The sequence below is a fragment of the Acidobacteriota bacterium genome, from assembly GCA_016208495.1.
GTDB lineage: Bacteria > Acidobacteriota > Blastocatellia > Chloracidobacteriales > Chloracidobacteriaceae > JACQXX01.
Window position 1 is genome coordinate 68,616 of sequence record JACQXX010000112.1, and the last position, 57,671, is coordinate 126,286.

General features: G+C 51.7%; 45 protein-coding genes and 1 tRNA gene (1 of these 46 only partly in view). 20 read left to right on the forward strand and 26 right to left on the reverse strand.

Translation table 11 applies throughout. The features are described from left to right. Positions 1-187: 187 nt before the first annotated feature. On the reverse strand, positions 188-1,054 hold the full coding sequence (locus HY774_23400; protein ID MBI4751437.1) for a patatin-like phospholipase family protein: 867 nt from the start codon (positions 1,052-1,054) through the stop codon (positions 188-190). Between the two features lie 28 nt (positions 1,055-1,082). Beyond that, on the reverse strand, positions 1,083-3,761 hold the full coding sequence (locus HY774_23405; protein ID MBI4751438.1) for a PBP1A family penicillin-binding protein: 2,679 nt from the start codon (positions 3,759-3,761) through the stop codon (positions 1,083-1,085). Between the two features lie 861 nt (positions 3,762-4,622). Between HY774_23405 and HY774_23410 the strand changes: the two genes are divergently transcribed. Further along, positions 4,623-4,940: a zinc ribbon domain-containing protein gene (locus HY774_23410; protein MBI4751439.1), complete on the forward strand. Its 318-nt coding sequence runs from the start codon at positions 4,623-4,625 to the stop codon at positions 4,938-4,940. A gap of 210 nt (positions 4,941-5,150) precedes the next feature. Beyond that, positions 5,151-5,726, forward strand: coding sequence for a peptidylprolyl isomerase (locus tag HY774_23415; GenBank protein ID MBI4751440.1), 576 nt, complete (start codon positions 5,151-5,153; stop codon positions 5,724-5,726). A gap of 105 nt (positions 5,727-5,831) precedes the next feature. On the opposite strand, the gene HY774_23420 is transcribed toward HY774_23415, so the two are convergent. The 3 genes from HY774_23420 to HY774_23430 form a co-directional block, all read right to left on the reverse strand. After that, on the reverse strand, positions 5,832-6,185 hold the full coding sequence (locus HY774_23420) for a hypothetical protein (GenBank protein ID MBI4751441.1): 354 nt from the start codon (positions 6,183-6,185) through the stop codon (positions 5,832-5,834). A gap of 69 nt (positions 6,186-6,254) precedes the next feature. Beyond that, positions 6,255-7,238 carry a hypothetical protein gene (locus HY774_23425; protein MBI4751442.1) on the reverse strand — a complete coding sequence of 328 codons (984 nt, stop codon included), beginning with the start codon at positions 7,236-7,238 and terminating at the stop codon, positions 6,255-6,257. A 293-nt stretch (positions 7,239-7,531) separates the two neighbouring features. After that, on the reverse strand, positions 7,532-9,031 hold the full coding sequence (locus tag HY774_23430) for a trypsin-like peptidase domain-containing protein (GenBank protein MBI4751443.1): 1,500 nt from the start codon (positions 9,029-9,031) through the stop codon (positions 7,532-7,534). A gap of 70 nt (positions 9,032-9,101) precedes the next feature. On the opposite strand from HY774_23430, the gene HY774_23435 reads away from it, so the two are divergent. Beyond that, positions 9,102-10,388 carry a BMP family protein gene (locus tag HY774_23435; GenBank protein ID MBI4751444.1) on the forward strand — a complete coding sequence of 429 codons (1,287 nt, stop codon included), beginning with the start codon at positions 9,102-9,104 and terminating at the stop codon, positions 10,386-10,388. An 87-nt stretch (positions 10,389-10,475) separates the two neighbouring features. Here HY774_23435 and HY774_23440 read toward each other — a convergent pair. The 3 genes from HY774_23440 to HY774_23450 form a co-directional block, all read right to left on the reverse strand. Further along, positions 10,476-10,551, reverse strand: a tRNA-Glu gene (locus HY774_23440). Between the two features lie 127 nt (positions 10,552-10,678). Further along, entirely contained in the window at positions 10,679-11,818 is a 1,140-nt protein-coding gene (locus HY774_23445) for a site-2 protease family protein (GenBank protein MBI4751445.1), read from the reverse strand. Between the two features lie 260 nt (positions 11,819-12,078). Next, complete coding sequence (locus HY774_23450) at positions 12,079-13,218, reverse strand: ABC transporter permease (GenBank protein ID MBI4751446.1); 1,140 nt, start codon at positions 13,216-13,218, stop codon at positions 12,079-12,081. 431 nt (positions 13,219-13,649) lie between these two features. Here HY774_23450 and HY774_23455 point away from each other — a divergent pair, with 431 nt between their 5' ends. Both HY774_23455 and ispD read left to right on the forward strand, forming a co-directional pair. Next, positions 13,650-14,795 (forward strand): TRAM domain-containing protein, encoded by a 1,146-nt coding sequence (locus tag HY774_23455; GenBank protein ID MBI4751447.1) that lies wholly within the window; start codon positions 13,650-13,652, stop codon positions 14,793-14,795. 126 nt (positions 14,796-14,921) lie between these two features. Next, complete coding sequence (gene ispD / locus HY774_23460) at positions 14,922-15,620, forward strand: 2-C-methyl-D-erythritol 4-phosphate cytidylyltransferase (protein MBI4751448.1); 699 nt, start codon at positions 14,922-14,924, stop codon at positions 15,618-15,620. Positions 15,621-15,973: 353 nt separating this feature from the next. Here ispD and HY774_23465 read toward each other — a convergent pair whose 3' ends face one another. The 4 genes from HY774_23465 to HY774_23480 all read right to left on the reverse strand — a co-directional run bounded on the left by HY774_23465 (position 15,974) and on the right by HY774_23480 (position 21,586). Further along, a complete protein-coding gene (locus HY774_23465; protein ID MBI4751449.1) occupies positions 15,974-16,267 on the reverse strand; it encodes a EutN/CcmL family microcompartment protein in 294 nt (97 codons plus the stop codon). Between the two features lie 229 nt (positions 16,268-16,496). After that, positions 16,497-16,862 (reverse strand): hypothetical protein, encoded by a 366-nt coding sequence (locus HY774_23470; GenBank protein ID MBI4751450.1) that lies wholly within the window; start codon positions 16,860-16,862, stop codon positions 16,497-16,499. Positions 16,863-16,878: 16 nt separating this feature from the next. After that, positions 16,879-17,199, reverse strand: a complete 321-nt coding sequence (locus HY774_23475; protein ID MBI4751451.1) for a hypothetical protein — start codon at positions 17,197-17,199, stop codon at positions 16,879-16,881. Positions 17,200-17,359: 160 nt separating this feature from the next. Then, positions 17,360-21,586, reverse strand: a complete 4,227-nt coding sequence (locus tag HY774_23480) for a protein kinase (GenBank protein ID MBI4751452.1) — start codon at positions 21,584-21,586, stop codon at positions 17,360-17,362. A gap of 296 nt (positions 21,587-21,882) precedes the next feature. On the opposite strand from HY774_23480, the gene HY774_23485 reads away from it, so the two are divergent. Both HY774_23485 and HY774_23490 read left to right on the forward strand, forming a co-directional pair. Then, entirely contained in the window at positions 21,883-22,179 is a 297-nt protein-coding gene (locus HY774_23485; GenBank protein ID MBI4751453.1) for a hypothetical protein, read from the forward strand. Further along, positions 22,176-23,642: a PDZ domain-containing protein gene (locus tag HY774_23490; GenBank protein MBI4751454.1), complete on the forward strand. Its 1,467-nt coding sequence runs from the start codon at positions 22,176-22,178 to the stop codon at positions 23,640-23,642. Before HY774_23485 ends, HY774_23490 begins: the two co-directional genes overlap by 4 nt. Here HY774_23490 and HY774_23495 read toward each other — a convergent pair. After that, on the reverse strand, positions 23,634-24,851 hold the full coding sequence (locus HY774_23495; GenBank protein ID MBI4751455.1) for a M48 family metallopeptidase: 1,218 nt from the start codon (positions 24,849-24,851) through the stop codon (positions 23,634-23,636). The genes HY774_23490 and HY774_23495 overlap by 9 nt on opposite strands. 186 nt (positions 24,852-25,037) lie before the next feature. On the opposite strand from HY774_23495, the gene HY774_23500 reads away from it, so the two are divergent. The 6 genes from HY774_23500 (at position 25,038) to HY774_23525 (ending at position 34,032) form a co-directional block, all read left to right on the forward strand. Continuing rightward, positions 25,038-25,388, forward strand: a complete 351-nt coding sequence (locus tag HY774_23500; GenBank protein ID MBI4751456.1) for a hypothetical protein — start codon at positions 25,038-25,040, stop codon at positions 25,386-25,388. A 97-nt stretch (positions 25,389-25,485) separates the two neighbouring features. Beyond that, on the forward strand, positions 25,486-27,420 hold the full coding sequence (locus HY774_23505; protein ID MBI4751457.1) for a serine/threonine protein kinase: 1,935 nt from the start codon (positions 25,486-25,488) through the stop codon (positions 27,418-27,420). Positions 27,421-27,598: 178 nt separating this feature from the next. Next, positions 27,599-29,029: an aldo/keto reductase gene (locus HY774_23510; protein ID MBI4751458.1), complete on the forward strand. Its 1,431-nt coding sequence runs from the start codon at positions 27,599-27,601 to the stop codon at positions 29,027-29,029. Between the two features lie 645 nt (positions 29,030-29,674). Next, positions 29,675-30,802 carry a YvcK family protein gene (locus HY774_23515; protein MBI4751459.1) on the forward strand — a complete coding sequence of 376 codons (1,128 nt, stop codon included), beginning with the start codon at positions 29,675-29,677 and terminating at the stop codon, positions 30,800-30,802. A 270-nt stretch (positions 30,803-31,072) separates the two neighbouring features. Beyond that, the gene (gene glmU, locus HY774_23520) at positions 31,073-32,503 is read left to right on the forward strand and encodes a bifunctional UDP-N-acetylglucosamine diphosphorylase/glucosamine-1-phosphate N-acetyltransferase GlmU (protein MBI4751460.1); all 1,431 of its coding nucleotides are present in this window, start codon (positions 31,073-31,075) and stop codon (positions 32,501-32,503) included. 5 nt (positions 32,504-32,508) lie between these two features. Beyond that, on the forward strand, positions 32,509-34,032 hold the full coding sequence (locus tag HY774_23525; protein MBI4751461.1) for a succinate CoA transferase: 1,524 nt from the start codon (positions 32,509-32,511) through the stop codon (positions 34,030-34,032). A gap of 155 nt (positions 34,033-34,187) precedes the next feature. Here HY774_23525 and hxpB read toward each other — a convergent pair whose 3' ends face one another. After that, entirely contained in the window at positions 34,188-34,853 is a 666-nt protein-coding gene (gene hxpB / locus HY774_23530) for a hexitol phosphatase HxpB (GenBank protein MBI4751462.1), read from the reverse strand. 158 nt (positions 34,854-35,011) lie between these two features. Between hxpB and HY774_23535 the strand changes: the two genes are divergently transcribed. Continuing rightward, the gene (locus tag HY774_23535) at positions 35,012-36,067 is read left to right on the forward strand and encodes a DNA adenine methylase (GenBank protein ID MBI4751463.1); all 1,056 of its coding nucleotides are present in this window, start codon (positions 35,012-35,014) and stop codon (positions 36,065-36,067) included. Between the two features lie 39 nt (positions 36,068-36,106). Here the strand turns inward: HY774_23535 and HY774_23540 are convergent, their stop codons facing one another. The 5 genes from HY774_23540 to HY774_23560 all read right to left on the reverse strand — a co-directional run bounded on the left by HY774_23540 (position 36,107) and on the right by HY774_23560 (position 42,335). Then, entirely contained in the window at positions 36,107-36,571 is a 465-nt protein-coding gene (locus HY774_23540; protein ID MBI4751464.1) for a hypothetical protein, read from the reverse strand. Positions 36,572-36,753: 182 nt separating this feature from the next. Beyond that, the gene (locus HY774_23545) at positions 36,754-38,343 is read right to left on the reverse strand and encodes a TolC family protein (protein ID MBI4751465.1); all 1,590 of its coding nucleotides are present in this window, start codon (positions 38,341-38,343) and stop codon (positions 36,754-36,756) included. A 113-nt stretch (positions 38,344-38,456) separates the two neighbouring features. After that, entirely contained in the window at positions 38,457-39,878 is a 1,422-nt protein-coding gene (locus HY774_23550; protein ID MBI4751466.1) for a biotin/lipoyl-binding protein, read from the reverse strand. 103 nt (positions 39,879-39,981) lie between these two features. After that, positions 39,982-41,769 carry an ATP-binding cassette domain-containing protein gene (locus tag HY774_23555; protein ID MBI4751467.1) on the reverse strand — a complete coding sequence of 596 codons (1,788 nt, stop codon included), beginning with the start codon at positions 41,767-41,769 and terminating at the stop codon, positions 39,982-39,984. Between the two features lie 176 nt (positions 41,770-41,945). Continuing rightward, positions 41,946-42,335, reverse strand: a complete 390-nt coding sequence (locus tag HY774_23560; protein ID MBI4751468.1) for a winged helix-turn-helix transcriptional regulator — start codon at positions 42,333-42,335, stop codon at positions 41,946-41,948. 467 nt (positions 42,336-42,802) lie between these two features. On the opposite strand from HY774_23560, the gene HY774_23565 reads away from it, so the two are divergent. After that, positions 42,803-43,486 carry a hypothetical protein gene (locus HY774_23565; GenBank protein ID MBI4751469.1) on the forward strand — a complete coding sequence of 228 codons (684 nt, stop codon included), beginning with the start codon at positions 42,803-42,805 and terminating at the stop codon, positions 43,484-43,486. Between the two features lie 270 nt (positions 43,487-43,756). On the opposite strand, the gene HY774_23570 is transcribed toward HY774_23565, so the two are convergent. The 3 genes from HY774_23570 to HY774_23580 all read right to left on the reverse strand — a co-directional run bounded on the left by HY774_23570 (position 43,757) and on the right by HY774_23580 (position 46,782). Next, a complete protein-coding gene (locus HY774_23570) occupies positions 43,757-44,644 on the reverse strand; it encodes a DMT family transporter (protein MBI4751470.1) in 888 nt (295 codons plus the stop codon). A 159-nt stretch (positions 44,645-44,803) separates the two neighbouring features. Next, on the reverse strand, positions 44,804-45,295 hold the full coding sequence (locus HY774_23575) for a hypothetical protein (GenBank protein MBI4751471.1): 492 nt from the start codon (positions 45,293-45,295) through the stop codon (positions 44,804-44,806). A 182-nt stretch (positions 45,296-45,477) separates the two neighbouring features. After that, on the reverse strand, positions 45,478-46,782 hold the full coding sequence (locus HY774_23580) for an adenylosuccinate synthase (GenBank protein MBI4751472.1): 1,305 nt from the start codon (positions 46,780-46,782) through the stop codon (positions 45,478-45,480). 349 nt (positions 46,783-47,131) lie between these two features. On the opposite strand from HY774_23580, the gene HY774_23585 reads away from it, so the two are divergent. The 5 genes from HY774_23585 to HY774_23605 all read left to right on the forward strand — a co-directional run bounded on the left by HY774_23585 (position 47,132) and on the right by HY774_23605 (position 53,348). Next, on the forward strand, positions 47,132-48,781 hold the full coding sequence (locus HY774_23585) for an alkaline phosphatase family protein (GenBank protein MBI4751473.1): 1,650 nt from the start codon (positions 47,132-47,134) through the stop codon (positions 48,779-48,781). A 244-nt stretch (positions 48,782-49,025) separates the two neighbouring features. Beyond that, complete coding sequence (locus HY774_23590; GenBank protein MBI4751474.1) at positions 49,026-50,015, forward strand: NAD-dependent epimerase/dehydratase family protein; 990 nt, start codon at positions 49,026-49,028, stop codon at positions 50,013-50,015. Beyond that, positions 50,012-51,208: a glycosyltransferase family 4 protein gene (locus HY774_23595; GenBank protein ID MBI4751475.1), complete on the forward strand. Its 1,197-nt coding sequence runs from the start codon at positions 50,012-50,014 to the stop codon at positions 51,206-51,208. The genes HY774_23590 and HY774_23595 overlap by 4 nt, the downstream gene beginning before the upstream one ends. Positions 51,209-51,297: 89 nt before the next feature. Continuing rightward, positions 51,298-52,215 (forward strand): glycosyltransferase, encoded by a 918-nt coding sequence (locus tag HY774_23600; protein ID MBI4751476.1) that lies wholly within the window; start codon positions 51,298-51,300, stop codon positions 52,213-52,215. Positions 52,216-52,391: 176 nt separating this feature from the next. Then, positions 52,392-53,348, forward strand: a complete 957-nt coding sequence (locus HY774_23605; protein MBI4751477.1) for a M48 family metalloprotease — start codon at positions 52,392-52,394, stop codon at positions 53,346-53,348. A gap of 101 nt (positions 53,349-53,449) precedes the next feature. On the opposite strand, the gene HY774_23610 is transcribed toward HY774_23605, so the two are convergent. From HY774_23610 to radA, 4 genes are all read right to left on the reverse strand, one after another. Further along, positions 53,450-54,949, reverse strand: a complete 1,500-nt coding sequence (locus HY774_23610) for a serine/threonine protein kinase (GenBank protein MBI4751478.1) — start codon at positions 54,947-54,949, stop codon at positions 53,450-53,452. Between the two features lie 403 nt (positions 54,950-55,352). After that, positions 55,353-56,018: a hypothetical protein gene (locus HY774_23615; GenBank protein MBI4751479.1), complete on the reverse strand. Its 666-nt coding sequence runs from the start codon at positions 56,016-56,018 to the stop codon at positions 55,353-55,355. A 140-nt stretch (positions 56,019-56,158) separates the two neighbouring features. Next, positions 56,159-56,605, reverse strand: coding sequence for a hypothetical protein (locus HY774_23620; GenBank protein MBI4751480.1), 447 nt, complete (start codon positions 56,603-56,605; stop codon positions 56,159-56,161). A gap of 10 nt (positions 56,606-56,615) precedes the next feature. Next, a protein-coding gene (gene radA, locus HY774_23625; GenBank protein ID MBI4751481.1) for a DNA repair protein RadA crosses the window boundary here: on the reverse strand, positions 56,616-57,671 show its 3' portion. The gene runs 324 nt beyond the window's last position; only the last 1,056 of its 1,380 coding nucleotides appear in the window; the start codon falls outside the window, past its right edge — the gene reads right to left on this strand; its stop codon occupies positions 56,616-56,618.

The following is a 57,671-nucleotide window of genomic DNA, read 5'->3' on the forward strand; positions in this document are numbered from 1 at the left end:
ATCGGGTTCAGGGTTCAGGGTTCAGGGTTTCGGCGATGAGTTGACTGATCCCACTCAAGATGAAGACTGGGGAACTGGCGGGTACCACTCAACGTGGAGTATCTGGCTCTGAACCCTGAACCCTGAACCCTGAACCCTGGTGGTATGATATTTCCATCCGACTCCCTTAGGTCAATGGGTAGGGTTATCAAAGCCCACCCGCTGACGCAGGCGGTACTGACTCGCTCAAAAGCTTCTGAGTCACAACTTTGCCGGATTCAATCAACGCTTCCAGGCCGTTGGTTCGATACAAAACAGTCGCTTTCCCAAGTGTGTCCGGTGTGACCGTCACAATTGGAATCTGGGGAAATTGAGCCTGTAACTGATTGATTTTGAGACTATTTTCCTGACGGTGCTCGATTCGGTTTGAAATATCAACCGCCAGTATTTGAGCTGGACGAAATGGCTCGGAAAACAGTTTATCAACCGGAAGTTTATTGGTCACGCCGCCATCAATGAGCCGGAGTTTGCGGCTTCCGGCCAGACATTCCCGAGGTGGAAAAATCCCAGGAATTGCCACGGCGCCACGGAGCGCATCATTGAGCCGGAGTTCCTGTTGCAGATTGTGACAAACGATCTCTTCGCGATGTTCGAGGTCATAGGCGACGAGTCCAATTCGTTCAACGCCATGAAACAACCGGTCACCGGGCAGATTGGAAAGTCGGTCCAGATATTCCGGGATGATACCTGCCAGACGTCGAAACCGGTGCTGAATGGGAGGCGAAAACCGCCGCAGAAATGCCCACCCGAGCAAGTGTCGCGAACTCATCCCCAACCCTAATTTCCGCATCGTCGGCACATCAAGCCCAACGGCGGCATAGTAGGTCAAAATCAACGCTCCGACACTCGTGCCCACAATCTCCGCCAGATGAAACCCTTGTTCAGAAAGGACTTCGAGCACGCCAAGATGTGCCAGTCCTCGAACTCCACCTCCACCCAGAACAACACTCAACGGCAAGTCTTTGCGAAGCACATCTTGAAGTTGAACCAGCGAACCAGAGTAGCTATTCCTCATAATTCATAATTCATAATTCATAATTCATTTACGGGTTTGGCTTCTTGGGTTTGGCAGCGGGCGGCTTGTCACCCGGCTTAACCCAACCAGTCGAAGTTGGCGGTTTTTTCTTATCGGCGCCGGTTGTGGTAGGTGGCTTCTTTTTGTCGTCACCAGCCGTCGGTTTCTTTTTGTCGTCAGTTCCAGATTTGGCCGGGTCTTTTGGCTTGGATGGCTTTGGTGGCGCTTCACTATCTCCGTCGCCCATAATTGCCTCTTTGGCTAAATCGGCGCCGGTATCAATGGCAGACTCCTCGGCCATTTTTTCAAGCTCTTTCTGGGCTTCGCGGGTTCGAGCGGCAATCATTGATTTGGTCTTTTCATCCGGAGGTGGGACTTCGCCAAATTTTTCAATCGGCTTGCCCTTCATATAAAAGCCCATAAACTTCGTCCACATAGGCAAGGCGGCACTTCCGCCGGTTTCGCCTTCGCCAAGTGATCGTTTCTCGCCCTGGTGTCCAATCCAGCAGCCACAGGCGACTGACGGGGTGTAGCCAATAAACCAGGCATCCGTATAATCGTTGACGGTGCCGGTTTTACCGCCGATTTCACGCTTGTTCAAGTCGCCCTGGGTCACCCCCTTGATCGCCGCCGCCGTCCCGGATTCAACCACACCTCGCATCAATGACACCATTTGACCGGCGACGTAGGGAGACAACACTTTAAATACCTGCTGTTTTTCATCATTGGCATAGTCATAAATGGTAATTCCATTCCGGTCAGTAACCCGGCGAATGTAGTGTGGACGCGCCCGAGTCCCTTTGTTTGGAAAAACCGAGTAGGCTGACACCATTTCAACCAGCGGGACTTCGGTGGCACCAAGCGCGGATGGGAGAAAGGGCGCCATCGGGTTGGTGATCCCAAACCGTTTGACCATTTCCGTTCCTTTGGGAATTCCAACTGATTTTAAAAGGCGAACGGCTGGAATGTTTCGAGATTTGGCTAATGCCGTGCTCAAGGGAATAGCCCCTGAAAACGTGCCGTCATAATTGCGCGGCGACCAGTTTCCCTGGGTAAACGGAGAGTCAAGCACCAGGCTCTCTGGTTTCCACCCGTTCTCAACGGCTGCGGCATACACAAAGGGTTTAAACGCAGAGCCGGTCTGGCGATTCCCCTGTGTGGCATTGTTAAATCGCGAGATTGAAAAATCGTAGCCACCAACCATGGCGGTGACTTCGCCGGTTTTGGTTTCAATGCACAGCAACGCGCCCGTTACTTTTGGAACGACCTGCAATTCAACTGATAATTCAAATGGGTCGCCTTGTGGTTCAGTTTTCGGTTTCTTTTTGGTTTCTTTCTCGCTTCCTGATTCAGTCTTTGGTTTGGCTTCTTTCTTTTCCTCTTCCTTGTCTTTGTCGGGCTGATTCATTTTCTTGATTTGAAAAACAGCTAAATCTCCGACTTTGAATACTTTCGATGGAGCTTGCCCGGCAATGGCAATTTCCTTTTCGGTGACGACGGCGTGGTAATCCCCAAACGACACCCTGGCATCGCGGCTGTTTACCTCGGTAATCAACCCATACACATACATGCCTTCGGCGAGGGTCAGGCTCCATTCCGGGTGTTTGTATTTGTTGATGTCTTTCACGCCTTGATCGAAGATGTTGTCGAGTTCACCGCGCCATTTGCTCCCGTGACGCTGAGCATACGAGTGCAATCCGGCACGAACCGCCTGGACGGCTCTGATTTGGGCTTCGGCATCAACCGTGGTAATCACCTTATAGCCCAGGGAGTGGGTTTCACGGGAACCAAACTTGTTTTCAAGTTCACGGCGGACTTCTTCAACAAAAAAGGCATACGGCCCGCTGGTGTTGGTTTCCCGCGGCGTCAGGTTGAGTTTAATCGGTTTGCTTTTGGCGGCTTCGCCTTCAGCGGCGGAAATAAAGCCTTCTTCAACCATGCCGTTGATGACCAGGTTGCGGCGATTCAATGATTTTTCCGGATTGAGGGCGGGTGAATAATTTGACGGCGCTTTAGGAATGGCGGCAAGGGTGGCGCATTCTTCAATGGTTAAATCTTTGGCTGACTTTCCGAAATAATACTGGGCGCCAGCTTCAACCCCGTAGGCCCCGCCCCCAAGGTTGATCTGATTGGCATAGAGTTCAAAAATTTGGTGCTTGCTGAATTCCCGTTCGATTTGCAACGACAAAATGGCTTCTTTGATTTTGCGGGTGTAGGTGCGTTCATCGGTTAAAAACAGCATTTTGGAAAGCTGCTGGGTCAAGGTTGAACCGCCCTCCACTGTCCGACCAGCCAGTGTGTTTTTGACCAGTGCTCGGGCAATTCCAATCGGGTCAACGCCAAGGTGCTTTTCAAACCGGGCGTCTTCGATGGCTAAGATGGCATGCCGCATATGTGGTGGGATCTCGTCATAGCTGAGTGGAATTCGCCGTTCCAGGGCGAATTCGCCAATGACCGATTTCCCATCTGAAGCATACACCTGGGTAATTCCCCACGGCTGGTAGCTCGCCAGCTCGGCAACTCCCCAATCCTGGCCAGCCAGACTGCTTTGATATGCCACCGCCAGTCCTGTCAGGCTACCAGCCAGCGCGGAGAGCAACAATACGGCTAAAAAAGTAGACTTCCGAAAAAACCGCTGCACGACCGCAGGCTTATTCTTTCGGGAATTATCTAATTCAGATCGAGAAAAAACACTGTTTACAGGCATGAAAGCACCTCACTCTGACTGCATGACGAATGAATAATGTGGTTAGTGGTTAGTGGTTAGTGGTTAGGGAGCGTTAAAAAATAAGTTCCTGGGGCGCGTTCTGCCACGTCCAGGTTTTGGTCTTGCACCGCGAAGCGTTGCCGTTCGGATAGGGAGGTCGGTTGGCCGCTTTGGGCCTACCACCGGATCCAAAGGCCACCCCTTGGTGCTCCCCCACTTCGCCCGCGCCCCGCAGGGGGCGCGGGCGAAGTGGGGGAGCACTGGAGAGGACGAACCTGTTCCCGGTGGTAGCTCACAAAGCTTCGCAACCACCGGCTATCCGAACTGCAGCCCTCCGGGATGCTCAATCCAAATGCCTGATTCCCAAACGAAAACGGGAAATTGATTTTTTACAATCCCTTAGTACTACAGCGAGGTTTCGGTTTTAACCTGCGAAGCGGGTGATGGCTCGTAGCCCAGGGTGGAGTCTTCGAAACCCTGGGTTGACGGCCATTCCCAATTTCTCCCGCCCCACCGGCAACCGCCTATGGCGGTTGCCGGTGGGGCGGGAGGGAGGTCGGGCCGTTGGTCCCAGGTTGCACCCTGGGCTAGCGTGCCTGCTGCCCAGTTCCTGGGCTCAACACTCGGTTTTTTATTAAAACCTCGCTGTAGTACTAATCACTAATCACTAATCACTAAATGGTTCTTCATTCTTAACTGGATCTGTCGGTTTACCACACTGCCTTAGGGTCTGTGAAGCAATTTGCGAAAATTGCCTGCCTGAGTGCGGAGGCTGCTTTTGACAAATTCGAGGAACTTAGTGTAAATGATTATATCGAATAATCTTTTTGTCTTTCATTCGGAGGTGTTTTAAAAGCCAATATGCCAATCTATGAGTACGTCTGTGAAAAGTGTCATGAGCACGTTGAAGTCATTCAGAAGATTTCAGACTCTCCGCTAACAACCTGTCCGAAGTGCGACTCTGACACACTTCATAAGAAAATCTCACAATCCAGTTTCGCATTTAAGGGGTCAGGTTGGTATGTGAGCGACTACGCTGGAAAATCCACTTCACCAGCAAGCAGCAAGAACTCCTCAGATGAGGTGACTTCGTCTGAAAAACCAAAAACCGAACCTGCAACCAGTTCGACGACCAGCGGGGACGACACATCATCCCCATCAACCACAGCAGCAGCGTGATCAAATTTCGCCACCCAGGTTGTTTCGAAGGCAACACTCTCAAGCGTGTTGCCTTTCTGCTTTATGGGTGATTCATTCCCGATTGTCGCCAAAAGCACGGGCTCCTGGTTGCCACGATAGGCGCCCTGTGGAATTATTGCCGGTTCAAATTTTGATCTTGAATTTTGTGTGAGGAATAAAACCGTGATGAAGAAGAGTCTGCTTTTCCTGATGCTTGGCCTGGTACTGGTCTTCCCCGTGCTGACCGGATGTAATCCCAAATCCAATCAGGCTGTGGCGGTCCTGGAGACGGAATATGGAAAAATCGTCTTTGAATTTTACCCCGAAGTGGCACCGCAACACGTCAAACAGTTTCAGGAGTTGATCAAACAGGGGTTTTATAACGGGATCGCTTTTCACCGGGTCGAAGCCAATAGTTTAATTCAAGGCGGGGACCCCAACACAATCCGCGGCCCTGAAAATACCTGGGGACTGGGCCGTCCTGACCTGAAAACCATTCCGGCTGAATTCAGCAAGAAAAATCACATCCGGGGAACGGTTTCCGCCGCCCGCAAAGGCAATGATAACAACAGCGCCACAACGCAATTTTTTATTTGCTGCCGTCCGCATCCAGAATGGGATAACCAGTATTCCATTTTTGGACAGGTCATTTCCGGAATGAACGTGGTGGACATCATTTCTCAGTCGCCTGTCACCGAAGGCACCACCCGCCCCCAAACCAAAACCATTATTACCAGAGCCTATCTGGATCTGCGCAGCAATTATCCGGCAACCCCTGGCCTGTAGAAATGAAGAATGAAGAATGAGGAAAGTGGTTAGTGGTTAGTGGTTAGTGGTTGGTCCTTGGTTTTTCGCTCTTGGTTCTTGGTTCTTCTTTGAAAGTATTGATTCCTAAGTACAAGTCCCCATAAATGGGGGATGGAATTTCGGTGATTCCGAATTGGCTTTCGCCCGGATGGGCGCCGGACAATAGCCGGTGGTTTGCCGCTTTGGGCACACCACCGGAGCTCCGGTCCGCAGTGGTTTGCGCCCGGATGGGCGCTGGAAGCTGGTTCGGGTCCCGGTTTTCGTGGAAGTTTCGACTGCTGGCTCACGACTCCTGTTCCAGCGCCCATCCGGGCGCGAACCCGTGATGGCGACTCTGTCCGGTGGCCGCGTGTCCAAAGCGACACTTGCCACCGGCGATTGTCCGGCGCCCATCCGGGCGAAAACCAATGGTTCTGCCAGCGAGTGGTCGAATTTCATCCCCCTTTTATGGGGACTTGTACTAACCACTAACCACTAACCATTAACCACTAAATGGTTTCTTCATTCTCAATTCTTCATTCCGCTGGGTTGCCAGAGCTGACGTGACCGAAGCAGGAACAACATCCGGCTATAGCGGGTGAGTTGGGCTTGATTATCAGCCAGCACCACAGACTCAGAGGCGACCTTTCCAACGCCAATCCGCTTCAAGGGCAACCGTTCAGTACTTTTTTCAAGCGGCCAAACCGGTTCCATCAAACGGGTTATCTCGCGAAATGACCGATCCATGGTGGCTTGAGTCGCTTTTTCAGTCAGTATGGCGCACAACTCCCGAAAATTTTCAGCGACCAGCAGCCGCTTTCGATTCCCCAAACAGGAATAATCAAACGAATCAGACCGGATTCGGAAATGCTGCCGGAGGGTCTCACCAAAAAAATCAATCGTGAGTTCTTCGGTCATATTCTCTGAAACATCTTTAATTTCCCGTCCCCGACCATACATGCTATTGGCTTCAACAACCTGTGTTTGTTTGAACCGAAGCGAGCCAAACACCAATAGCGTCAGGCCCTGCCAGGGTATTTTCGCCAATAAATTCTGGTCGGCGCCCCAGATATCAAGGGTTTCAGATTGCCAGGCAACCTGCCGAACGCGTTGTGGAAATTGTTTCAGTTGGAGGTCTTCATCACGGATAATTGCCGTTCGGACCCCAGCCCCAAGCAGCCGATGACGGGTCAGAGTGGCATCAGATTCATCTTGGAGCCGCACAATTGGCAACGGGGTTTTGGCCTGCAGGTACAAATCAATCAATTCGGCGGACAACCGGGTCACGATTTCGATCTCATGCCGTGTATGCTGGTCAATCAGGCTTTCATCAGGAAAGAAAATCAGATTCACCCCAAGTTCAGTTTCTTCCATAGGTCGCACAATCGGCAGCTTTTGGAACTCAGCACCTTCAATAACCGGAAGTTGTCCGCCACAGTAAATACATAACAGCCGCTGGGAATTGTTATTTCGATTACAGAGCGGACAGGCCACAAAGGTTACTTCGACCACGGGAGATACCTCGCTTTTTGATTTTTCGCAGGGTTGAACTGTTGATGGTTGGGCCTGGGACTGAGCCTATGAGCGCCAATCTGGACAAGGGGACAAGGAGACAAAGAGACAAGGAGTTGGGGAAACAAGGAGACAAACACTCATGGTTTCAGTTCACACTTCTGATTAGAGATGAGTTCGGGTCACACAAACTGGTTTGATGTCCCCTTGTCCCCTTGTCCCATTGTCCCCTTGTCTCAAACAGGCTCAATTTTCCTTATCCTGGCGCTTACGGCCCTGCTTCTTCAGCCTACTTACGGCATGGTGAATGAGAGGAAATTTACCACAGCCCGGCGTTCTCCAGGGAGTGCACGCTTAACGACGACGACGACATCGTCATTTGGACCCAGCTTTTTCACCGTTTCCTGGAAATCCTGTTCGGTCGTTATCGGCTTACGGTTGATCGCAATGATCAAATCCCGCTCGCGGATTTTTGCATCAGCGGCGACACTTGACGGTTCGACATCGGTCACCACCACACCTGGATCAGATTCGTTCAGAATTCCAGCCAGTCCCATTTGCTGAACCTTCAACCGGGTCAGCGTTCCAACCCGCAACCCAAATTCACGCGGGACCGGGCGCTCAATCGAACGGCTATAGTTGCGCCGCAGCAACGGAGGCACTGATGGAAATTTGGTTGAGGGCATCACCCGTTCATCCACCCGTAGCCGGGCCGTTTGACTGCGTCCATCGCGATAAAACTCAATTTTGACGTCACTCCCAACCGGGGTTGAGGCCACCCAGCGGACCAGATCCCGATCATCACGCACAGTGTGACTGTCAAAGGAAACAATGACGTCACCGCTTTTTAAACCTGAACGGGCCGCGGGCCCATCTACTTCAACATACTGGACCAGTGCTCCTTGCCCACGCGGGATGCTATAGACCTGAGCAAACTGAGGTGAAACCTGATCCAGAAAAACACCCAAATACCCACGTACAACCTGACCTGTGGTGATAAGTTGACGATAGACATCTTTGACTGTTACCGAGGGAATGGCAAAACTAATCCCATTAAATCGGCCATCCTGAGTGGCAATCTGGGTATTGATGCCGATCACTTCCCCATCCAGATTCAGCAATGGACCACCTGAATTTCCAGGATTGATGGCGGCATCGGTTTGGATAAACTGTTGTAAATTGCGCCGTTTATCGGTCACTCGCTCTTTGGCGCTGATGATTCCAGCCGTAACGGTTTGATCCAGGCCAAAGGGACTCCCAATCGCCACCACCCATTCACCAACTTTCAACGCATCAGAATCACCAAATTTGACGGGTTGCAGCGGAGTTCGGGATGAAATTTTGACCACCGCGATATCGGTCTCATCATCCACGGCAATGAGACGGGCGGGAACTTCAACACCATTAAACAATTTGACATTAATCCGTGTTGCATCGCGGACAACATGATAATTCGTCAGGATGTAGCCATCTTTATCAACAATGAACCCAGAACCAGTGCCACGGCCAACCAGATCGCCTTCAGGATTATCCACCGTTGTGATATGCACCACCGAAGGCTCTACGTTTTCAGCCACCCTGGCAAATGATAAGGACAAGGAAACAGCCGTTTGATCAGGAGACCAGCCCCGTGCCCAAACCTGACTCAATGACCGACCTTCAGGTAGACCAAGAACGGCCATCACCAGCATTCCCAGAACAATTCCGACCACAAGGCTCAGGGAGAAAACAGCAACCAGAATCCAACGCGGCAGCACACTGGACTTCCGCAGGTTAACAGCTTGATTCGGCATGGTTGGACTTTCCTTTTTCAGAGTAGTGCAGTTATATTTTCCGGGAAGTTGGGCCAACCCGCAATAGTGCTTGCTCTTCTTGGCCTCATCCCCAACCTTCACCATCACATTTGGCCCGGCGCTGTGCCACCCACCAGCGGTGGATGGCGGATTATTTCGTTTGAAAGGCATGTCTTCAATGCAGGTTCACTGGATCAACCGACTCAGACACACCTCCGCAGAGCGAAAAAATAACCGTTCACAATGGGTCATTCTGGGAATCGGAATCCTGACAGCCCTGCTTTTGGCTCAGACCGCCTGCACACCTCCCCCTCCCTCTTCACCAACCACGGCACATTCAGTTCCGAAAAAAGGCCCGCTCACTGATGGGAAATTCCGGGTTGGGTTTATTTCAACCCAAACACCGACAACAGTTGATGTGTGGAATGATCAAGGAAATCAGGCTCTGGCTCTGATGGAAAAGGAATTTGGGGCCATCATCCTGAAACGAGATGGGGTCCTCACCCCAAAAGAACGTGAACGGGCGTTTACCGCCCTGGCCGAAGAAGGCTGCAATGTCATCATTGGGCACGGTCGGGAATTTATGGCCGAGGCGTTGCTGATCGCCGGCTCATATCCCAATACCCTGTTTGTCGTCACAAATGGCGACCAGGAATCAAGCAATGTCACCAGTTTGGTTTTTGAACTGGGCCAGGCATCATACCTGGCCGGAGCAATTGCAGCCAAAGTTTCAAAAACCGGCCACGTTGGAGCCATTGGCCGCAAAGGTGACCCGGAATCCCGGAAAATCCTGAGTGCCTTTCGTAATGGCGCGCTCAAGGCCAATCCGGACATTCATTTTTCGCTTGCCTATCTGGATGATCCAACCGATATCGCCAAAGCCCGCGAAGCTACCATAGCCCTCATTGACCGGGGTTCCGACCTGGTCGCCCACGATTGCGGGGCTGCGGCAACCGGCGTGTTTGAAGCCGTCAAAGAACGAAACGTACTGGTTTTTGGCGCCTGGGTTGATCAAATCAAGTCAGCACCCGACCAGGTCTTGATGAGCTATGTCGCCAACGTGCCAGCGGCACTGGCGGATCTGGTCTGGCAAATGAAGGAGGGCAAGAAAAAGGGCGGGATTGTTCGCCTGGGGATTAAAGAGAACGTGGTCGGGTTTGTGGTGAATGAAAAACTCAAAGCTGGTCGGATCAATCCGGAAATTGAAGGTGAATTAAATTTCCTGATGCACGACATCATGACTGCCGAAATCAATGTGTATCAAAGTGAAAGCGAGAGTACGGAGCCAAAAATTGAATTCTTTGATGGAGACGGCCCCACGACAGGTCCACCATCTTCCTCCAAACCCAAAAAATAGCCTTACTCAATCGTCAGGAGTCAGTACGTTCCGTTCCTTCAAAAGCAAAAAAGCTCCGGCCAAACCTGCCGGAGCTTTTTCTATGAGTGGCGTCTCGTACGGGATTCGAACCCGTGTTACCGCCGTGAAAGGGCGGTGTCCTAGGCCCCTAGACGAACGAGACATAGGGGACTTGAGCCAGTGAAGTTGAAGCCCTTTGGCTCAAGGGCGCGGATACTACACGAGGGAACTTGAGGCGTCAATCACTTTTTTCGGGTTTTTGACGGAACTTTCCAAAAAGTGGGCCTTGATTACCGCGAGAGTGCTCGCCTGACATCACGGGCACTGACATATCCAACCACATACCCATCACCATCCAGAATCGCGGCATGTCCAATCTGGTTGGTTAAAACCAGGTGTTCTAAGTCGGCGAGCGGTGACTGGTGATCAATAAACAAAGCCTGATGAACCGGTTCCATTACATCCCGAACCAGGGTGGTTGCCCAGGCTTCAGGTGGAATGCTCTGTAATCGGCTCGCCTGGAAAATACCGTGCAACCGGCGCTGACTGATGACCGGAAACGTGGCAAATGGATGCTGGGGCTGTATCCGGGCCATAAAATCAGCCAGTGACGTGGCAGGGGTCACTGAAACCGGAGGCCCGGTAACAGCATCCTGCGCAGTGGGTCCGCGTTTGACTGACTGTCTTGGAGTTGGAGTCACAGATGGTGCTGGTGATTGAGGCAGTGATTTCAGGGTTAACACCCGCATAAAAGCACCTGTCACCACAAGCGAAAGTCCCAAATTCCATCGCAGGAAAAATAAAATGCCGCCAGCCACGATGAGCACATTGGCAATCCATAAACTGAATTGCATGACCTGATGTGTTGCTTGATGAAAGCTCCCATTCCTCCACCACAATCCAGCCCGCAAAATACGCCCGCCATCCAGAGGAAATCCAGGAATCAAATTGAATCCGGCTAAAATCACATTCAGCCAGCCCAGGTAGTGGGAAACCTGAGTCGCAACCGCACGATAGGCAACCTGTTGCAACAACCATTCAGCCCCTAAAAACAGAATTCCAAGTAACAAACTGGCTGCCGGGCCCGCTGCGGCAATGCGAAACTCAGCTCCGGGGCTCCCTGGCTCGCCGGTCAAATGCGCCAGCCCCCCAAAGACATAGAGGGTAATGTTGTGAATGCCAACACCTTCAGCCCGCGCCACCAGTGAATGCGCCAGCTCATGAATTAAAATTGACAGGAAAAATAAAAGTGCGGTGAGGACGCCAAATCCAAGGTAGGTTATCACTGAAAGCCCAGGTACTAATCCCGGCAGATACACCCACCCAATCAACCATAAGTAAATCAGAAAGATGGCATACCAGCTTGGGTCAAGCAGCACTGGAATCCCAAATGGGCGGCTAATTTCAGTTGGACGCAAGCGTGAAAGCATTGAAAAACCATGACTGAAGAATTTCGGGCTGAAAAAACCAGGGCTGAGGGCTTGGAACTGAAGACGTCGGGCTGAAGACGTCGGGCTGAGAAAACCAGGGCTAAGGACTGAGGGCTGAAGAAAGTGGCTGAAGAATTGGTTTTATTTCATCCCTCATCCTTCATCCCTCATCCCTTCAATTGCTCCGAGCTTGCGAGTCTTCAGCCCCGAGCCCTGAGCCCTGGTTTTCAGCCCTCAGCCCTCAGCCCAATGTCTTCCGCCTATTCATATGACAGTGCTTTCACCGGGTCGAGGCGAACAGCGCGCCAGGCAGGGTAGAGGGCGCCAATTGCCCCACCCGCCAGTGCAATGACAAAGGTAATCAGAATCCAATGGGGTTCAAATTCAATATTTTTGATTGATGTGGCGTGGGTGATACCAAACCGGGCACTCAAGGCCAGAACATATCCGAGCAAAGCGCCTGCCGCGCTAATCACCAGGGCTTCTTGCTCAATGACGCGCAAAATAAAACTATTCGGTGCACCGAGGGACTTTAAGATGCCAATCTCCCGAGTTCGTTCTGAAACCGTGGTGTACATGGCCAGCAAAGTTACCAAAATGCTGATTCCCATGGCCACGCCAACCACGACATTGAGAAAGGTATCAAGCGCTGGTAGCCCCCGGGCATAAAAATTCGGCAGGTCCCGAGTCAAAATAACCTGGTCGGCGACTTCTGTGCCACCTTTATCGTTGAGGACGCGGGCATCTGAGTTTCTCTGAATTTGAATTGCCACCGCATCCTGAACCGCAGGTGACTCGCATTTCACCAGCAACATCGAGCACAGGTTCTGAGCCGCCAGTCGTTCCTGCATCGTTGACAGACGCATCTTGATTCGGGCACCGCTTTCCGGCCCGTACACCCCGGAAATCTTCATCATGCGGCCCATAACCTCGATTTCCTGACCGGTTTTCACCTTGCGCTCTTTGACCAGGTGATCATCAATGATGACTTCCTCATCGGTTTGAGGTGCCGCTCCCTCAAGGAGCCGGATGCCGCTGATTTGTGAGTATTCTTCAAAATTGATGGCTTCAATCGCCCGAAACCCCAGGCCAGAATCCGATGCCTGAACATATTGAATAATCGGGGAAACAATTTTTACCCCGGCAATCTTTTTGATTTCTTCAGCCCGGGCAATGGGCAGCGAAGGCTGGTTGGTCGGAATGCCAGCCGTCATTGTGCCGCTTGACCGAACCTGGATTTCAGCCCCGACTTTGGCTTCGCGGGTGCTTCGCTCGTGGAGCACCCCGCGAGCTAATCCGACGGTTAATAAAATCAACACCGTGCTGACGGCAACCCCAAGGGCCGTTGCCAAAGAACGCGTTGGGCGGTGCTGAACGTTGGCCCAGATTAAATTATCCATGACGTACTGGTACTCTCAATTGACCCGCTCTGAGACAAAGTGGGTCTGGTTTTCAACTTTCTTTAAAATCTTTGGATGTAGGGAGAAAAGGGGTCAATGTACACTCAGAGCACTCTTTGAGCAATCATAAGTTGACAGCCAACGGCATGTTGTTGCTCAAAGATCTTGCAAGCACACGGTGAATCGTTCAAAGTAAGGCAGCATTAATTTCATTTACCAAATAAGATCATAATTATTATCGAGGTTGTCTGGCTCGTTTCATCCCCCTGAAACTTCTTCCGACTCAACTTGTCTTGCATCCACCGTCCAAGCCAAGCCTGATGTTATCCATGCACTGATCGTGCGTGGCGTCTTTTCTTTTTTTTTCGAGGCGGAGGTTTATTGAACAGACCACCTGTAGTTACAGAGGACTCGCACTTGTGAAGGGCTTTTTGAAAACTCCACCGAACTATGATGTGCTGCTGATCCGCGCTGTGTTTGTCGTGATTTTTGTAGCCACCGCATGGTTTCTCCGTCCTTTTTCCGGGAATGCACCGCTCTCCGCTGTCATTGCCTTGTCATCATCCCTCGTCATCATCTTCTTTGAGTTTCGAATCCGTCGCGCTTCATTCAAAGCACTGGTTGGTGGAACCCTGGGAATCATCCTTGGTTTTCTATGTGCCACACTCGTTGGCTCAATGCTGTCCATTCAAGATGGAATAGGAAGCCAGTCGCCAGCGCTGAGATCGTTTGTGACGCTGGCGGTGGTCTTTAGCTTCGGGTATATCGGATTGCTGATTGGGGCGACCAAATTTGATTTTCGCGATTTGATCTCACTGGGTGGTGTGCTGCAAACCGGAAACCGGATTCAGCACCTCATTCTCGACACCAGTGTCATTATTGATGGACGGGTGGCGGATATTGCCGAAACCGGCTTTCTGGCTGGTCGCCTGGTAATTCCGCAATTTGTGCTCCGCGAGCTTCAGCAAGTTGCCGACAGTGCCGATTCAGCCAAGCGAAATCGCGGACGGCGCGGACTCGACATTCTGCAACGCGTTCAGAAAAACCCCAACCTGGACATTACCATCACCGATGTTGACTTTCCTGACATTCGCGAGGTTGATCTCAAACTGATCGAGCTGGCGAAACAACTTGATGGAAAGATTGTCACCAATGACTTTAACCTGAATAAAGTCTCTCAATTGCGTGGCGTTCCCGTGCTCAACATCAATGAACTGGCCAATGCGCTGCGCCCGGTGGTGCTCCCTGGGGAGATTATGCGGGTGTTTATTCTGAAAGAAGGCAAAGAGTACAACCAGGGCGTGGCGTATCTCGATGACGGCACGATGGTTGTGGTTGACAATGCCCGCCGGAACATTGGCAAAACGATTGATGTCAATGTCACCAGTGTGCTGCAAACCACGGCTGGAAAGATGATTTTCGGACGGTTTAACGACGAAAGCAGCATTCGACCTGAAGCCTCAATCCCTCCTCGGGATCCACGTGAAGCCCGAATGGACCGTACCGAACGCTCTGAACGCCCGGAACGACTCAACGCTCCACGGCCAATCACACCAACTCCCTCGCCGAAAGCGTGAAGAATGACCAAATGACAAGGTGACCTTTTGACAAGGTGATTCATTCACTATTCATAAGGATTTTGTCACCTTGTCACCTTGTCATTTGGTCACCTTGTCAAAAAGTCACCCTCTCATTCCATCACCATGAACATCGCACTTGTCCCAGCAGGCGGGTCCGGCTCACGGTTCGGAGCCGCCAAAGCCAAGCAGTTTCTTGAACTTGCTGGGGTTCCGATCATTATTCGCACCCTGCGGCACCTCTGTGCCTGCCCTGACATTTCAGCGGTGATTGTTGCGTTGCCGGAAAGTGATCAATTGCAATTTCAAGAACTCCTGACTGAATTCCCACTTCCAAAGCCCTGTCAGTCAGTGATTGGCGGACGCGAACGACAGGATTCGGTGTTTGCGGCGCTTCAAGCTGCTCCAGTTGAAACACAATATTTCGTCGTTCATGATGCCGTTCGACCTTTCATTTCAGCCCACCTTATTTCCACAACTCTGGTTGCTGCCAGAGAAGACAGAGCTGCCATCGTTGGCCATCCAGTCACTGACACAATTAAACTGGTTGAAAATGGGGTAGCGATTTCCACCCCTCCCAGAAATACCCTGTTTGCCGTCCAAACTCCTCAAACATTTGAAGCTGCGCTGCTTCGTCAGGCACACGACCAGGCGAGTCGCGAAGGCTGGCGCGCCACTGATGATGCAATGCTGGTTGAACACCTGGGAGTGCCGGTGCGCATTGTGCCAGGACCGCTGGATAACCTGAAAATTACCCATCCACGGGATTTGGAACTGGCGGAATTTGTGCTGAAACAACAGGAACGAATGAAGAATGAAGAATGACTCAAATTTTGCCCAAAATAACACGACCTTGCCCAAAGACCGCTGCCGACCAGGGCGGGACATGCCGCGTAAGCGGGAAGCGGTCAGGTCCTGAGAGTGGAATCGAACTTCACCGAAATTGAGCCTTCGCGGTGACGAAACTGACTTCCACCCTGTTTTTTTATGTCCTTTATGTCCTTTATGTCCTTTGGCTCGGGCTCAATCAATCGAATTGGTGACGAAAACTGAGGAAGAGGTCAGTATTTTGGGCAAAATTTAGGGAATGAAGAATTGAGAATGAAGAATGAAGAAACGTCGCTTCTCAGATGGTTTTGACGACTCGCTACTTGCTACTCGCTACTCGCTTTCCTCCGCTACTCGCTTTTCGGGTTGCTCCCCTTCCACTCCACATTTACCCAGTCCACAATTCCTGTGATAGTGCAATCCGTTGGAACGGTGTTTGGTTCAAACGGAAAAGAAGCCTCCTTGCCACGACACCAGATGACAATTTCACCCGCACCGGCACCAACCGAGTCAATCGCGATCATGGGTTTGCCTTGTGGGCGATGCTGACCATCAATCGGCTGAATAACCATCAGCTTTGTCCCCTGTAATTCAGGGTTTTTTATGGTGCAGACAATATTTCCCAACACTTTGGCAAGGCGCATGGCAATGGAAATGGTGCAGGATGAAAAGGTCGTCAGTGGTTAGTGGTTAGTGGTTAGTGGTTAGTGGCCGAGTGTTGGGATTTCAAAGTGTCTATCAAGTGGATCTGGTTCTATTTGAGTTAGTTAGGAACAATTCTTTTCAGGAATTCCAGGGATTCAACCATCCGGATTTTGTCTACTGACTTATCATCTACTGACTACTGACTACTGACTACTGACTACTGACTCACTACAAATTGACCGTGAATTGTTGGGGTGAAATTTCAAACGCGAACCCGTTGATGTCTTCGGTGCGCAAATAGAACTTCGTGTAATGCTTGGTCCCCATATGTGATGACAGGTGTTCAATTTCCACATTATCAAGTTCAAGTACGTCATTTTCAGCACGGGTTTTGATCATGTTCTCAATGCGTGAATCGTTGGTCGCGATATTGTCGTCCCGTTTGACACGTCCGTGAACGACACCAAACGAAGTGTACAACACCAGATTGGTGTACATCTTTGTCCGGTCACTTTCCAGAGACAACCGAATGGCTTTAAACAAAGCTTCGCACATTGGCGAACGTAAACTTGGGCGGGCATAATCACTACTCATCAAACACCTCCAAATTTCAACCAAGTGATTGCATGTCAAAAGCAAAACTATGGATTTCTTCAATGCGGACATACAGCTTGTTATAACGGGCTGTCGGCATATGACTTGAAAAATGTTCAACTTCAGCATCATCCAGTTCGAGCACATCTGTTTCAATGCGCAACCGGCTGACACTTTCCAGGCGGGCATCATGGGCCACAGACAGGTTATCGGTGACGGTTCGGCCAACCCGCCCACGAACGATCCCGTACGAGGTATACAGTACCAGATTGCTAAATTGCCGGGTGAGATCGGCATCGAGTGATGAGCGAATTGCAGTGAACAGCGTATCGCTCATTCGAAATTTCGTGGGTGTGTTTTGAGCCATAGTTTTTAGCGAAATAGCGAGGAGTGAGGAGCGATCTGAAAAGCGAGTGGCAAGTAGTCAAAACGACCTGTAAACAGGCAGTTTCTTCATTCTTCATTCTCAATTCTTCATTCTCAATTCGTTCACTGGCTTATCCCAAATTTTTAACGGCGATGAGGACGGATTCGAGTGCGCGGGACAACGGTTTTTTGTCTTCGAAATAGACGCTTTGGGGTACATCTGAGCTTAGCTGGTTGCCAAGTTGTTTGACGATTTCAACCGCCTCGCTCAGTGATTGCTGGGCTTCTTTGGTTTGGCCAAGGAAAAACTGACATCGGCCCTGGACAAAGAGCGCCCGCCAGCGCCAGGGGAGCGCCCTGAAATCAGCCGTGGTTGTCAACACGCTCTGAATTGTCTCCATGGCATCGGATGGCCGGCTTTGCGAAAGGTAAATTTCAGCAATTCCAAGCAACACATCACATTCCAGGATCCGGTCGCTGATATTGGAAATGAGCCTCGCGGCTTGCTGAAAATAATCCAGCGCCGGTTCGTGTTCGTGGCGACTCTGATGCGTTCGGCCAAGGTAGAACAGTGCGGTTGCCTCAAGCTGTTTGCTTCCAATTTGCCGCGAGAGAGTGAGCGCCTGCTGGTTGAGTTCCAGGGATTTGCTGAAATCTCCCAAAACCCGCTGGCATTCAGCCAAATTGGCCAGTTCGATGGCTTCTCCGCGAGGACGATTGAGTTCAGCCGCCGCTTTGAGTGATTCCTGAAATAATTCGTGGGCGCGGTCTGGGCGATTTTGAGCCAGATAGGCAACTCCCAGAATGTTGAGGGAAATAGAATATCCCAGTCGGTCATTCATCTGTTGGGCAATCTCGCTGGCTGATTGGGCACTCTCAACCGCCCGCCGATATTGACCTTGCTTGATCAACACATAGGCCAGTTCGCGCAACGCCATGCTTTCGCCCATGCGGTCTTTAATCGAACGAGACAGCGCCAGGCTCTTTTCCTGGGATTCGGCTGATCTGGCCAGTTGTCCCAATCGGTCATAGACCATGCCAATCGTGCACAACGTTCGTGATTCGGCTTTGGTGTCGCCTCCGCGTCGGAGGATCTCCAGGGCCTGGCGGCAATAGAGCAACGACAGAGCATATTCGCTCCGGGCCTCGCACAATTCGCCGAGCGCGCCTAACGTCCGCCCACGCAACAACTCATCGTTTAAATGCCGGGTCAGCGCCAGAGCAAGCTGTAGTTTCTTTTCGGCGTCCTCAAGCTGGCCAAAACTAATGAGCAAATGTCCATAGTTTAAGTTGAGATCAACCAGTTGCTTGAGTTGCGTGGGTGAGACCTTTTCAAACGAAGCTCCTTCTTCGCCGCCGACTTCGGGGACCAGGTTGAGCTTGCGTTCGGCTTCTTCGGCCCAGCTAAAAAATCGCCGGGCATCATCCACCGCCCAGGCTCGCCACGCCTGGATTCCAGCCGCAACGGCATACTGCAGGGTTTGTTGATATTCGCCTCCGTTGTAGAAATGGTAGGCGAGTTGCGCCAGGACACGCCCCGTCTGGCCAGAGGTGCTGTATTGCTGCTCCAACGCCTGACCGACCTGGGTATGCAACGACCGTCGTCGTCGCCGATTGAGCCGGGCATACAACACTTTCTGAACCGTTCCGTGATAGAACCGATAGGCATCATCATCGCGGTCTTCAATCTCGCTAATGACTTGCTGGGCCAGTCCGGCTTCAATCGCATCGAGCAATTCGCGTTCGCTTCGGTTGGTTACCAGTTGGAGGAGATCAAAGGTAAATTCCTGACCAATCGCCGATGCCTGAGCAAAAATATCAAGCGCTTCGCCACTGACCCGACTTAATCCAGCTTCAACCACATCCACCACGGATTGCGGCAACACGATGTCGTCGAGTTCACCGCATTCCCAGCCATCGTTACGGCGTACAATCCGGCCTTCCTGGACCAGATACCGCACGATTTCACACAGGAAATATGGATTTCCCTTGGTTTCCACATAGAGATGTGAAATTGCCAGCGGTGAAATGCGAAGGTTGGTAAAAATTGACCGCAGCAGCGATAAAGTGTCATCCTGGGAAAGTGGCTCCAGGGTCAGGATTTCGCACCCAACCGATTGATTGAGGGTTCGAATCCAGTTCCGCAACGGATGGCGGTCCGTTACCCCTTCGGACCGGGCGGCGCCAATGATCATCAGGCGTTGACCGGTGGCCGCTCGCGCCAGATAGGCCAGCAACTCAAAACTCAATTCATCTGACCAGTGCAGGTCGTCCAGGAACAACACCACCGGTTTTTGTTGGGCGAGAATGAGAAACAGATTGGTCAGGTATTCAAAGGTCAAATACTTCTCGTGGGCGTTTTCCACCTGCACCAGATCGCAGAAGTACATAAAGCCTTCGTCGCTGCCAAAATCCTGAAAAACCCGGTCCGTCAGTGTGCCAAACACCGCCTCGGCCTGCTGGCTATTCTCAGCCTCAAGCAGCACCTGAATTGGCCCGCGCAGGCTGTCATAAAATGTTTTGTACGGGGCCCCCTGGCCGGCTTCAAAGAAAGCGCCCGACAAAAATGTCACTTCCTTGCCCGCCATTCGCCGACGAAATTCCTTGGTGAGTCGAGTTTTTCCAAGCCCAGTCGGGCCTTGAATCAAAACCGGCTTGGTTCGACCACGCATGGTTCGGTCAAAAGCCTCACTGAGCTGCCGAAGCTCCCGAGTCCGCCCGACAAAGGCATTAAAATTCAAGCGTGCGGTGGACTGCTCGGCACCTTCTTCACCCAGGCGGTAGACGCCTCCGTGATGGGATTGTTTGGCTTGAGTCAGCGCCCGACTGGCCGCGTCGAGTAAATCCTGAGGCGAGGTGCCGTCTTCGGGCGACGCCACCACCGCAATGGTCACTTTTAAGGGAATCCCTTCGCTCACCTCTGACTTGAGAAAGGCATGACGGGCGATTTCCTGCTGCAGTGCTTGAGCCAGACCAAGCGTTTCTTCAATGGCCTGGTCAGCCACCAAAATCAAAAATTCATCACTGCCGGCCCGACTGACAATTCCCTGATCGCCAATCTGATCGCGGAGCCAGCTTGCCAGTTCTCGAAGCAGCAAATCTCCGGCTCGATATCCATAGGAATTGTTAATCTGTCCAAACTGGTCAATCCCCAGCATCAACACAGTCACTTTTTTGGATTCCACCAGCGTTTCATCAATTCGCTGTGACAGATAGGTCGTGTTGTAAATACCGGTCAGACTGTCGAAATGAAGCGAGGTGGTTCGGCGGAAACCAGTTGGTCGGCGCACAAAGCCGGAATCAGAGGTCCCCCCAGGGGCCCGCAAATACCCGGTGAGCCCACGCCGCACGGGACGTGGTGGAGTATCCCGAACCTCGGTTTCAAATGAAACGGGTGGTAATGAGGGAAACGTGGTTGGCGCCCGCAATTCGCGAGTTGGTGGCTGCTGGCTGATCAGGGTTTGATTGGTCTGTGCCTGCAGGCTGTCAAATGCCATCTGGAGATTTTGCGATAGCTCCGCCGCTGACTGGGGGCGGCGCGAGCGATCTTTTTCCAGTGCCCGCAAGACCACCTGTTCCAACGACCAGGGAATATCAGGGCTTAAATCCCGGAGGCGGCGCGGTGGTTCGGTGGCATGCTGGATGATAACAGCAGAGACGGTGCGGGCATTAAACGGGACAGTGCCGGTCAGCAGTTCATAGAGAATAATCCCTAAGCTATACACATCAGAGCGTTTATCCAGAGTCTCGCTCCGACACTGCTCAGGTGACATATAGTGTGGCGTCCCGACCATCAACCCAACTTCAGTCAATTTGGTCATGGCCGAGGCGGCTGCCGATTCGTGAAGTTCGGCCACGCCAAAATCCACGACTTTGACAATTTCGGTGCCATCCCGATGGCGGGCCAGCATCACGTTTTCAGGCTTGAGGTCGCGGTGAATCACACCTTCTTCGTGGGCAGCCTGAACCGCGGCACAAACGGCCCGCATGACCTGCACGGCTCGGTCTGAGGTTAAACGCCCATTGGCCTTCAGTTCCTCACGTAGAGACTCACCCCGAATGTACTCCATGACCATATAGGCCCGTTCATCCGGAAGGGCACCAAAATCATACACTGAAATGACATTGGGGTGCTTAATGCTTGCTACGGCACGGGCTTCGCGTTCAAAGCGCTTCACTGCCTGATGTTGCTGCATCGCTTCAGCACTGAGAACTTTGATGGCAACGGTATCCCCAAACTGGAGCCGGGTGGCGGCATAGACCGTTGCCATACCGCCAATTCCCAAAATGCGGTCCAATCGGTATTTGCCATCCAACACCATCCCAATCAACGGATCTGGTACTTGTGACTCAGTCATGAAGCGTTTTCAGCGCAAAATACCGAGGGGATCCTCTCATCAAAAATTATTTGAGAGGTGCGCCGAACCTCCTCTTTCACGGTGGTGCGGTAAATCCCTGAACAGAAGGCAGGTCAGACGACAAACCTCTTCCGTCTTTAGGAACATTGTTTTCGGCCAGTGCGTGGCTTTGTTGAACCCGCCGGCTCTGGGTAATTTGAAATCTGGAGCAATCAAGAGTTGTGAACGGTAAGCGTGCTTGAAGAGAGTAAAAGTGACAAAGCGCGAAAGTCAAGCACCCCCGCTCAGAATTGAGAATGAAGAGCGAAGAACTCGGGCGGAAGACATCGGGCGGAAGACATCGGGCTGAAGAAGTCGGGCTGAAGACTTGGTTTTACCCGTTTTCTTCAGCCCTGAGCTTGCGAATCTTCAGCCCCAAGCCCCAAGCCCTCAGTCTTCAGCCCGAGGTTTTCCGCCCGAAGATTTTTGCGGAACTTTTTGGAGGTTGCGGCGTGGGCATCGCCAGACTGCATTCACAACTGTTTACGGTTCACTCCTCACAGGCCAAAAGCAAAACAATCTCAAGAAGAAACGAAGGAGCAATTGCTGCATGAAATTGACACGTGTGTTTCCAAATGCGTTGACTGGCTGGCCGGGACGACTGGCAACCGGCGGGCTGGTGCTCTCACTTTGCCTTACAACCCCACTCTTTTCGAGCCAGGCTGCCACGGGGCCATTTCCACAAGAAGATCCCAAGGCTCTGGCTGAACTTGAGGCCGAACTCAGCCTCCTTGATGGAAATCTGGCTGACCTCGATGGCGAACTGGCGGTTGAGTTAGATCAGGTCCTGGCGCTCGCCAGCGATAAACAACGGTCTTTCCTCGGTGTATTTTCCGATACCATCAGTGATGAAAAGGCCGCCGAACTTGGCTTAAAGAAAGCTGAAGGCGTTTATATTCAAAATGTTGTCCCCGGTGGCCCGGCGGATAAAGCCGGAGTCAAAGCGGGCGATGTGATTCTGGAAATCAACGGCACTGAAATTGTCAACGGTGAGCATTTCCGCACCATCCTTGGCAAATCCGAACCAGGGTCACAACTGAAATTGACCATTTTCCGCGATAAGAAAAAACAGAATATTTCCGTCACCACCGAAGCCCGAGGCCAACAACAGGCATATGCCTACGGGTTAGGGCAGAGCGGGCAGATTCTCTCTGACGAACAGCGGAAACAAATCGAAAAAGAAATGCGCAAGGCGGCGAAAGAATCAGAAAAGGCGATGAAGGAATACAGCAAAGCCTTTAAAGACAATGGAAAGGCGCTCCGGGAAGCCGAACTTCTGGCTTATACCCTTCATGACTCAGGCCGATTGGGTGTCAGCACCCAGTCTCTATCAGAACAACTCAGCACCTATTTTGGTGTCAAAGGCGGGGTTCTGGTCACCGAAGTCGAATCTGGTTCGGCGGCTGAAAAAGCTGGTGTCAAAGCCGGTGACTGCATTACCGCCATCAATGGTGTTGCGATCAATGACACCAAAGACTTACGTCAGGAACTGCGCAAAGCCGAATCCGGGAATGTATCGCTGACCGTGGTTCGCGACAAACAAACGCTGACCTTGAACGCAACGATTGAAAAACGCCAGCCCCCCAAGCAGGGCGTCTTTTTCTTCCCCAGCCGAGGGCGGCTGGGGGTCTCAGTTGATTCCCTTTCCTCACAACTGGCTCAGTCAATGGGGGTTTCCAACGGTGGTGTGTTGATCACCGAAGTCAAAACTGGCTCAGCCGCCGAAAAAGCCGGGCTCAAAGCCGGTGACTGCATTACAGCGGTCAATAATCAGCCAGTAAAAAATAGTTCCGATCTGATTGAGGAACTGTCGAAAGTCAAAGAAGGTACCGTCACGCTCAACATTGTGCGTGATCGTCAGCCAACGACGGTCACCGCTACGCTTGATAAAGTGGATGAAACCTACCTTCGTCCGCTCCGGATGAGAATTCCAACCCGGATTCAAATTCCGCCCATGCGGATTCGAATTCCCCGATTGTCCGAAATCACCATTGGCAATTCGAGCGTGTTAACCTAACCGGGTGTTTAACCCGCAGTTCGGACAAAACATATCGGTTTTTTTGATTGGCGTTCCACAGTTAAAACAGGTCAATCCCTGGCGTGGTGGGGCGCTTCCAAACGGCGTTCCGCATTGGAAACAAAACCTGGCCAATGGATCCACCTGGGTCGTGTTGCATTTGGAACAAACTTTCGGGTCTGGTCGGCGTCCAGTTGATTCTCCTCCCGGCCCCCCAGCTTGTGGGGGCTGGGAGCCAGATCCTCCTGGTTGTGGTCCACCGTACCCACTCCCTCCGACTGGAGGAAGTGCCAAATATCCGGCAGGCGGTAAATACTGCTGGTAAAACGTGCCATCCAGAATTGATGCATATTCCCCGATTTCAGCCCATTTCTTGATTTCCTTGGCCCGAAGCGCTGGAAATGGGTGCGAGCGCCGATACACCTGCAAGAATTTGTACACCTGATTGAGCATGCTGCTATCGAGTTCCTGATAGTCGTCAGCCTGCTTCAAAAATTCATCCCGATTGAATTGTTCATAAATCTTGTTACACCCTCCGGCCAGCTTCATCAGCGTTTCAATCGAAACATCCAGATCCTGCACCACCAGTAATCCCGCCCGGTCAGCCGAAAGCTCTGATTTGCGATCCCACTCATAAATCGCGAGCAGCAAGCCCGACCCAATCAGCGTCCCCAGCCCAAGTGTTGCTTCCCCAACAATTTCGACCACAACCGACAGAAAATTGGCCATCATTTTATAAAGCACATGGCCACATTTGATGTGCCCGACTTCGTGGGCAATCACGCACAAAAGCTGATCATCCGTCAGAAAATCCACTAACGCTGAGTTGATCACAATAAATGGCTGCTGGGTGCCAAAGGTAAAGGCATTCACGTTTGGATTTTGGTTGAGATACAACTGAGGTTCGGCGGTGACACCTAAAATGTCACAAGACTCGCGCAGCATATCGTGAATTGTCTTACACTGGCGTTGCGACACCCGCACGTTATCGGCGATGTTATTGATGTAGTACCACCGCTCAAATCCATATTCGTTCAACTTCCGCACCAGCAGGTCGAGTCCCTTGGCCCGTTTGACCGTTTCGAGCGCAGCCACATCCCACGGATGCTGAAAATCGGCGGCTTTGAGCTTGGGCAGCCGAATGCGTTGTTTTTTGGCAGGTTCTTCAGGGTTCGGATTCGGTTGGGTGTTGTTTGGTTCTGAACTCATAGTTTTTAGCGCCTGGGGCTGAGGGTTTAGGGCTGAGGGCTGAGGGCTGAGGGCTGAGGGCCTTCGTTCTTTGTTCTGGGAAGGAACTGGTTCCTAAGTACAAGTCCCCATAAAAGGGGGATGAAATTCGACCACTCGCTGGCAGAAACATTGGTTTTCGCCCGGATGGGCGCTGGAAAATAGCCGGTGGCAAGTGTCACTTTGGACACGCGGCCACCGGACAGAGCCGCCATCACGGGTTCGCGCCCGGATGGGCGCTGGAACAGGAGTCGTGAGCCAGAAGCCGAAAATTCGACGAAAACCGGGACCCAAACCAGCTTCCAGCGCCCATCCGGGCGCAAACCACTGCGGACCGACGATCCGGTGGTGTGCCCAAAGCGGCAAACCACCGGCTATTGTCCGGCGCCCATCCGGGCGAAAGCCAATTCGGAGGAACCAAAATTCCATCCCCCATTTATGGGGACTTGTACTAAGTACCAGGTACCAGGCCCTAAATTCGTCCGTGATGTCCTTTTGGTCTCTTCAACCTTAGGCTAGAATCAGGTCTCCCAAAATTTTTCGATCAGCAGCAGACAATCCTGCTCAACACTCTAGCTGATGGAACCAGTCATTTCCATTAAAACTTTGGCCCGCTATGCACCAAACCCACAATCCGCTCCATCTGGCTGCCCTGCTCGAAGCCGCGCGGTTGCTTCACGGGTCTCTTGATCCGGATGAATTGCTGCAGCGGCTGTTCCAGTTGGTGTTGGATCATTTGTCAGTCGCCCGGGCTCTGGTCGCCCTGCAGGATACCGAAGGCACCATGCGGCTGGCTCAGGTCCAGGGGTTTCCGTACCTCAAACCTGGCGATGAATTTGACCACCAGAAGCTCAGCCACACCACACTTTCATTTTACCCAATTGGTGGCGGGTTACAGCCCATTGGAGTTTTGGGCCTCGCTGAGCGAACCTACTCTCCAATTTTGGCCGATGAACAGGCATTTCTCACTCATCTGATTGAAATTGCTGGAAATGCCCTGACCAATGCCCGTACCTATCAGCGTGTACGGGCAACCCAACAGGGAATTCAGGAACGAAGGCAAAACTTGCAAACCATCCTCAACCTGCAGCGTGAACTTCAATCCCTGGGGGATCCAGAGGTCATTGCGCATTTTCTGGTCACCACTCTGGCTGAGCGCTGGGCCGTGGCGAAATTTGCCTTCGCACTCTGGAAAACTGGTCATCCTGAAATCCGCGACGAACGCAGTGTGACCTTCCCAGCCTCAAACCTGTTCACACAGTTTCCAGGCGATCTTCAATCAGCCATTCTCGTTGCCGACCTTCCAGAGAGCGACTTAAAAGCCACACTGAGTGCTCAAAAAGTCCAGCTTTTATTCACAATTTCCATTGATGACACACTGGTGGGAGCGATTATTTTTGGTCCCCGATTAAAGCACATCCTGTTTCAGCCCAATGATTTGGAATTTGGCACCGAACTCATTGCCCAGGCAGCCATTGCACTTGCCAATGCCTGGACAACGCGGGATACCATCCGTCAGCGGCAACTTGAAGCTTTTTTCAGCACCCAACAGAACAGCCAGCCAGGGTTTGAAATTCTGGGGAACTCACTTTCCGGATTGGTCATCAATGGCCAGTATGAGCTGGAGCAGCCACTGGCAGCCGGGAGTTCAAGCATTGTCTATCGAGCCACGCATATCAGTCTGAATCGCCCGGTTGCGGTCAAACTGCTTCGCCCACCGCTTCCAGCCACAGCCCCCAACTTCCCCGACCAAACGCCGCTTGAAGCACTGGCGGCCCGCAATCTCAGCCATCCGAATGCCGTCACAATGATTGACCAGGGAATTTCTGAAACCGGGTTTGCCTATCTGGTTATGGAACTCCTGGAAGGTCGCACTCTGGCCGAAGAACTCCGCCAACCAGGCAGCATCCCCGTTAAACGGGCGCTCACACTGGCACTTCCGCTCTGCCACGTTCTGGCCGAAGCGCACCGGCGAGGGATTCTTCATCGGGATCTCAAACCGGATAACATTTTTCTGGTTACCTCAGGCACGCAGGAAACAATCAAAGTCATTGACTTTGGGCACGCCAAACTCCTTGATCCACAACGAGTTGAGCCACCACCAGCCGCCTTGTTTTCAGGTTTGATGATTGGCAATCCAACCTATTTGGCCCCAGAACGGCTTCAAAATCAGTCGTATGATACGCCATCCGATATTTACAGCCTGGGTGTGATTCTCTATGAAATGCTGTGTGGACAGCCGCCTTTCACCGCCAGTGATGGGAACCCGTTGACGATTGCGCTGGCGCACCTCACCACGCCCCCACCATCGCCTCAGGAACTCAACCCGGCACTGTCGCCACAAATTGAACGACTGCTGCTGCAGGCGCTCGACAAGTCCCCAGCCCGACGACCAACGGCTGAAAACTTTGCCCAGGCACTGTTGCATGCCCTGGCTGACCTTGAACCCAAACCCAAACCGAATGTGGTGAAATTGCCTCCACCACCGCCGGAAGAGAAAAAACCATTTTCCTTCAGCCTCAAGCCGCTGTTGCGGCGATTTAAGTATTGAATTGGGTTCAGGGTTCGGGGTTCAGGGTTCAGGGTTTGAGGCGATGAAATGACTTGATCCCACTCAAGATGAGGACTGGGGAACCGGCAGGTACCGCTCAAGGTGGAGTATCTTGCGCTGAACCCTGAACCCTGAACCCTGAACCCTCATTGGTATTCCCCTAAGGAGATTTTTCACGATGTCAAGTTACCTACCAGGTGCGGCCCGCACCTCTTCCACCAGCCCACGTCACGGGTTGAACTCGTTGGGAACAACCGGGTTATGGTGTCATCCGCTCGGCTTTGGATGCTACCGGGTTGATATTGACAACCCAACCCACGAAGCCGCCCTGCGGCACTACCTGACGGCTGGTGGAAACCTGATTGATACCAGTGCCAACTACACGGACGGCGGTGCCGAGCGCACCATCGGACGGGTGTTGAAGGACTTCAACCGTGACGAAGTGATCGTTGTCACCAAAGGCGGGTACATTCAGGGCGAAAATATGGCGCTCGCTCAAAAACAGACCTTTCCTGAAGTCGTCAAGTATGGACCGGGTCTGTGGCACTGTATCCACCCGGAATTTCTCAAAACCCAGATTGAGCGCAGTCGTCAGCGGATGGAACTTGAAACGATTGATGTCTTTCTGCTGCACAATCCCGAATATTTTTTGAATTATCAGGCCAAACACGGCGGAGCGTCGGAAGCAGATCGGACGGAATTCTATCGCCGCGTGCGGGAAGCCTTCGCTTTTCTCGAAACCGAAGTCGAAGCCGGAAGACTGCGGCACTATGGCATTTCGTCCAACAATTACCCGCTCCCGCTTGAAGATCCAACCCATACCAGCATTGCTCGTTGTCTTGAACAGGCCAACGCCGTATCAGCCACCCATCATTTCCGGGTGGTCCAGTTTCCGCTCAACCTGTTTGAACCGGGTGTGGCAATACACCCAAGCAATCAGGGACTGACCCCGCTTGAATTTTGTCGCCAACACGGGATTGGAACACTCGCCAATCGTCCACTCAACGCCTTTGCCAACAACCAGTTAATTCGACTGGCTGATTTTGTGCCTCCCGGACAAAAAGCACCCGGACCTGAACACCTCGACACGATTCTCAAACCACTGGCTGACCACGAACTCGAACTCCACATGGCTTTTCGGGTGCCGTTGATGCATGAAGATGGCATTGCCGATCACATCAAGGAACTGGCACTGCAGGTTTCTTCCGAAGGTGTCTGGGAACAGGTGGTTGGACGATATGTGATTTATCCGATTCGTGAATGGCTCATGGAAACATCCCAGAAAATGCACAAGCAGCCAGCGATCTTTGATAAATGGCAAAACCGATTTGTAGATCTGATCAACCCGGCGCTCCAGGAAGTGGTGCGCTACATTGCCTGCCAGAGCCAGCCGCAGTCGGATGCCGTCCGTGAACAACTCTATGAACACGGCTATCCGAAAGGAAATTTGACCTTGAGCCAGATGTCACTTTCAGTGCTGACCAGCCTTCCAGGACTCAGTTGCACCTTGCTCGGGATGCGCCGACCGGAATATGTGGCAGATGCGCTGCCTGTAACTGAGATTCCACAAGTTGACGGTCTGACCATTTTGCAAAGCTTGTATGAATGAAGAAAGTGATTAGTGGTTAGTTTTGGTTCTTGGATTTCATCTCGGAGGGATGATGCAAGGTTAGCCGGTGGTCAGCGTCGCTTTGGACGCGCCACCACCGGATGCGGGTCATCTCCAATCCAAATTTCCCCGCCCGGCCCGCCGCCTACGGCGGCGGGCCGGGCGGGAGTGAGGGGGCAACGTTTTCCCAGGGTTAAAACCCTGGGCTACGAGCCTGCCACCCGCTTCGTGGGTTCAAATCCGCTCATTTTTTCAACTCCTAACTGGCTTCACTAACCACTAGCCACTAACCACTAACCACTAACCACTTGTTCTTCATTCTGACAAAATCTCGACAGTGGCCTGGATTCTGACTTCCTCAATCATATCAGCAAGATACAGCCGTTCACGGCAAGCTCTTGCAGCGTGTGATGGGCTTGGGTATTCTTGCGCGTTTCTTACACATTCTCGGGCCTGGAGTTGAGGGCTTGGGGCCTGGGGAAATACAAATCTTTCAATCAATTCGCCGTTTTTCAACCGTTGTTGGTGATTTAAAACCGGCAGTACCACCTTGTGGATTCGGCTCTCCCCCCTGCCTTATTGCGGCACGGTAGTTGCCTATTCAACAGACAGTCACCCAACTTTCAGACCAGGACATTGCATTCCATGACCACTTCAAGCTTCCCCCCACATCTCAAGTGCGTTGCCATTGGCGGCGGCACTGGCCTTTCCACGCTGCTGAAAGGATTAAAACATTATGTGTTATCTGATGGGGAGCAAACGGCAGCCCGGTCGCATATTCTTGATTCCTTGACGGCGGTGGTCACGGTAACCGATGACGGAGGAAGCTCGGGGCGACTCCGCGAAGAATTCCAAATCCTCCCACCGGGCGACATCCGCAACTGTCTGGTGGCACTGTCTGAGGATGAATACCTGCTCTCACAACTGTTTCAGTATCGCTTTCCAGGTGAAGGCAACATCCGGGGGCACAGCTTCGGCAATCTTTTTCTGACGGCCCTGACCGGGGTCACCGGCGATTTTGTCAAAGCTGTCAAATTGACCAGCGAAGTCCTGGCAATTCGTGGAAATATCGTCCCGTCAACCACCTCAGATGTCTCGCTGGTGGCCGAACTCGAAGATGGACGCATCATCCATGGCGAAAGCAAAATCACAGCGGCTGGTGGACGGGTTCGCCATATTCGGCTGGAACCTGAAACCTGTCAGCCATTGCCGGAAACCCTCGACGCCATCCGAACCGCCGACATCATTACCCTGGGCCCTGGGTCGCTGTTTACCAGCATTATTCCAAACCTTCTGGTCCACGGTGTTGCTGAAGCCATTGCCCAGTCCAAAGCCCTGAAAGTCTATATTTGCAACATTATGACCCAGCCGGGTGAAACCGATCATTTTTCGGTCAGTAACCATATTGAATGGCTGTTGCGCTACATACCCGCCGGGTCACTTGATGTGGTCCTGGTCAATAACACTCTGGTGTCCCCTGATGTCGCAGCCAAATACCACGAAGAAGGTGCGCAGCCAATTTACCTCAGGATGGCTTCCGACCTGAGAAATGGGAAATCCGGCCCGGCACTCCTCTCAGTGGCCGGCTCTGAAACAACCTCTACTTCGATCACAGTTTGCGGAAAACGAATTCCGGTACTGGCCTCCGACCTGCTTGAACAAAGCGAACTGGCTCGGCACTGCCCAACTAAACTGGCTCAGGCCGTCTTCACCGTTTATCAACAGGCGATGTCCCAACGGCGGAAAGCCCGAACGCTGAAAGTGACAAGATGACAAAGTGACTGGGTGACAAGGTGACTGGTGACTGGGTGACTGGGTGACAAAGTGACAAGGTGACAAAATCCTTATGAATAGTGAATGAATCACCTTTGTCAAAAAGTCACCTTGTCACCTTGTCAAAAAGTCACCCTGTCAAAAAGTCACCTTGTCAAAAAGTCACCTTGTCAAAAAGTCACCCTGTCAAAAGGTCACTTGTCACCTTGTCAAAAAGTCACCCTGTCACTTTGTCAAAAAGTCACCTTGTCAAAAAATCACTTTGCCACTATGCACTCTCCACACATTCTCATTATGGCGGCTGGACTTGGAACCCGGATGAAATCCCGTCGGGCCAAGGTCCTGCACCAACTCGCTGGACGCAGCCTCCTGGGCCACGTCTGCCACACAGCGATTGATCTTTCTCCAGCTCAACTTATCCTGATTGTCGGACATCAGGCCGAAGCGGTCGAAGCCAAAATCCGCCAGGAACTTCAGCAATTTGCACCTGATATCGAGCAAAAAACAAAACTGGAATTTGTGCTGCAAACAGAGCAGCGTGGCACCGGGCATGCCGTACAGATGGCCGAAGCCGTGCTTTCTGGTCAGAACGGAACGGTACTGGTTTTGTCAGGCGATGTGCCGCTGGTCCGCCCTGGCACGCTCAGGCGACTGCTTGAGGTTCACACTGAAAACAACTTTGCGGCGACGGTACTCACCACGGATATTCCCGACCCGACCGGATATGGCCGAATTCTGCGCGAAGCTGATGGCACCTTCAGTCGCATCGTGGAACACCGTGATGCCACCCCGCAGCAACGAACTATTCCTGAAATCAATTCCGGCATTTATGCCTTTGAAATCAATCTGTTACTCCCAGCTCTGGCTCGATTGTCACCAGCCAATGCACAGGGTGAATATTATCTGACTGATGTCCTGGGTCTGCTCAAATCTGACGGACATCGGGTTGGGATTGTGCTGCATTCACCGCCCGAAGAAGTGCTTGGCATCAATTCCCGAATTGAACTGGCCGAAACCGGCGCCCGACTTCGCCAGGAAACGCTCCGCCACCTGATGCGCCGGGGTGTCACGATTGTGGACCCGGCCAGTACGTTCATTGATGCCGATGCCCAAATTGGAATGGATACCGTCATTTACCCAAATGTCACGATTGAGGGCCCGACCATCATCGGTGAAGAATGCGTGATCAATCCTGGTGCCCGGCTGGTCAACGCCAGATTGGGAAACAGGGTGACCGTTCGCGATTATTCGCTGGTCTTTGACAGCACACTGGAAGACAACACGTCCGTTGGCCCCTTTGCGCATTTACGGATGGGTGCCCATATGGCATCCAATGCCGTGGTTGGAAACTTCGTCGAAGTGAAAAAATCAACATTGGGTCCGGGCAGTAAAGCCATGCATTTAACCTACTTAGGTGATGCCACGATTGGAAGCAAGGTAAATATTGGTGCCGGAACCGTTACCTGTAACTATGATGGCAAGAACAAACACGCCACCATCATTGAAGATGGCGTGAAAATTGGAAGTGATACCATGCTCGTTGCCCCCGTCCGAGTCGGAAAGAACTCAGTCACCGGAGCTGGCTCGGTCGTAACGCGGGATATTCCGGATCACAGCCTCGCTGCTGGCGTACCAGCGACGGTGAAAAAAACATTCCCCTCTGATCCGCTCGCAGGTGAACACTCTCAGACAAAGGATTGATTTTTATGCGCAGGTACAACTCGTTTGTACAGTCAAAGCTTATGTCGGCAGAAGATGTGGCGGCACAACTTCCAGCCAAAAGCACGATTGGCACGAGTGGTTTTACCACTGCCTATCCCAAACTGATTCCTGGCGCTTTTGCCAAACGCATTGAAGAAGAATCAAAAGCCGGTAAGGAATTTTCATTCAATCTCTATACAGGTGCCTCCACCGGTGAAATGATGGATGGGGTTTTGGCGCGCACTGGCGCCATGAAAAAACGACTTCCCTTCCAATCCACACCGGACGTTCGAGATCGAGTCAACCATGGGGACATTGAATTTCTCGACATGCACCTCAGCCACGTTCCGCTCTATATCGAGCACGGTTTTCTGGAACCGATTGATGTGGCGATCATCGAAGCCGTGGATGTGACCGAAGATGGTCGCATTTACCTCACCACGTCATCCGGGATGAGTCCGACCTTCATTCACTATGCCTGGAAGGTCTATATCGAACTCAACGAACACCATCCGCTTGAACTCAAAGGATTTCACGACATCTACATGCCGGAACTTCCGCCACACGGCAGGCCGATCCACATCACCAATGTGGATGACCGGATCGGGGTGCCCTATGTGTATTGCCCGCCTGAAAAAATAGCCGGCATCGTCCTCACCAACACCCCTGACGAACAGCACGACTTTAAACCGGCGGATGAAACCTGCATTCGAATTGCCAACCACGTGCTTGAATTTCTGCAACACGAAATTCGCAAGGGCCGCATTCCCAAATCTCACCTTCCCTTCCAGTCCGGAGTTGGAAACGTGGCCAACGCCGTGCTGGCCCAGATGGCCCGCAGCAAACATATTTCCCGGATTCAGATGTACACTGAGGTAATTCAGGATTCGATTTTTGATTTGCTGGATGCCGAAAAACTGGATTGTGCTTCAACCTGTGCGCTGACCTTCTCGCGGGCGGGCGAAGAGCGCTTTTATCGTGAAATCAACGAGTTGCGGCAAAAATTCATCATCCGCCCGCAGGAAATCTCAAACAACCCGGAAGTCATCCGCCGCATGGGCATCATTTCGATGAATACGGCCCTTGAAGTTGATATTTTCGGCAACGTCAATTCCACCCACGTCATGGGCAGCAAAATGATGAATGGGATTGGTGGCAGCGGCGATTTTACCCGTAACGCCTACATCTCGATCTTTATGACTCCATCGGTGGCCAAACGCGGTGCGATTTCAGCCTTTGTGCCAATGGTGTCGCATACGGATCACACCGAACATTCGACCCAAATCATTGTGTCCGAACAAGGTCTGGCCGATTTACGCGGGCTGGCTCCATATCGGCGGGCCCAAACCATCATTGACAAGTGTGTTCACCCGGACTATCGCGACGAACTGCGTGACTACCTCGAACTCGCCCGCCGCAATGCCCCCGGAAAACACACCCCACTCGACCTCAGACATGCCTTTGACTGGCACATCCGGTTGATGGAAACCGGGACGATGAAGCCGCCGAAGCAGGCACAGAGCGAGTAGTGAGTAGTGAGTAGCGAGTAGTCAGAAGAAGTTCTTCTTAGTTGAAGGGGTGAGAGAGTTGTCTTGGCAATTGAGGAATACTCAAAAGTTGAAGCGTAAATTTAAGTTGCGATGGATTGACTGCTCGCTATTCACTACTCGCTACTCACTACTCGCTACTCGCTCAACCTGTCTAATGCCGTAAAATGTTCATCATCAAAGGCTTCAAGTGATTTCAGAAGCAAATCAGCCTGACTGAGTTTGGTCTGATCCACGATTGAGTCGGGGATGCACACACAGGTCAGCCCGGCGCTTTTTGCGGACTGGACACCCGTCGGAGAATCTTCAAAGGCGAGACATCGCACCGGATCAACGTTGAGCCTCCGAGCCGTGGTCAGATACACGGCTGGATGGGGTTTGCCAAAGGTCTCGTGTTCGGCGGAGTGAAACAAGGTGATGTGCGGGAGCAATCCCAATGTTTCCAGGGCGGCTTCGATGATCCGTACATATGACGACGAAGCGACTGCCATCGGCAACTGTTTTTCAGCAAAGAAGTTAAAGATTTTTTCAACGCCTGCCTTCGGCACGCCGCGTTGTCGGATGCAAAAGATCATTTCCTCAACAATTTCCTGCTCAACCACCTGCAGCGACTTGCCCTTCCAGGGAAACCGGTCATACCAGTAGCGGACAAACTCATCAACGCGCAAGCCAATCGTCTGCTCGCAATCCTGGTGGGTGATCGGAAGGCCGAGCGCTCCGAAGACTTTGACTTCCGTATCCCGCCAGAGCGGTTCAGAGTCAATCAACAATCCATCAAGGTCAAAAATTACAGCTTGAAACATAAGTAAGGTGCGGAGTGCGGTGGATTGACACCGCTTTTTTGTACAGCGGCTTGACGCTGTCCGATTTCCCTTTTGTGTGGTATTAACTGGTGATACACCAAAATAGTGTTACACGATCTCTTGTCAAAGCGGTGTCAAGCCACCGCACTCCAAAATCAATGAATTACATCGGCTCAAAATTGAGTTTACTTCCCTTTCTTGAACAAGTCTTCCGGGAAATCTCGGATGGGACAGAACAGACGTTGTGCGATATGTTTGCCGGGACTGGCGCTGTGGGCCGACATTTCAAAAAATTGGGGCTGAAGATTATTGCCAATGACCTTCAATATTATGCCTATGTTTTAAACAAAGCCTATCTTGAAATCAATCACCCTCCAGCTTTTACACAGTTACAGCACCAGATAGGAACTCCAATTAAGACTGAAAACCAACCTGATGAAACCCATCTGCTGGCGCTCCTTGAATTGATCAATGGACTTCCAGGAGATATTGGATTTATCACCCGGCACTATTCGCCCGAAGGGAATCGGTTGTATTACACACGTGAAAACGCTGCCAAAACAGATGCTATTCGTCAGGCAATTGAACAATGGAAACAAGATGGCCTGCTTTCAGAACATGAATATTACTACTTGCTGTGCATGTTGCTTGAAGCCATTGACCGGGTGGCCAACACCGCCTGCATCTATGAAGCCTATCTGAAACAATTCAAGAAAAGTGCCCTCAAACCATTGAAACTCAAACCATTAGAGCTTATAAACCAGATCTCACAATGTACCGCCTACAATTGTGATGCCAACGAATTGATCAAAGAAGTTGAATGCGACATTTTGTATCTGGATCCGCCCTACAATGAACGCCAGTACTCGTCAAACTACCACATCCTTGAAACCATTGCCCGGTATGACAACCCTTTGATTAAGGGTGTGACCGGCATCCGACAAGGATATACCCGCAGTTCATATTGTCGAAAACGCGAAGTGATCCAGGCTTTTGAACATCTGGTGCGGCAGGCCAAAACACGGCATATCCTTCTGAGTTACAATGATGAAGGCTTGATGACGTTTGATGAAATTCATCGGATTTTAGGCACCCGAGGCAAGGTCAAGACCTTTCAGACCACATACAACCGCTTTAAAGCTGATAATGGACGCAAATATAAACGCAGCCGAACGGTTGAATATATCCATTATGTTCGGACAACAAAATCTTAAACCTCATTTCAAAAACAGCGTCCTGTCTGAATTTTCTCTTTACGACTTCCGTTCAACTACATCCACATACGCATCTGGTTGGAGTATGGCCTGAGCCATTTTGTTTCGCCACACTTCTGCCTGTTTGAGCATTGCTGAGGTTTGGCTGTCAGTTGAACGTACCACAAACCAGTCACTCTGACTCGCACCAACCATGGTAGCCAGATTACTGTGCGACTGGCATTGAACCGAGTCACCAGAGCACATCACTTCCCAGACCCGCGACCGCTCAAACCATTCTTCATATTCATCAGCTTTCGACGTCACCACTGAAATCCGGCAGACAATCACGGCGGATCCAGCCTCCGCCGGATGATCCAGACGAGCCAGCGCTTTTTGGAGCAGAGGCCGCATTTTTTCGATTTTTTTGCGCTCCCAGTCCTGAGAGACTGGCTTCCAGGGCCACTGGTCAATGAGTTCTATGGTTTGTCGGGCAAGAGAGACGGCGAGGTGAAGAGGGGGCATATGGTTGAAGGGCTGGGGGTTAAGGGTTGGGGCTGAAGAAAACGGGCTGAAAACTTCGGGCTGAAGACTTCGGGCTCAGGGCTCAAGACTTCGAGTTGAAGAAGTTGGACTGAAGAAATTGGTTTTATGTCATCCCTCATCCTTCATCCCTCATCCCTTGAGATGCCCTGAGCCCTGGTATTTTAAAATTGTCCGGCGGCGGCACGGAAGGCAGCTTTGGCTTGTTCAAATTCGGCCTGGACTTCGATCACTTTCGTGGCAGCTTCGGCGGTGGCACGTTCGCGCTGGTTGACCAGAAAGAGGGTGCTGTCACCGAGCGCAAACCGGTCGCGCTCACCGCGTTCGAGCGTCGTCGCCAGTTGTAATTCCTGCTGGGCAGCCTGATAGCGTTGTTCTGCGGTTTGCAGGGCTGATACGGCGTCATCCACTTCGGTCAGGATTCGCAGGCGTTCGCTTCGGGTTTCCAGTTCGAGTTTTTGGATTTTCAACCGACTGGCTGCCGCACGTCCATCAGCCGTTCGTTGCCGGAGCGGCAGGGTAATTGAAACACCGGCTTTGATGGTTGAGCCAATTCCTTGAAACCCAACGTCACGCCCTGGACTCACGGTGAAATCAACCGCTGGAAGTCGCTGATTCTGGGCCAGATCCAGGTCAAGCTGGGTGATGTCACGCTGAATTTGAAGTCCTCTTAACTCTGGACGGCGGTCAATGGCTTCGGTCCGGGCACGGGTAATCACATCTATGGCCGGCACCACTGGCGGTGGCGTGATGACCGGGACCTGGTCAGCTACGGGTAACGGAGCAGGCAGCCCGTTGTCCTGCCACAGGAAAAGCGACAATTTGAAGGCGGCTTTCTGCAAATCACGCTCGGATTTGGTCAAATTTCCTTCGCGACGGCGCACCTCTTGTTCAGCTTCAACTTTGTCAATTGGGGGCAAGTCACCCAAATCAGCTCGCTCCTGGATGGCAGTAGATCGAAACCGGGCAATGTCGAGCAGGTTGCGGGCGACATCCATTTTGCGTTTGGCCGCGACCCAATCCCAGTAACTTACCGACGCTTTGAGCAACAAATCCAGCCGGTTCTGGGCAAAGTTGACATCGGCGAGTGGTTCGCCAAGCCGGGCCTGACGCTCGGCAATTGATTTTTCATTGATTCTCGCGCCACGCAGCAGCGGGATTTTCAACGCCACAAAATATTCCCCGCCTTCACCGGTCAAGGAAAGTGGCGATTTCACTTTTTCCTGATTAAACCGATACCCGGCAAAAATTTTGGCACCATAACGGGTCAGAAAACCGACACCGAATTCGTTGGTAAAGGCTTCGCTTGGTTTGCCAGGACTCGACGAACTGTTATAGCGCAGGTACTCATTGGTAATTTCACCAATTGGGTCAAAGGCCCCTTCTTTTTCAAGGCGTTTGGCCGAAGCAATGCGCCGCTCAACATCGGCGCCAAGCAATTTCGGGTGATTGGCTTCAACCTGAACCAGCACTTCATCCAGTTGGAGCACCGGTAGTTGAGAGCTACCGCTGGAAGATGGTTGCTGAATGACACCAACGCTCGGCACATTGACCAGCAGACGCCGCACAGACAGTGATTTCTCCGTCCTGGCATCTGAAAGAGCAACCACGCCTGGGATTGGCGGGTCGGTCTGGTTTCCTGAACTGGCGCTCGTTTTGGTAAAAGCTGGTTGCGCCATAACCGGGTGCGCTATCAGGCCAGCTCCAATCACAACAAAGATAAGTCCAGCCAGATGTAGAAATACCAGTTTCACAGTGTCTCTCATAATCAGGGGGTGAAATGACAGGAAACAGTGAATTTCCCTGAACCCTGAACCTCGAACCCTGAACCCTGGCTGGGCAAAGGCTATTTTCTGGTGAAACAGGTTCATTTGTCCTCTTTTCCCTCACTTTTTTCCTCAGTTGACTTGCCCTTTGTATCCATTGGCTCACGGCTGACAGTTGCCGGGAAAGCATTGAACTGTCGCCACATTTCAAAGCCAATCGAAACCGTATCCAGCATCACCCAGCCAGTGACTTCCGCTCCGGGTCTGAGAAATTGCGGTGACGGCCAGGGCTCGTCTTTGCCCTGGGCGATGAGTTCAGTGTCCGGTTTGATAATCACCCGATAGCGACTTTTTCCATCATCCACGGCATCAATGACCGCCACTTTCCCGCCAAAAGTCCCGACGGCGACCGATGGCCAGCCTGAAAACTGAAGCGCTGGCCACCCGGCAAACTGCAACCGCACATGACGACCAATCGCCACCAGCGGGGCATCGTTGTCAGAGAGAAAGATCTCAACCGCCTGATCAGTGGTTTGGGGTGCAATCACCGCCAGAATATCGCCAGCTTTCACAGTTGCACCCGCCCCCACCTTCAGCAATCGCACCACCTGCCCATCAACCGGCGCCGTGACAATGCGTTGCTGAATTCGTCGGTCCAGGTTTTGAATCTCCACTTCGAGCTTTTGCAAGTCGCTGTTGACCGAGGCAATCGTTTCGCGCACGGAGGCCAGCGACGCCTGGATTCCGCTGATGGTCGCGGCGGTATCGTTGACAACTTTGGTTTGATCGAGATTGCCCACCGTGGTGTCTCGACGAGCCACTTCAAGCGCCGCTTTGGCACGTTCGACTTCGGTTTGGGAACGCACAAAATCAAGTTCGACCAGTTCCAAATCGCGTTTGGACCGCAGGCCCTTACCGTGCAGTTCTCGCACCCGGTCAGCGTTGAGTTTGGCGGTGGTGAAATTCTGCTCAGCCGCCTGGAGTGATTGTTCAGCCGCCAGCAACCGATCACGGGTTTGTAATGCCCGTTGCTCAGCCGCTGGAATAGCGACCTCACGCGAGTCGGTCAAGAATTCGATCTGACTTTCCAGCGCAACGGCACGGGTCTCGGCGGCTTCACGGCGCGCCAGGAGCGCTGCTTTTTGAGCCGCCAGACGTTTGGGTTGATCAGGGTCAAGAAACTTTGAATCAAGGTCAGCCAGTTCGGCGATCACATCGCCAGATTTCACATTCTGGCCCTCGACCACATTCCACCCGACCAGTCGGGCTGGGATCTGAGCCTCAATATTTTGAGGGCGGTCCATTGGTGAAAATACAGTAATTCGACCTGCTCCAGTAACTGATTGTTGCCATGGCACATACACCAGACTGACAGCCAGCGCGATAACCAGGATGATCAAAATAATCGCCAGTGGCCGGGCAGCGTGAGGCGTTGCGACCATCCCGAGTGATTGCACCGGAACTTGAAGTGAATGCACAGACATATCTTGAGCGGAGAAAAGTTCTTCGGATTGTACAGCCATAATTTTTTTCGGGTTCTGCGTTCTGGGTTCCGGGTTCTGGTTTTTCGACTTTATGTCCTTTTGGTCCTTTTGGTCCTTTTGGTCTTTTTTGCCCCCACCCCAGTCAGGAATTTTGTTGCAATCGGCAATAGGTCAATGAAATCAAGGGGAACAGCCCACCAAAGGCACTGTCAGGTTTGGAAATGATTTCTTCGGTTCGACCACTTTCGACGATTTTTCCATTGGCCAGCAAATAGATCGAAGCCGAGCGAGTGACCACTTCTGGATCGTGTGAAATATCAATAATTGTCCATTTGTTCTGCTGGTCAAAAATCGCATCCAGAATCGTCAACTTGGTCTTTTCATCAATCCCGATAAACGCTTCGTCCAGAATCAGTAATTGCGGGTTGCCAACCGTGGCGCGCGCAATCAACAGGCGTTGAATCTGTCCCCGCGAAAGATTGCGCCCACCACTGATAAGTTCGGTTTTGAGTCCACGCGGCATCAGCGCCAGATCATGAGTCAACTGCGCTATTTCCAATGCTTTCCGAATATCCTCATGGGTAATGAAAGCCCGCCCGACACGGATATTCTCTTCAATGGTTCCCTCAAAAATATCATTGGCATCGCCAACGAGTCCGACGACCTGACGCAGGCTTTCCAAATCGGCGACTCGGACATCAACTCCATTGATTTCAACGGTTCCGTGACTTGGTTCATTTAATCCGCACATCAAGGATACCAGTGTTGATTTGCCGACTCCGCTGGCGCCAACCAGACTCACCCGGTCACCTGGATGTAACGTCAGGTTGAGCCCGGAAAGGATCGGACTCACATCCCGATAGGCAAAATGGACGTCGCGACAAACCACGGAAGCGCCTTCAGGTAGTTTAGGCACCGGGTTTCCGCCAAGACGTTCAACCTCTAAATCCGTGATATGGCCTATTTTATCAAGACCGGTGAGCAGATCGTATACTTCGTCCAATTGTTTGATCAGTTTTTCCATTGCCGCAAGCACGGCGACCACGATCAATTCAGCCGCGACCAGTTGCCCCAGTGTCAACTGGCGATTGATCACCAGCCAGCCGCCAACAGCCAGAATGCCAGCGTTGGCAATCGCCTGGAACAGGAAATTTCCAATCGCTTGCCGGAGCAAAACCCGAAAATGAAGCCGGCGGGATTTGATATATCCCATGGTCAGAACATCAGCCCGCTCAACCAGATACTGGATTGTGCCGCTCATTTTGAAACTGCTGTGACATCGGGCAAGTTCTTCGAGCCAGGCAGCCACCGCGTACTTCTGAGCCGATTCCTGAATGCTGGTCCGCAATCCCCCAATCCCCAGGACAACCACCACAAAGACGGCAAATAACACCAGAAATGAGTCAAATACCAGCAGCAATGGATTATAAAAAGCCATTAACACCAACCCGACACTCACCTGAAGCAAAGCGGTCAACCCATCGAGCAGCAATTTGGCAAAAGCTTTTTGAACGGTTAACACATCAAAAAACCGGTTGACCAGTTCGGGGGCATATTCTTCAACCAGAGCTGAGTGTCGGATGCGCGGTAATTGCTTGGCCAACTGAAGGGCAACCCGGACAAAAATGCGTTGTTGCAGGGCTTCGACCAGCATGAGTTGAAAGACCCGTAAAACACCGGCAAAAAGTAGACCAACAAAAACAATCAGCGTCAGCACCACCAGTGGCTGGGTTAAAACATTGGCGGCGATGGTGTTGACCAGAGCCTGTGCGGCCAGTGGGACCGCCAGAGCCAGCACGCCTGTCATAACCGTGTAGACCAAAAGCACCAGTAAATCTGATCGGTCCTCCCATAACATATCGCCCAACCGGGAAACAGGGCTCGGATGCAGGTGATGAGGGTCTGTATGTAAAGTTCCAGATGTTGCCATAGGACATTCCTAATCGAATGAAGAATTGAGAATGAAGAATGAAGAATTGAGAATTGAGAATGAAGCCAGTGCTTAGTGCTTAGGAGCCAATCCTTTCCAGTCACCAGGCACCAGGCACTGGCTTCATTTTTCATTCTTCATTCTTCATTCCGGTTTTGGTCTTCATTCTTCATTCTTCATTCTTCATTCTGTGTTCGGCTTTGCTCTTCATTTTTTGTAATGGTCCAGAGACGACGGACAGATTCAACGGCAGATCCGATTTGTTCGACGACTTCGCGTTCGTCTTCGAGGAACCGCAATCCATCAAGGAGCCAGGTGGCGAGCTCTGGTCGCCGCAAACGATAATAGACGTGACGACCTTCTCGACGCTCAATCACAACTCGATGGGCGCGCAGCAAGGTCAGGTGTTGTGACACGCCGGAATGGCTGATATTGAGCAAGGTCTGGAGGGTATTGACGTCATATTCGCGATCTTGCAGCTCTTCAACAATTTGCAAGCGGCAAGGGTGGGAGAGCACTCCGAGTAAGGCGCCAAATTCTTTGGTAACAAGAAAGCGTTGAGGCATATTTTCTACAGTTAATATATCTAGACATTTGAATATTTGAAATAAATACTCTGGTTGACCCTGTAACGTCAATTGGCTCTTCCGGAAAACATGTGGCTTTTTTTTGGACACTGTGGCAGGTTTTCTGTCGTGGCGCCTGGTACCGTCTGTTGCCCATATCTGGTAGGGAGACCCATAAGCGCCAGGATAAGGGAATCGAGTCCGATGTGGACAAGGAGACACGGGGACACGGAGGCCAAGAGACAAAACAGATCGTCTCATTCTCCCGCCCCCAACCGGAGATTATTCACACTCACATAAATCGGTGGGATGTTCTCCTTGTCTCCTCATCTCCTTGTCACATATAGATTCAACGTCCCTTATCCTGGCCCTTATAGGTAGGGAGCCACATCTTCGATGCCCCCTCCCAGTCCCAAACCAGGCGCTTCTTCACTCAACCACTCCCTTGAACTGCACACTGGATCCATATGAATAGCTGGATAGAAACTCCTGAAACCTTTATCGAGCAATGTATTACTGCCCTTGGCGGACGTGAAGCCCTGCGCGGTGTCACCAGTATTAAAATCCATGCTCGCCGACACACCATAGCTGAGGACGCCTCGGAACCACTCATCTCCGACCTGTATACCTACCGTGCCGTGGGTGGCCGAATTCGGCTGGAAGAACACTTCTCAGACCATATCTCGGTGATTGTCATCAATGGTCTGGCGGGCGAATGTGCCACATTTGCCAGCCGCGCAGACCTGGAGGCAGACGTCAGGCAAACAACCGATCCACTTCATACCTGTGATGTGGAGCCGGTCAAACGCAATGTTCGATTGTATCCGCGAAACTTTTTGGCTCACGCCGATGAGCACCAGTATCTGCCGCCGGAGACTGGTATAGTAGAGGGACAATCCGTGGTGTGGGTGGATTTACCAGTTGAAGAAGTGAGGTTTGTCTTTGATGGCGAGACATCATTGTGCTGTGCGGTTGAAGATTTTCGCACGACAGTCACAACTCGATATGAGAATTATCAGCTTGCAAACGGTGTAATGACACCATTTCTTGAACGACGCTTCCGGCAAGGCACGTTGTTTCAGGAAGATCAGATCCAGCTTCTGGAATACAATCTCCCCCTTGATGCCCGGTTGTTTAACGTTGCTCAGTGACACCCCTGACAAGGTGACCAGGTGACAGGGTGACAAGGTGACAAGGTGACAAGGTGACAGGGTGACAGGGTGACAGGGTGACAGGGTGACAAATGACAAGGTGACTTTTTGACCAAGTGACTGGATGATTTATCAGTTCTTTTATTACTTTGTCACCTTGTCAAAAGGTCACCTGGTCACCTTGTCATTTATCACCTTGTCAAAAGGTCACCCTGTCACCTTGTCAAAAAGTCACCTTGTCAAAAGGTCATCTTGTCACTTGTCACTTTGTCATTCCGTCATCCTGGTCGCGGGCTCTTCCTTCAACTGGGTCACCAGAATCAGCGCCACCACAACCAGTGCAACGCCAACCATCTGGCGCGGAGAGAGCCATTCATTCAGTACCAGTGCAGCTACAATCAAGGCCAGAATTGGTTGAGAGGTCGCCAGCAAAGACACAATTCGGGGACCGATTTGGGCGATAGCGGTGAATTTCAATTGCAAGGCAAGAAAGAGCATCACGCCGAGCCCCAATCCGGTCACAATGCTGGGAAGTTCGGTAATGTGGCCGGCAATCAGACGTGGAGCAACAACAAATGTGGCAATGGCGGTAAAGAGGTTAATCCAACCAATTGCCACACTTGGCGGCGTATTCACGACAACCCGTTGAACCAGCAGGTCGTTTGCCGCCAGCGTAAAAGCACACACAATTGGAAATAAATACTCCCACCAGTGCCCGGTTACTTGCTGTGGGCCAATCATTGCCAGCAACACCCCAATAAACGCCGTCCCGAGACTGACAAACCACATTCCGGCTGGCCGCTTTTTGTCTAAAATCCAGACGTAAAACCCAACAATCGCCGGGTATAATGACAGGATAATTGCCACGGGTGCGACGCCAAGCCGGGCATATCCTTCGAGCATACACCAGCCGCTGGTTCCAGCAGCCAGTGCTAAAAGGAACATTCTCCAGGCTATATCTCGGGTTAGTCGTGGAATTTGACCGGCAATCGTCCAGGCAATCACGGTCGCAAATAAGGTTTGAACCACCATGACCGTCAGGGTGTGGGCACCAGCCGTCACCCCCAGCCGAACGACCGTTCCGGCTGACCCAAACAAGAAACAGGCGATCAACGTCCACAAAATTCCAACCAGATGATGCGAAGAAGTAGGTTTCAATGAGTGAGGCTCGGATTGTATTGAGTGTGTCGTCAAGGCAGGAGAATGTCAGTACCGCCTGCGTCAGCGGGTGGCTGTTGAGAATGTCAGTATCATGAGGTTGAGCAGAAAACCCCAAACCCACCCGCTGACGCAGGCGGTACGGACAATTCGCCGGATTTACAGCGCTTCCATTCGGCGGCGAAGAGTGATGCGATCTTCCATCAGCTTCATAATCTTGCGGTTGGCTGGTGGGTTGAAGGCAACCCAGTAGGCACCACCCAGACACCCCAGAAAAACCACCAGCGCAATCCCAAAAAACGTCCAGTCGCCTTTTGGGTGAAGGGCTTCCTTGAGTGCATACAGCACAACTCCAAATGGAACGATTGAAAACCCGATCAAAGCAAAACTGGACCGCTCCATCTGGGCCACTTTTTCAAGCAATACCGTCATTTCCAGGTCAATCTGGTCAAGTTCACTCTGGACCTGAGCCAAATCATCCTTGCGATCTGGTTCACGAAGGTGAAGTTTCCCATCCTCGCGAAAAACTCGAAGTGATTGGCGACACTTGGGGCACAAGACTGTTTTGACATCATCCGGAAATGTGATGCGGGCCTCACATTTTGGACAACTGCGTTCAGTTACCAGCGGTTTGGAAGGTTTGCTGCTCATAAAAATACCTTGGATAAAGAGCGAAGAACGAGTAGTCAATCCAACATAGAGATTGATTTTAAAGAATCTACAGGTTCTGATTTAATCAAAATACCAATCTTCTTGACCTGTACCACCAAAGGCCAGGTTTTGCTTTACTACTCGTTACTCGCTACTCGCTACTCGCTCAAATTTCGCTATTTTCAGTCTTTGAGCCACCCGGCCAGCGCCGAATCATCCCGAATGATGGTTTCGTTGCGGTCGGGTCCAGTCGAAATCAACCCAATTTCGCACCCAACCAGCTCAGTCAACCGGTCAATGTAGGCCCGTGCTTTTTCCGGCAGATCCGCATAGGTGGTGATACCCGCCGTTGGCGATTGCCAGCCAGGGAAGGTTTCATACACCGGCTCAACCGCTTCCAGAATCGTCGCATCGTGCGGAATATCGGTCAAAACAGTGCCGTTATGGCGATAGCCAATACAGATTTTGAGTTCCGGCAGCGTGTCGAGCACATCCAGCTTGGTCATGGCAATGGATGTAAGTCCATTGATCAGAACGGCATAGCGCGAAACAACCGAGTCAAACCATCCACATCGGCGTGGACGCCCGGTGGAGGCGCCATATTCGTGACCGCGCTCCCGGATGTGTTCACCAACCCCATCATGGAGTTCAGTTGGAAATGGTCCGCCACCGACACGAGTGGTATAGGCTTTCATAATGCCCAAAACCCCGGTGATCATGGTCGGAGGAACGCCCGTTCCCACAGTGGCACCACCTGAAGTTCCATTTGAAGAAGTCACAAATGGATAGGTTCCGTGGTCAATGTCCAGCATCGTTCCCTGGGCACCTTCAAACAGGACGGTTTTTCCAGCCAGAATTGCCTTCGTCAAATACATGGCCGTATCGGTCACCAGTGGTGCCATTTCACAGGTTTGATCAATTAACTCTGGATTGATTGTAACCGGTTCAACTTTGGAGGCGCTTCGCGCGGCCAGGACCTGATTGGCTTCGGCAACGTTGGATTCGAGCTTGTCCTTGAAAATTTCCGGGTGGAGCACGTCTCCGGCCCGGATTCCCCGACGGCCATATTTGTCTTCGTAGCTTGGCCCAATTCCACGGAGCGTGGTCCCCACTTTTTGGGCACCGCGGGTTTCTTCGCTCAACCGTTCCAGGGCTCGATGGTAGGGCAAAATCAAATGGGCGCGATTGCTAATCAGCAACCGATCACGAACCTCAATCCCATGGGATTCAAGTTCAGTGATTTCTTTCATCAATTCAGCCGGATCAATCACCAGACCATTGCCGATCACACACATTTTGCCGTCGTGCATAATCCCTGACGGCACCAAATGGAGCACATGCTTGCGTCCATTGATAATGAGGGTGTGGCCGGCGTTGTGGCCGCCCTGATACCGGGTAACGATGTCAAAGTGTGGCGCCAGCAAATCAACAATTTTTCCTTTGCCTTCATCGCCCCACTGCATTCCAATAACAACAACATTTTTCATGACAAAAAGTGTTCTTTCTCAACTCTCATCAGTGTCTGAAAACACACGAACCCACAGAAGCATCGCACACAACACCCCCCAACGCCTGAATGTGCGTTGTGATGACCATCAGAGAATGGTTGGGGAAGAAAGTGTGTGTGGTACTTTGTGGTATGGTGGTTTTTCCAAAGTACATTCAAGAATGTCACAAAATGAGATTTCAACGCAAGTTCTCTTTCTCACCTGCCCAATTCAAAGCCATTTTCAAACGCCAGCCTTGATTCTTTCCGTTTAGACCGGTTACAACACCCCGCACAAAGAACTGCACCCGATACTCCATTTTTCTCCAAAACTGTGAGCGACCCTGGTCATGCACTCTTCTCAAATCAAAGAAACACCCAGCCGAAACCATCAGGTCATCGTGGTTGGCCTTGATTCCTGTGATCCGGTCCTGGTCCAACGTTGGGCCCACGAAGGCAAACTGCCGTTTTTAAGTTCGTTGATCAAAACCGGAGTCTGGTCGCCGCTGGTTTCCGCCCACGGATTGTTTCCAGATATGCCCTGGGTTTCCTGCACAACCGGCGTGGTTCCAGCGAAGCATGGTTTTTTCAACTTTATGCAGCTCAATCGGGGTACGACTGAGTTTGTCCGCCGAAGCGCTTACTCCGTCCGTCACTATCCGTTCTGGTGGCTGCTGCGTGGGGTCGGGAAACGCGTGGCGATTTTTGATGTCCCTAAAACCTATCCGCTGGCCAATATTGACGGGATTCAGGTGGCGGCCTGGGGTGAACATTACCCGTTGATTGAGCAAAGCTCGCTTCCGAGAGAATTGATCGGGGATCTGGTGGCCAAATTTGGCACCTACCGGCATGCCAAAGAAGTCGTTTCCCCCCGAACCATCAAAGTTGAACGCCAGATTTATGATCTGGTTCGGAACGGAATCGAACAGCGGACACAAGCCACGGCCTATCTGCTCAAACAGGAAAATTGGGATTTGTTTTTCACTGTCTTTGGTGAATCTCACTACGCCGGACACCAGTTTTACCATCACCACGATACTTCCCATTGGGCGCATGACCCTGAGTGGGCTGCCAAACTGGGTGATCCGTTACCTGCGAGTTATTCCCGTCTGGACAGCGCACTGGCCGAGTTGTTTCAGCAGCGGTCGGCTGATGTCACGTTGATTCTGGTTTCTGTCCATGGAATTGCCACCAATTATTCCGGCAATCATTTTATGCCGGATATCCTGGAAAAACTCGGATATCAGGTCCGGGCGGAACATCCAGCCGCACCAGCCTCAACCACCGGTCAACTTCTAAAATTGACGACATCCATCCGAAACCTGATTCCCAATGTTGCTCGCGAATGGATCAATGAACATCTGGTACCCGAGGCGGTTCATGACCGGACCTATTTTGGACAATTCAGCGGTCGGATTGACTGGCGTCAGAGCAAAGCGTTGTTTATGCCGAGCGATCACTTTGAAGGGTTTATCAGTATTAACCTGCAAGGCCGTGAACCTTTTGGGACAGTTCAGCCCGGTGCCGAGTATGACCAGGTCTGCGCGGCATTGATCTCGGATCTCAAGCAATTGACCAATCCCGATACCGGACGGAGTGCGGTTCGTGACGTCGTTCAGGTCTCAAAACTGATGACCGGTCCATTTTTGTTCAATCTGCCGGATCTGGTTGTCCAGTGGTCAGACGATGCCTATATCACATCAGTGCATCATCCCAGGTTCGGAGTCCTTTCCGATGAACACTTTCCCCTGCGTAAAAACCAGCACACCAATGATGGATTTCTGATTGCAACCGGAAAACACATCAACCATCAGGCCAATTTCATGAATGCCACGACGCTGGATATTGCCCCGACGCTGCTGTATCTGATGGGACAGCCGATTCCGAATGATTATGATGGACGGGTGCTGACTGAACTTTTTGAACCGGAATTTGTGAATCGAACCCCCATCCAGTCGTGTGATCGGCCACTGATCATCCCGGAGGAAATGGTGGTATAGGGCTGAAAACCTTGGGCTCAGGGCTGAAGAACTCGGGCTCAGGGCTCGGGGCTGAAGACGACGGGCTGAAAGGATGCAAATCCTTCCTTGTCACCTTGTCACCTTGTCACCCTGTCACCTTGTCACCTTGTCACCCTGTCACCTTGTCACCTTGTCACCTTGTCACCTTGTCACCTTGTCACCTTGTCACCTTGTCACCCTGTCACCTTGTCATTTTGTCATTATCACGGTTTGGAATAAGGCCATGAAGATTCTTGTCACCGGTGCGACCTGGTTTGTCGGCAGTTATGTTACAGAGCAACTTGTCCAGGAAGGTCATCAGGTACGGGCACTGGTCCGACCATCAACGGATCCAGCCTGGTTGCAAGCACTTGGTGTGAAGTGCGTTACCGGTGATTTAGCAGACCTGAATTCTCTGCGGCAGGCAGTTGAAGGATGTCAAATTATCTATCACCTGGCGGCAGTGACCAGTCGTCAAAATGGCAAAGCGACTGACTATCGGGAGGTGAATGTTGACGGCACTCGAAATCTGACTCAGGCGGCAGCCCAGGCCGGAGTCACCCGATTGGTTTATGTCAGTACCCTTGGTGTTCATGGATCGAATTTCATACCTTTGCTGGATGAACAAACCCCAATCGCCCCCAACACCAATTACCGAAAAACCAAATGGCAGGCGGAACAGGTGGTGATGGAAGCTCAAACTTCAGGGAAATTGCCCGTGGTCATTGCTCGGATTGGCAGTATTATTGGCCCGCGTGGGACCAACTGGCTTGGGTTAATGAAAGCCATTGCATCCAGACGATTTGGGTATGTGGGAAATGGATCAAATCGGATTCAATTAACCGACGGTGCCGATGTCGCTCAAGGAATCATTCGCTGTGGTACGGTTCCTGGAATTGAAGGTGAAATCTTTGTACTGGCTGGCCCAAAATCAGTGCCATTGCGTGAATTCGTGGGTCACCTGGCGCGTGAATTGGGAGTTCCCACGCCACAAAAACACTCACCAACGCTTCCCTTCCAGGTTTTTCAACACTGCGTTGACCACTGCTTTTCAATCACTGGGGTTGAACTCCCCTTCGCTCACCGATATAGCCTGTTTTTTACTGATTATCTGATTTCAAGCGCCAAAGCTCAGCAACGGCTCAAGTATGCTCCGGTGATACCACTGGAAGAATCCGTTCAGCACACAGTGGAGTGGGCTCGAACACATGGGTATTTGCCGCCCCGTGTATGAAAGTTTTACTGCTTTCCGACTATGCAACCTTAACCGGCGGTGCTGAGATTGCCGTCGCTGGCTTGCGCGATGGCCTCCGTCAGCGTGGTCACGATGCCCGGTGGCTGGCCAGTTCGGCGCGTCCAATGGATGCAGTCAGTCACGCGGATTATGAGTGCCGGGGAAGTCTTTCCAAAAGCCGAATTTTGCTCCAAACCGCCAACCCCTGGGCGTATTGGAAGCTCAGGCAGGTCCTCCGGGAATTTCAGCCGGATGTGGTAGATGTCAATATCTTTCTGACCCAGCTTTCACCGTTGATTCTGCCCCTCCTGCACCATTTTCCAACCTTGTATCGGGCCCACTGGTATCGGGCGGTCTGCCCGACCGGCACCAAAATGCTGCCTGATGGAAGTCTTTGTCAATTTCAGCCAGGATCGAAATGTTATCAATCTGGCTGTCTTTCGTGGCTGGATTGGGGATTGTTGATGGTGCAAATGAAACTTTTCAGGCGATGGCAATCCGCGTTTCAGGTCGTAGTCCCAATTAGCCAAACCACTCGACAGGAACTCCACCGCGGAGGAATCAGGACTGATGAACCGGTTGGATTGGGGGTTCCCGAGACTCCGTCCACTGCTGGTTGGTCGCCAATTCCAACCGTCGGTTTTGCTGGCCGCCTGGTTCCGGAAAAAGGCGCCGATGTACTCATTCATGCCGTTGCCAAAGTGCGGCAAACTATCCCAGAAGCCCAGTTGATCCTCATTGGAGATGGCCCGGAGCGCAAACACCTTGAGGAATTAACCAGTACACTTGGGCTTTCCTCAACCGTTGAATTTCATGGCCACCAGCCGCAACCAGTCATCAACCAGACATTGGGGCAGGTTTGGGTTCAGGTGGTTCCGTCACGATGGCCGGAACCGCTGGGATTGGTCGCCATGGAAGCCATGATGAGAGGTCGGGCGGTGGTGGCCAGTCGGTGTGGCGGACTGATGGAAATTGTGGTTGAGGGAGAAACCGGGCTCCTTGTTCCTCCTGGAAATCCGGATGCACTGGCTGCCGCCTTGTTGCAATTACTCACTCATCCTTCTTTGGCCCGGCGCTTTGGATCTCAGGGACGCAAGAAAGCTCTCCGGGAGTTTACCGATCAGGTTTATATTGAACAATCACTTCAACTCTATGAACAGCTTACGGGTTCATTTCCCAGGCCGCACAATTGATCATACCAGTTTGTAGTCAGGAGTTCGGTAGTTCACTAAATTCATTTCACTGAACAGCTTGACTGTTTCCTAAATCCCTTTGAACTTGCATGGACCAGTCCGTTCCCTTTTTTTCTATTATCATTCCCACGTATGCCCGCCCCCTCCGACTGGCAAAATGTCTGAGGGCGTTGAAACAATTGGAGTATCCACCTGATCGCCTGGAGGTCATTGTCGTCAATGATGGCGGGAACGAGCGGCTGGACGAAATCATTCAAGCAGGTGAGTTCGACTTTCAGGTGCGGTTGATCCATCAAACCAATCAGGGTCCCGCCAGTGCCCGAAACACAGGTGCCAGGCACGCAACCGGCGATTTTTTGGCGTTTGTGGATGATGACTGTGAACCAGCCCCAGAGTGGCTGCAGCACCTGGCCGCACAATTTCGTCAAACACCAGAGGCAATGGTCGGAGGACATACAATCAACCAGTTACCGCATAATCTGTATTCGACGGCCAGTCAGTTGTTAATTGATTACCTGTACGGGTACTATAATTTGCAACCTGGGAATAACCGTTTTTTCACATCGAATAATCTGGCGCTGGCGGTTCAAACTTTTCAAACCTTGGGGGGTTTTGACGCCACCTCTTTTCGCAACCCAGCCGGTGAAGACCGGGATTTGTGCGCTCGGTGGAATGCCCGAAACTACCCCATGGTTTATCTTCCACACGCCCACGTGGCGCATTCGCACGAACTGACTCTCAAAAGTTTTTGGAAACAGCACTTTACCTATGGCTGCGGCGCCTATGCCTTTCATCAAGCCCGAGCCCGGCGCAACCAGGAACACTTGAAGATTGAGCCTTTTTCATTTTACTGGAATCTAATCTTTTACCCATTTCGGCAGTATTCGGTCTGGTCAGCCTGGCGGTTTTCCTTGCTCTTCTTGTTGTCTCAATTGGCCAACACCAGCGGTTTTTTGTGGGAATGGAAATTGGGGCTGAAAAAACCAGGGCTGAGGGCTGGGGGCTGAAAACTCGCAAGCTCCGAGCAAAGGAAGGGGTGAAGGATGAGGGATGAAATAAAACCAATTCTTCAACCCAAAGTCTTCAGCCCTCAGCCCCAAGCCCTCAGCCCTGGTTTTCAGCCCTGAGCCCTGGTTTTTTCAGCCCGTTGTCTTCAGCCTGACTTCTTCAGCCTGGTGATTGTATGAGATTTTTTACCAAAGTTGTTCTGAGTGCAGTGCTTTTGGCGTTTGGGTTGGTCCCCGGTTGGGGTTGCCAGTTCCCTGAGCCATCTCAAGCAGAACCCGACTTTCCGATCTGGCAAGCTCCAACGCCACCAGCCAAAGGAAAAACCCGGCTGTTGCCCAAACCAGGCCGAGGTCACAATATCTTCAAAGGTGAAGCCGAACAATGGCTGGTCGAATATCTCACGCCTGACGAAGTCGAACTCGGAGACCCCGTGATTTCCACTTACTTGAACCAGGTGGTAAATCATCTGACCACGTTTTGTCCCGAACCAACCCGGCACTTTCAAGTGGTAGTGCTCGATGAGGACCTGCCAGACGCATTTTGCCAGGGAGACGGCAAAATTTATATCACGGTTGGGTTTCTAAAAATGATGGAAAGTGAAGATGAGTTGGCCGGAGTTCTGGCGCATGAGATGGGGCATGAGGCGCTGAAACATATTCCGAAGACACTGAGCCGCCAGTTGCTCTGGATGATCGGAACCACCAAAATCACGTCCCGCGAACAACTGAATTCAGCTCTTACCCGCCTGTCTGAAAAGTATCAAAAGATACCGGTGGCAGCATTTATGGAACGTCTGAGCGGTATCAGCCGGATGGATGAACTCAAAGCTGATCAATGTGCTGTCGCGACACTCTTTCGAGCCGGGTATAACCCACGGGCACTGATCACGATTCTGGCACGGGCGGAACGCTACCAAAAAGAAGCCTATGGAAAGGGTTACGGGAAAGCGAAATTTGTTCAGTTCTGGCTTGGTACTCACCCGCCGACCAGTTTTCGCAAACTGGCGTTCCAACTGGAACGCATGTTTATCAAGCTCCCCCCCAAAGACACACGTTATCCCAGTCAGGCATTTGAAGCCATGAAAGCGTTGCTTGAAAAAGCTGACGAAGAAGGGGAAGAAAAGGAAAATTGACCGGGTGACAAGGTGACTGGATGACAAGGTGACAAGGTGACAAGGCGACAAGACGACAAGGGTTTTACTATTTCGCTACTCGCTACCTCGCTACTCGCGCTTCAGGACAGGGCGACGAAGAGCAAAATCAAAATAAAGACAATCCCAATTGCCACACAAATCCCAATGATCATCATTTGTTGCCGTTTTTCATCACTGGTACTGGTGTTGACGGATTCAGTATAAGACGAGCGATAGGCCGATGATTGGACGGATTCAGCTCTGGAGACCGGGACATTGGCGCCGGTTCGATTTGGGGAAATGCTGATGTCTTCAGCCTTTTGACGTGAGCTGGTGGGGCTTGATGAAACTTTGCGCTGAGCAGCGGTCGTGGTCGCCGACCGGTCAGGAACAGGTGCCGTGGTAGGTTTTGGTGTGGTTTTCGGTGGTGGTTGAACGGGTTGGGTGAGTTGAGGCAGAGCGGCTGGAGTTGGTTTAAGCGAAGCGACAACCGGACGTGTTGCCAGCGGTTCAGATGGGGGTTTTCGATCCAGGCCACCCGAACTTTTGGCTGCCGTTTCAATCAATTCCTGTTGTGGAAGCAGGTCAAGCGGTTTCGTCGCCAGCGGCGAAGACCCTGGCGTCACCTGGACCTGGGTCGCGCCTTTACTCTGATTTTGGTAGGTTCGGACCGCCTGCTCAAGTTCTTCAGCCAGTTGGACGGCTGATTGCTGGCGGCGCTCCGGTTCCTTGCTCAGTGCCCGAAGGACAACTTTATCAATAATTTCAGGGATTTCTGGGTGGTCAACCCGCATCGAACGCGGCATTTCGTTGGCATGCTTGAGCGCCACGGCCACCGGAGTATTGGCGGTAAATGGCACCTGACCGGTGAGCATTTCATAGAGCACAACGCCAAACGAATACACGTCGGAGCGCGCATCCAACTCAGCACTCTGGCATTGTTCCGGCGATAAGTAATGTGGAGATCCAATGATGACGCCCTGGCGAGTCAGGTTTCCGCCTGTATTTGGGGCATCTTTGAGTTTGGCAATTCCGAAGTCGAGAACTTTTACGACTTCGCCCTGCCCGGGCCGTTCTTCAACCACAATGTTGTCGGGTTTGACATCACGATGAATCACGCTGCTGCGATGGGCGGCGTCCAGTGCGGCACACACCTGCTTTGCAATCATCACCGCCCGATCCAGACCTAATCGCTTTTCTTTTTCAAGAATCTCACGCAGTGACTGGCCTTTGAACAATTCCATGACAATGTAAATCACATTATCATCGGTAATTCCAAAGTCGGTAACGGTGACGGCGTTGGGGTGTTTGATGCGGGCAGCGGCCTGAGCTTCGCGTTGAAAGCGGGCAACAGCGGTTTTGTCGGCAACCAGGGTGGCGTGTAACACCTTGACAGCTAATGGGTTATCCATCATGACGTGGCGGGCTTCATACACGGCGCCCATGCCACCTTCACCGATTTTGGCTTTGATGCGATATTTGCCGTCCACCACGCGATTGATCAAGGGATCAACGGCTTGTGCTTCTAATACCTCTCCGTCAAATGGGCAAAAGACCATATGTTCCGGAAAGTTTCGTTTGCACTTATCACACTGCTTCATTGCAAATTGCCGCCTGCCATGCCACACCGCGACACAGCAATAGACGCCCCCTGCAGCCAAGGGGCGCAGACGAATATGGAAGTTTCAAGAGAAGAATCAACGCAAACTTCGGGAAAACGCTTAGAAACGAGAATGAAAAACGGATTGGTCTGATGAAACGTGGGGCACAAAGGCAAAACAGCCGGGTTTTGGTTTGTGCAGCTTGTTGTTTTTGTGAGTTCCCTCAATGCGTGCAGGGTTTTCAGGATTGTTGAAGTTGAGGTTATGCGTGATGTTGTTTAATGACCAGGGCGAGTTTAGCGAAGCGATATGCCTTTGTCAAAAGGTTTGGAAACTGGCGTCAGTGCCAGATCATGACGATTCACACCCTCCCAATCCCAAAGACCGCCAGCCAATCAAGTTTCTAATCTGAATCAAAAACCTGGAGTCGGCGCAAATAGGTGACCAGCCCGACCAGATGGTGTTCGGTCTCAAGGATTCGGGCATCCGGTTCGGTTAAGCGATCCTCCCGGGTTGGTTGCCGTTTCAACTCTGGGGTTGGACAAAAAGCCAGCACGACTTGATTTGCCAGCATTCGCCGGGCGCCGCGCCGCGCCATAATGTGGTTATAAAGCCGCAGCCCATTCCATCCGACAAACACATTGGGCCCAGGAATAATCGTTGCCGCGGCGGTCACTGGTAAAATGAAGACGTTGAGCAGCACACCTTTGTCATGCACCAGGACTCGTCGCCGTAAAAACAACCGCCATTTTCGCTCAATAAACCGCTGACTGACCTCGGCGGGATAGACCAGTTCAATTTTGTCAGCCGCCAGTAATTCTTTTAGAAAAGATTCTGACGGATGAATATATTTTTTGAGATGCTCCAGCATCCGCCGGATCCACTTCCAGAGGGGACGTTGTGAAGTCTGAACCTGTACCATTGATTCCTGGTACGCCCCCTGAACCCAATTCCAGAAGCGATGTGTTTGATTGGACGGAAGTGACTGAAGGTCACTGTCATTGCTTCGCTTCGCCTGTGCAAAAAACACCCATTCCCGGCGATGAATATGTAAACAGTAAACACGCATGAACCACAATCGAATGAAGAATGAAGAATGAAGAAAGTGGTTAGTGGTTAGTGGTTAGTGGTTAGTTCCTGGTTTTTGGTTTTTGGTTCTTCTTCGAAAGTATTGATTTCTAACCACTAACCACTAACCATATTCTTCATTCAAAAGGCTGATCGTTGAAAAGCTTTAGCGCCGTTTTCAGACATCAACACCCAAAGGGTGTAGATGGCCAGCGGACTACAAATCAAGGCCCAAATGAGGCCCACAACCGAAAACGCGGATGGCAGTGCTGAAATAATGTTGATAATTGCCAGAATGATGGCCACGATTCGGGCCCAATTCTTCAATTTCATCACGCCCCAACCAACCAAAACCGTGAGAAATGACCAGACAATCATCACGGCCACCAAAACAACCACAATCAAGGTAATGACTCCGACCACACCAGCGGCGGCCACCGAATCCCCGCCTTTTCCTTGAGTCAGCAGGAATGATACCGCCCCGGCGCCAAAGAAAAAGAACACCACCATCAACACCAGCGAACCCAAGACACCAATCAGTCCAAAAATTACATGGAGAATTCCAACCAGTTTGATATGACCTTCCATAGGGCCCCCTTTATCCAAAAATGGCATCCAGTGCTTCGATAACTGATCGAACGCCGATCAATTCCAATCCTTTTGGAGCTTCCAGGCCAGCCAGGTTGCCTTTTGGCAAAATACATCGCGAAAATCCCATGGCGGCGACTTCCTTGATGCGGGCTGCGGGTTGACCAGTGGAACGAACTTCGCCAGCCAGCCCAACTTCACCAAACACCACGGTGGCATTGTCAACCGGCATATTTTTAAAGCTGGAGACAATTGCGGCGACAATACCCAAATCAACCGCTGGCTCATCGAGTTCAATCCCACCTGCTACGTTGACGAACACGTCATCACCAATGAGTTGCAGCCCAACTCGTTTTTCAAGCATGGCAATCAAGAGTGAGACCCGGTTTTGTTCAACGCCCTGCACCATCCGTCGGCCAGTGCCGTATTTGGTCGAACTGACCAGTGCCTGTAACTCGACCAGCAGTGGCCGGGTGCCTTCCATACAGGCGGTCACGACTGAGCCTGAAACATTGAGCGGGCGCTGCTGCAAAAACAATTCCGACGGGTTTTTGACCGGAATCAACCCCATATTGGTCATTTCAAACATGCCGAGTTCGTTCGCCGCACCAAACCGATTTTTTACCGCCCGGATAATCCGATGGTTATGGTGACGTTCGCCCTCAAAATAGAGCACAGTATCCACAATGTGCTCAAGGGTTTTCGGGCCTGCCAGAGTTCCTTCCTTGGTAATATGCCCAATCAAAAACACAGGAATGGTTTGTTGTTTGGAAAATAATAAAAACTGGCCGGCGACTTCGCGGACTTGTGACACGCTGCCTGGTGCCGAATCAAGTCGTTCGGAATAAGCCGTTTGAACCGAATCAACCACGATCATGGCGGGTTTGAGATTCCCCACCACATCAAAAATGCGTTCCAGGCAGGTTTCCGGCAGTAAATGCAGGTCGCCAGGCTTGAGCCCTAACCGTTCCCCACGCAATTTAATCTGGCGTTCGGATTCCTCGCCACTGATATAGAGCACCCGATGCCCGCCACAACTCATTTTTTCAGCGACTTCCAGCAGCAG

Bases quoted from the DNA above. Each gene is read 5' to 3' on its own strand.
- HY774_23400 (MBI4751437.1), bottom strand. From the start codon at position 1,054: ATGAGGAATAGCTACTCTGGTTCGCTGGTTCAACTTCAAGATGTGCTT.
- HY774_23405 (MBI4751438.1), bottom strand. From the start codon at position 3,761: ATGCCTGTAAACAGTGTTTTTTCTCGATCTGAATTAGATAATTCCCGA.
- HY774_23410 (MBI4751439.1), top strand. From the start codon at position 4,623: ATGCCAATCTATGAGTACGTCTGTGAAAAGTGTCATGAGCACGTTGAA.
- HY774_23415 (MBI4751440.1), top strand. From the start codon at position 5,151: ATGCTTGGCCTGGTACTGGTCTTCCCCGTGCTGACCGGATGTAATCCC.
- HY774_23420 (MBI4751441.1), bottom strand. From the start codon at position 6,185: ATGAAATTCGACCACTCGCTGGCAGAACCATTGGTTTTCGCCCGGATG.
- HY774_23430 (MBI4751443.1), bottom strand. From the start codon at position 9,031: ATGCCGAATCAAGCTGTTAACCTGCGGAAGTCCAGTGTGCTGCCGCGT.
- HY774_23445 (MBI4751445.1), bottom strand. From the start codon at position 11,818: ATGCTTTCACGCTTGCGTCCAACTGAAATTAGCCGCCCATTTGGGATT.
- HY774_23450 (MBI4751446.1), bottom strand. From the start codon at position 13,218: ATGGATAATTTAATCTGGGCCAACGTTCAGCACCGCCCAACGCGTTCT.
- ispD (MBI4751448.1), top strand. From the start codon at position 14,922: ATGAACATCGCACTTGTCCCAGCAGGCGGGTCCGGCTCACGGTTCGGA.
- HY774_23465 (MBI4751449.1), bottom strand. From the start codon at position 16,267: ATGCGCCTTGCCAAAGTGTTGGGAAATATTGTCTGCACCATAAAAAAC.
- HY774_23470 (MBI4751450.1), bottom strand. From the start codon at position 16,862: ATGAGTAGTGATTATGCCCGCCCAAGTTTACGTTCGCCAATGTGCGAA.
- HY774_23475 (MBI4751451.1), bottom strand. From the start codon at position 17,199: ATGAGCGATACGCTGTTCACTGCAATTCGCTCATCACTCGATGCCGAT.
- HY774_23480 (MBI4751452.1), bottom strand. From the start codon at position 21,586: ATGACTGAGTCACAAGTACCAGATCCGTTGATTGGGATGGTGTTGGAT.
- HY774_23485 (MBI4751453.1), top strand. From the start codon at position 21,883: ATGAAGAGCGAAGAACTCGGGCGGAAGACATCGGGCGGAAGACATCGG.
- HY774_23490 (MBI4751454.1), top strand. From the start codon at position 22,176: ATGAAATTGACACGTGTGTTTCCAAATGCGTTGACTGGCTGGCCGGGA.
- HY774_23495 (MBI4751455.1), bottom strand. From the start codon at position 24,851: ATGAGTTCAGAACCAAACAACACCCAACCGAATCCGAACCCTGAAGAA.
- HY774_23505 (MBI4751457.1), top strand. From the start codon at position 25,486: ATGCACCAAACCCACAATCCGCTCCATCTGGCTGCCCTGCTCGAAGCC.
- HY774_23510 (MBI4751458.1), top strand. From the start codon at position 27,599: ATGTCAAGTTACCTACCAGGTGCGGCCCGCACCTCTTCCACCAGCCCA.
- HY774_23515 (MBI4751459.1), top strand. From the start codon at position 29,675: ATGACCACTTCAAGCTTCCCCCCACATCTCAAGTGCGTTGCCATTGGC.
- glmU (MBI4751460.1), top strand. From the start codon at position 31,073: ATGCACTCTCCACACATTCTCATTATGGCGGCTGGACTTGGAACCCGG.
- HY774_23525 (MBI4751461.1), top strand. From the start codon at position 32,509: ATGCGCAGGTACAACTCGTTTGTACAGTCAAAGCTTATGTCGGCAGAA.
- hxpB (MBI4751462.1), bottom strand. From the start codon at position 34,853: ATGTTTCAAGCTGTAATTTTTGACCTTGATGGATTGTTGATTGACTCT.
- HY774_23535 (MBI4751463.1), top strand. From the start codon at position 35,012: ATGAATTACATCGGCTCAAAATTGAGTTTACTTCCCTTTCTTGAACAA.
- HY774_23540 (MBI4751464.1), bottom strand. From the start codon at position 36,571: ATGCCCCCTCTTCACCTCGCCGTCTCTCTTGCCCGACAAACCATAGAA.
- HY774_23550 (MBI4751466.1), bottom strand. From the start codon at position 39,878: ATGGCTGTACAATCCGAAGAACTTTTCTCCGCTCAAGATATGTCTGTG.
- HY774_23555 (MBI4751467.1), bottom strand. From the start codon at position 41,769: ATGGCAACATCTGGAACTTTACATACAGACCCTCATCACCTGCATCCG.
- HY774_23560 (MBI4751468.1), bottom strand. From the start codon at position 42,335: ATGCCTCAACGCTTTCTTGTTACCAAAGAATTTGGCGCCTTACTCGGA.
- HY774_23565 (MBI4751469.1), top strand. From the start codon at position 42,803: ATGAATAGCTGGATAGAAACTCCTGAAACCTTTATCGAGCAATGTATT.
- HY774_23575 (MBI4751471.1), bottom strand. From the start codon at position 45,295: ATGAGCAGCAAACCTTCCAAACCGCTGGTAACTGAACGCAGTTGTCCA.
- HY774_23580 (MBI4751472.1), bottom strand. From the start codon at position 46,782: ATGAAAAATGTTGTTGTTATTGGAATGCAGTGGGGCGATGAAGGCAAA.
- HY774_23585 (MBI4751473.1), top strand. From the start codon at position 47,132: ATGCACTCTTCTCAAATCAAAGAAACACCCAGCCGAAACCATCAGGTC.
- HY774_23590 (MBI4751474.1), top strand. From the start codon at position 49,026: ATGAAGATTCTTGTCACCGGTGCGACCTGGTTTGTCGGCAGTTATGTT.
- HY774_23595 (MBI4751475.1), top strand. From the start codon at position 50,012: ATGAAAGTTTTACTGCTTTCCGACTATGCAACCTTAACCGGCGGTGCT.
- HY774_23600 (MBI4751476.1), top strand. From the start codon at position 51,298: ATGGACCAGTCCGTTCCCTTTTTTTCTATTATCATTCCCACGTATGCC.
- HY774_23605 (MBI4751477.1), top strand. From the start codon at position 52,392: ATGAGATTTTTTACCAAAGTTGTTCTGAGTGCAGTGCTTTTGGCGTTT.
- HY774_23610 (MBI4751478.1), bottom strand. From the start codon at position 54,949: ATGAAGCAGTGTGATAAGTGCAAACGAAACTTTCCGGAACATATGGTC.
- HY774_23615 (MBI4751479.1), bottom strand. From the start codon at position 56,018: ATGCGTGTTTACTGTTTACATATTCATCGCCGGGAATGGGTGTTTTTT.
- HY774_23620 (MBI4751480.1), bottom strand. From the start codon at position 56,605: ATGGAAGGTCATATCAAACTGGTTGGAATTCTCCATGTAATTTTTGGA.